This is a genomic window from Streptomyces sp. NPDC046712, from assembly GCF_040645695.1.
Lineage (GTDB): Bacteria > Actinomycetota > Actinomycetes > Streptomycetales > Streptomycetaceae > Streptomyces.
The window spans coordinates 1-56,123 of record NZ_JBEYYW010000018.1 but is presented as its reverse complement, the minus strand read 5'-3'; the positions used below and the strand labels follow the sequence as shown (position 1 = coordinate 56,123).

52 protein-coding genes (1 of these 52 running past the window's edge) are annotated in these 56,123 nt (G+C 71.2%); 27 read left to right on the top strand and 25 right to left on the bottom strand.

Going from position 1 to position 56,123, the window contains the following annotated elements; genetic code table 11:
• A protein-coding gene (locus tag ABZ939_RS23165; protein ID WP_361858261.1) for a histidine kinase crosses the window boundary here: on the bottom strand, window positions 1-819 show its 5' portion. It extends 237 nt beyond the left edge of the window; the window shows 819 of its 1,056 coding nt (coding positions 1-819); the start codon lies at window positions 817-819; its stop codon lies off the left edge, out of view.
• A 616-nt stretch (window positions 820-1,435) separates the two neighbouring features.
• Here ABZ939_RS23165 and ABZ939_RS23160 point away from each other — a divergent pair.
• Together ABZ939_RS23160 and ABZ939_RS23155 are read left to right on the top strand one after the other, a co-directional pair.
• Window positions 1,436-2,125, top strand: a complete 690-nt coding sequence (locus tag ABZ939_RS23160; protein WP_361858258.1) for an ABC transporter ATP-binding protein — start codon at window positions 1,436-1,438, stop codon at window positions 2,123-2,125.
• 80 nt (window positions 2,126-2,205) lie between these two features.
• Complete coding sequence (locus ABZ939_RS23155; RefSeq protein ID WP_361858255.1) at window positions 2,206-4,530, top strand: FtsX-like permease family protein; 2,325 nt, start codon at window positions 2,206-2,208, stop codon at window positions 4,528-4,530.
• 203 nt (window positions 4,531-4,733) lie between these two features.
• On the opposite strand, the gene ABZ939_RS23150 is transcribed toward ABZ939_RS23155, so the two are convergent.
• Together ABZ939_RS23150 and ABZ939_RS23145 are read right to left on the bottom strand one after the other, a co-directional pair.
• Complete coding sequence (locus tag ABZ939_RS23150; protein WP_361858253.1) at window positions 4,734-4,904, bottom strand: hypothetical protein; 171 nt, start codon at window positions 4,902-4,904, stop codon at window positions 4,734-4,736.
• A gap of 36 nt (window positions 4,905-4,940) precedes the next feature.
• On the bottom strand, window positions 4,941-5,537 hold the full coding sequence (locus tag ABZ939_RS23145) for a TetR/AcrR family transcriptional regulator (RefSeq protein WP_361858251.1): 597 nt from the start codon (window positions 5,535-5,537) through the stop codon (window positions 4,941-4,943).
• Between the two features lie 152 nt (window positions 5,538-5,689).
• On the opposite strand from ABZ939_RS23145, the gene ABZ939_RS23140 reads away from it, so the two are divergent.
• Window positions 5,690-8,848, top strand: coding sequence for a BTAD domain-containing putative transcriptional regulator (locus ABZ939_RS23140; RefSeq protein WP_361858249.1), 3,159 nt, complete (start codon window positions 5,690-5,692; stop codon window positions 8,846-8,848).
• Between the two features lie 11 nt (window positions 8,849-8,859).
• Here the strand turns inward: ABZ939_RS23140 and ABZ939_RS23135 are convergent, their stop codons facing one another.
• Both ABZ939_RS23135 and ABZ939_RS23130 read right to left on the bottom strand, forming a co-directional pair.
• Complete coding sequence (locus ABZ939_RS23135) at window positions 8,860-9,900, bottom strand: ATP-binding cassette domain-containing protein (RefSeq protein ID WP_361858247.1); 1,041 nt, start codon at window positions 9,898-9,900, stop codon at window positions 8,860-8,862.
• A gap of 142 nt (window positions 9,901-10,042) precedes the next feature.
• The gene (locus ABZ939_RS23130; protein WP_361858245.1) at window positions 10,043-11,995 is read right to left on the bottom strand and encodes an amino acid transporter; all 1,953 of its coding nucleotides are present in this window, start codon (window positions 11,993-11,995) and stop codon (window positions 10,043-10,045) included.
• 260 nt (window positions 11,996-12,255) lie between these two features.
• Between ABZ939_RS23130 and ABZ939_RS23125 the strand changes: the two genes are divergently transcribed.
• The 9 genes from ABZ939_RS23125 (at window position 12,256) to ABZ939_RS23085 (ending at window position 19,878) form a co-directional block, all read left to right on the top strand.
• Entirely contained in the window at window positions 12,256-12,378 is a 123-nt protein-coding gene (locus tag ABZ939_RS23125; protein ID WP_361858242.1) for a hypothetical protein, read from the top strand.
• Complete coding sequence (kdpF, locus tag ABZ939_RS23120; RefSeq protein WP_242330691.1) at window positions 12,375-12,464, top strand: K(+)-transporting ATPase subunit F; 90 nt, start codon at window positions 12,375-12,377, stop codon at window positions 12,462-12,464. The genes ABZ939_RS23125 and kdpF overlap by 4 nt, the downstream gene beginning before the upstream one ends.
• A gap of 8 nt (window positions 12,465-12,472) precedes the next feature.
• A complete protein-coding gene (gene kdpA, locus ABZ939_RS23115; protein WP_361858239.1) occupies window positions 12,473-14,137 on the top strand; it encodes a potassium-transporting ATPase subunit KdpA in 1,665 nt (554 codons plus the stop codon).
• Window positions 14,134-16,278 (top strand): potassium-transporting ATPase subunit KdpB, encoded by a 2,145-nt coding sequence (kdpB, locus tag ABZ939_RS23110; protein WP_361858236.1) that lies wholly within the window; start codon window positions 14,134-14,136, stop codon window positions 16,276-16,278. Before kdpA ends, kdpB begins: the two co-directional genes overlap by 4 nt.
• Window positions 16,279-16,280: 2 nt before the next feature.
• Window positions 16,281-16,949, top strand: a complete 669-nt coding sequence (locus tag ABZ939_RS23105; RefSeq protein WP_361858233.1) for a potassium-transporting ATPase subunit C — start codon at window positions 16,281-16,283, stop codon at window positions 16,947-16,949.
• 232 nt (window positions 16,950-17,181) lie between these two features.
• Window positions 17,182-17,355, top strand: coding sequence for a hypothetical protein (locus tag ABZ939_RS23100; protein WP_361858230.1), 174 nt, complete (start codon window positions 17,182-17,184; stop codon window positions 17,353-17,355).
• A 391-nt stretch (window positions 17,356-17,746) separates the two neighbouring features.
• Complete coding sequence (locus ABZ939_RS23095) at window positions 17,747-17,968, top strand: hypothetical protein (protein WP_329123581.1); 222 nt, start codon at window positions 17,747-17,749, stop codon at window positions 17,966-17,968.
• A gap of 75 nt (window positions 17,969-18,043) precedes the next feature.
• Entirely contained in the window at window positions 18,044-18,403 is a 360-nt protein-coding gene (locus ABZ939_RS23090; protein ID WP_361858227.1) for a metalloregulator ArsR/SmtB family transcription factor, read from the top strand.
• Window positions 18,404-18,510: 107 nt separating this feature from the next.
• Entirely contained in the window at window positions 18,511-19,878 is a 1,368-nt protein-coding gene (locus tag ABZ939_RS23085; RefSeq protein ID WP_361858224.1) for an MFS transporter, read from the top strand.
• Here the strand turns inward: ABZ939_RS23085 and ABZ939_RS23080 are convergent.
• Genes ABZ939_RS23080 through ABZ939_RS23060 form a run of 5 tightly spaced genes read right to left on the bottom strand, consistent with a single transcriptional unit; the run spans window position 19,841 to window position 27,288 of the window.
• On the bottom strand, window positions 19,841-22,894 hold the full coding sequence (locus ABZ939_RS23080; protein ID WP_361858221.1) for a glycoside hydrolase family 38 C-terminal domain-containing protein: 3,054 nt from the start codon (window positions 22,892-22,894) through the stop codon (window positions 19,841-19,843). The two genes, ABZ939_RS23085 and ABZ939_RS23080, sit on opposite strands and share 38 nt — an antisense overlap.
• 32 nt (window positions 22,895-22,926) lie before the next feature.
• Window positions 22,927-24,201, bottom strand: a complete 1,275-nt coding sequence (locus ABZ939_RS23075) for a glycosyl hydrolase (RefSeq protein ID WP_361858563.1) — start codon at window positions 24,199-24,201, stop codon at window positions 22,927-22,929.
• Window positions 24,202-24,227: 26 nt separating this feature from the next.
• Window positions 24,228-25,073, bottom strand: a complete 846-nt coding sequence (locus ABZ939_RS23070; protein WP_361858219.1) for a carbohydrate ABC transporter permease — start codon at window positions 25,071-25,073, stop codon at window positions 24,228-24,230.
• Window position 25,074: 1 nt separating this feature from the next.
• Complete coding sequence (locus tag ABZ939_RS23065) at window positions 25,075-25,947, bottom strand: sugar ABC transporter permease (RefSeq protein ID WP_361858216.1); 873 nt, start codon at window positions 25,945-25,947, stop codon at window positions 25,075-25,077.
• Between the two features lie 57 nt (window positions 25,948-26,004).
• Window positions 26,005-27,288 carry a sugar ABC transporter substrate-binding protein gene (locus tag ABZ939_RS23060; RefSeq protein ID WP_361858213.1) on the bottom strand — a complete coding sequence of 428 codons (1,284 nt, stop codon included), beginning with the start codon at window positions 27,286-27,288 and terminating at the stop codon, window positions 26,005-26,007.
• A 143-nt stretch (window positions 27,289-27,431) separates the two neighbouring features.
• Between ABZ939_RS23060 and ABZ939_RS23055 the strand changes: the two genes are divergently transcribed.
• Both ABZ939_RS23055 and ABZ939_RS23050 read left to right on the top strand, forming a co-directional pair.
• Window positions 27,432-28,463, top strand: a complete 1,032-nt coding sequence (locus ABZ939_RS23055; RefSeq protein ID WP_361858210.1) for a LacI family DNA-binding transcriptional regulator — start codon at window positions 27,432-27,434, stop codon at window positions 28,461-28,463.
• A 168-nt stretch (window positions 28,464-28,631) separates the two neighbouring features.
• Window positions 28,632-31,058: a discoidin domain-containing protein gene (locus tag ABZ939_RS23050; RefSeq protein ID WP_361858207.1), complete on the top strand. Its 2,427-nt coding sequence runs from the start codon at window positions 28,632-28,634 to the stop codon at window positions 31,056-31,058.
• 12 nt (window positions 31,059-31,070) lie between these two features.
• On the opposite strand, the gene ABZ939_RS23045 is transcribed toward ABZ939_RS23050, so the two are convergent.
• Window positions 31,071-31,988 carry an SMP-30/gluconolactonase/LRE family protein gene (locus tag ABZ939_RS23045; RefSeq protein WP_361858204.1) on the bottom strand — a complete coding sequence of 306 codons (918 nt, stop codon included), beginning with the start codon at window positions 31,986-31,988 and terminating at the stop codon, window positions 31,071-31,073.
• 97 nt (window positions 31,989-32,085) lie between these two features.
• Between ABZ939_RS23045 and ABZ939_RS23040 the strand changes: the two genes are divergently transcribed.
• Both ABZ939_RS23040 and ABZ939_RS23035 read left to right on the top strand, forming a co-directional pair.
• Window positions 32,086-32,523 carry an Lrp/AsnC family transcriptional regulator gene (locus ABZ939_RS23040; RefSeq protein ID WP_361858560.1) on the top strand — a complete coding sequence of 146 codons (438 nt, stop codon included), beginning with the start codon at window positions 32,086-32,088 and terminating at the stop codon, window positions 32,521-32,523.
• 215 nt (window positions 32,524-32,738) lie between these two features.
• Window positions 32,739-33,566 (top strand): HAD-IIA family hydrolase, encoded by an 828-nt coding sequence (locus ABZ939_RS23035; RefSeq protein WP_361858201.1) that lies wholly within the window; start codon window positions 32,739-32,741, stop codon window positions 33,564-33,566.
• A 33-nt stretch (window positions 33,567-33,599) separates the two neighbouring features.
• Here ABZ939_RS23035 and ABZ939_RS23030 read toward each other — a convergent pair whose 3' ends face one another.
• The gene (locus tag ABZ939_RS23030; protein WP_361858199.1) at window positions 33,600-34,052 is read right to left on the bottom strand and encodes an SRPBCC family protein; all 453 of its coding nucleotides are present in this window, start codon (window positions 34,050-34,052) and stop codon (window positions 33,600-33,602) included.
• A 213-nt stretch (window positions 34,053-34,265) separates the two neighbouring features.
• On the opposite strand from ABZ939_RS23030, the gene ABZ939_RS23025 reads away from it, so the two are divergent.
• Complete coding sequence (locus tag ABZ939_RS23025) at window positions 34,266-34,772, top strand: DinB family protein (protein ID WP_361858196.1); 507 nt, start codon at window positions 34,266-34,268, stop codon at window positions 34,770-34,772.
• 44 nt (window positions 34,773-34,816) lie between these two features.
• Here the strand turns inward: ABZ939_RS23025 and ABZ939_RS23020 are convergent, their stop codons facing one another.
• Window positions 34,817-34,948 carry a hypothetical protein gene (locus ABZ939_RS23020; protein ID WP_361858193.1) on the bottom strand — a complete coding sequence of 44 codons (132 nt, stop codon included), beginning with the start codon at window positions 34,946-34,948 and terminating at the stop codon, window positions 34,817-34,819.
• 31 nt (window positions 34,949-34,979) lie between these two features.
• On the opposite strand from ABZ939_RS23020, the gene ABZ939_RS23015 reads away from it, so the two are divergent.
• The gene (locus ABZ939_RS23015; protein WP_361858190.1) at window positions 34,980-36,602 is read left to right on the top strand and encodes an ISL3 family transposase; all 1,623 of its coding nucleotides are present in this window, start codon (window positions 34,980-34,982) and stop codon (window positions 36,600-36,602) included.
• Between the two features lie 332 nt (window positions 36,603-36,934).
• Here ABZ939_RS23015 and ABZ939_RS23010 read toward each other — a convergent pair whose 3' ends face one another.
• The 5 genes from ABZ939_RS23010 to ABZ939_RS22990 all read right to left on the bottom strand — a co-directional run bounded on the left by ABZ939_RS23010 (window position 36,935) and on the right by ABZ939_RS22990 (window position 41,974).
• Window positions 36,935-37,618: a DinB family protein gene (locus tag ABZ939_RS23010; RefSeq protein WP_361858188.1), complete on the bottom strand. Its 684-nt coding sequence runs from the start codon at window positions 37,616-37,618 to the stop codon at window positions 36,935-36,937.
• Window positions 37,619-37,705: 87 nt separating this feature from the next.
• Complete coding sequence (locus ABZ939_RS23005) at window positions 37,706-39,631, bottom strand: ABC transporter permease (RefSeq protein ID WP_361858185.1); 1,926 nt, start codon at window positions 39,629-39,631, stop codon at window positions 37,706-37,708.
• A gap of 359 nt (window positions 39,632-39,990) precedes the next feature.
• Entirely contained in the window at window positions 39,991-40,386 is a 396-nt protein-coding gene (locus tag ABZ939_RS23000; protein ID WP_361858182.1) for a helix-turn-helix transcriptional regulator, read from the bottom strand.
• 148 nt (window positions 40,387-40,534) lie between these two features.
• The gene (locus ABZ939_RS22995) at window positions 40,535-41,017 is read right to left on the bottom strand and encodes an Lrp/AsnC family transcriptional regulator (RefSeq protein WP_361858179.1); all 483 of its coding nucleotides are present in this window, start codon (window positions 41,015-41,017) and stop codon (window positions 40,535-40,537) included.
• A gap of 153 nt (window positions 41,018-41,170) precedes the next feature.
• Window positions 41,171-41,974, bottom strand: coding sequence for a ribonuclease BN (locus ABZ939_RS22990; protein ID WP_361858176.1), 804 nt, complete (start codon window positions 41,972-41,974; stop codon window positions 41,171-41,173).
• Window positions 41,975-42,153: 179 nt separating this feature from the next.
• On the opposite strand from ABZ939_RS22990, the gene ABZ939_RS22985 reads away from it, so the two are divergent.
• The gene (locus ABZ939_RS22985; RefSeq protein ID WP_361858173.1) at window positions 42,154-43,698 is read left to right on the top strand and encodes a phospholipase D family protein; all 1,545 of its coding nucleotides are present in this window, start codon (window positions 42,154-42,156) and stop codon (window positions 43,696-43,698) included.
• A gap of 6 nt (window positions 43,699-43,704) precedes the next feature.
• Here the strand turns inward: ABZ939_RS22985 and ABZ939_RS22980 are convergent, their stop codons facing one another.
• From ABZ939_RS22980 to ABZ939_RS22970, 3 genes are all read right to left on the bottom strand, one after another.
• Window positions 43,705-44,244 (bottom strand): hypothetical protein, encoded by a 540-nt coding sequence (locus tag ABZ939_RS22980; protein WP_361858170.1) that lies wholly within the window; start codon window positions 44,242-44,244, stop codon window positions 43,705-43,707.
• A 19-nt stretch (window positions 44,245-44,263) separates the two neighbouring features.
• Window positions 44,264-44,824 carry a hypothetical protein gene (locus ABZ939_RS22975; protein WP_361858167.1) on the bottom strand — a complete coding sequence of 187 codons (561 nt, stop codon included), beginning with the start codon at window positions 44,822-44,824 and terminating at the stop codon, window positions 44,264-44,266.
• Between the two features lie 99 nt (window positions 44,825-44,923).
• A complete protein-coding gene (locus ABZ939_RS22970; protein ID WP_361858164.1) occupies window positions 44,924-46,207 on the bottom strand; it encodes a peptide ligase PGM1-related protein in 1,284 nt (427 codons plus the stop codon).
• Between the two features lie 121 nt (window positions 46,208-46,328).
• On the opposite strand from ABZ939_RS22970, the gene ABZ939_RS22965 reads away from it, so the two are divergent.
• From ABZ939_RS22965 to ABZ939_RS22955, 3 genes are read left to right on the top strand one after another with little or no spacing between them, the layout of a single operon-like run.
• Window positions 46,329-47,327 (top strand): iron-containing redox enzyme family protein, encoded by a 999-nt coding sequence (locus tag ABZ939_RS22965; RefSeq protein ID WP_361858161.1) that lies wholly within the window; start codon window positions 46,329-46,331, stop codon window positions 47,325-47,327.
• A 40-nt stretch (window positions 47,328-47,367) separates the two neighbouring features.
• Window positions 47,368-48,021 carry a HemK2/MTQ2 family protein methyltransferase gene (locus tag ABZ939_RS22960; protein WP_361858557.1) on the top strand — a complete coding sequence of 218 codons (654 nt, stop codon included), beginning with the start codon at window positions 47,368-47,370 and terminating at the stop codon, window positions 48,019-48,021.
• Entirely contained in the window at window positions 48,002-48,247 is a 246-nt protein-coding gene (locus ABZ939_RS22955) for a CDGSH iron-sulfur domain-containing protein (protein WP_361858158.1), read from the top strand. Before ABZ939_RS22960 ends, ABZ939_RS22955 begins: the two co-directional genes overlap by 20 nt.
• A gap of 41 nt (window positions 48,248-48,288) precedes the next feature.
• Here the strand turns inward: ABZ939_RS22955 and ABZ939_RS22950 are convergent, their stop codons facing one another.
• Entirely contained in the window at window positions 48,289-49,179 is an 891-nt protein-coding gene (locus tag ABZ939_RS22950) for an SDR family oxidoreductase (protein WP_361858155.1), read from the bottom strand.
• 253 nt (window positions 49,180-49,432) lie between these two features.
• Here ABZ939_RS22950 and ABZ939_RS22945 point away from each other — a divergent pair, with 253 nt between their 5' ends.
• On the top strand, window positions 49,433-49,882 hold the full coding sequence (locus ABZ939_RS22945; protein ID WP_361858152.1) for a hypothetical protein: 450 nt from the start codon (window positions 49,433-49,435) through the stop codon (window positions 49,880-49,882).
• 82 nt (window positions 49,883-49,964) lie between these two features.
• A complete protein-coding gene (locus tag ABZ939_RS22940) occupies window positions 49,965-50,660 on the top strand; it encodes a DUF6766 family protein (protein ID WP_361858149.1) in 696 nt (231 codons plus the stop codon).
• Between the two features lie 59 nt (window positions 50,661-50,719).
• On the opposite strand, the gene ABZ939_RS22935 is transcribed toward ABZ939_RS22940, so the two are convergent.
• From ABZ939_RS22935 to ABZ939_RS22925, 3 genes are read right to left on the bottom strand one after another with little or no spacing between them, the layout of a single operon-like run.
• Window positions 50,720-51,502 (bottom strand): metallophosphoesterase, encoded by a 783-nt coding sequence (locus ABZ939_RS22935; RefSeq protein WP_361858146.1) that lies wholly within the window; start codon window positions 51,500-51,502, stop codon window positions 50,720-50,722.
• The gene (locus tag ABZ939_RS22930; protein ID WP_361858143.1) at window positions 51,499-51,753 is read right to left on the bottom strand and encodes a hypothetical protein; all 255 of its coding nucleotides are present in this window, start codon (window positions 51,751-51,753) and stop codon (window positions 51,499-51,501) included. Before ABZ939_RS22930 ends, ABZ939_RS22935 begins: the two co-directional genes overlap by 4 nt.
• A complete protein-coding gene (locus tag ABZ939_RS22925) occupies window positions 51,740-52,369 on the bottom strand; it encodes a nucleotidyltransferase family protein (protein WP_361858140.1) in 630 nt (209 codons plus the stop codon). The genes ABZ939_RS22930 and ABZ939_RS22925 overlap by 14 nt, the downstream gene beginning before the upstream one ends.
• 102 nt (window positions 52,370-52,471) lie before the next feature.
• On the opposite strand from ABZ939_RS22925, the gene ABZ939_RS22920 reads away from it, so the two are divergent.
• The 3 genes from ABZ939_RS22920 to ABZ939_RS22910 all read left to right on the top strand — a co-directional run bounded on the left by ABZ939_RS22920 (window position 52,472) and on the right by ABZ939_RS22910 (window position 55,963).
• Entirely contained in the window at window positions 52,472-52,975 is a 504-nt protein-coding gene (locus tag ABZ939_RS22920) for a pyridoxamine 5'-phosphate oxidase family protein (RefSeq protein ID WP_361858137.1), read from the top strand.
• Between the two features lie 270 nt (window positions 52,976-53,245).
• On the top strand, window positions 53,246-54,748 hold the full coding sequence (locus ABZ939_RS22915) for an FUSC family protein (RefSeq protein WP_361858134.1): 1,503 nt from the start codon (window positions 53,246-53,248) through the stop codon (window positions 54,746-54,748).
• 168 nt (window positions 54,749-54,916) lie between these two features.
• On the top strand, window positions 54,917-55,963 hold the full coding sequence (locus ABZ939_RS22910) for a lactonase family protein (RefSeq protein WP_361858131.1): 1,047 nt from the start codon (window positions 54,917-54,919) through the stop codon (window positions 55,961-55,963).
• Window positions 55,964-56,123 lie beyond the last annotated feature (160 nt).

The window sequence follows — 56,123 nt, the reverse complement described above, 5'->3', positions numbered from 1 at the left end:
CGCGTTCGTCAGCGCCTCCTGCACCACCCGGTACGCCGCCAGATCGACCCCGGCCGGCAACGCCGCCGGAGTGCCCCGCACCGTCAACTCCACCCGCACGCCCGTGTCCCGCACCCGCCCGGCCAGCTCCTCCAGCCGGTCGAGACCGGGCTGCGGGGCCAGATCCACGGTCGCGGCCGGATCGGGACCGTCGGCGGCCATGGTCAGCAGCCCCATCACATGGCGCAGCTCCGACATCGCCGTGCGGCCGGCCGCCTCCACCGCCAGCATCGCCTCCCGGGCCTGCTCGGGCGACGCGTCCAGCACCTTGCGCGCGGCGCCCGCCTGAATCGTCATCATGCTCACGTTGTGCGTGACCACGTCGTGCAACTCACGGGCGATCCGCGCACGCTCCTGCTCCACCGCCCGCCGCAGCGCTGCCTGTTGCTCCTCCCGCAGCGCCTGCGCCCGCTGCCGCCAGGTGTGGATGCCGTGCGCCGCCATGGCGACCGGGAGCAGGACGAGGACGGGGACCAGGCCCGCGTCCACCTCGGGGACCAGAGGCGTCGCCGCGTACAGCACCGCCCCGGCGACCAACGAGACCGCGGTTGCCTTGCGGTGGGGGCTGTACATCGCCGCGCTGTACGCCGCGATCAGACCGGAGGCGAAGGTGACCGTGGTGGCGTCCTTGGCGACGTCGCCAAGGTGCAGCAGCACCGTCGCCGCCACCACCGCCCAGTACGCGGCCAGCGGGAAGCGGCGACGCAGCACCAGCGGAAGGGCGGTCAGCACCGCCGCGAGAAGCTCCCAGAGTTCCACCGGCGGCAGCGTGTGCTCCACCGCGGGCAGGACCTGCTGGGATCCGGGCGGCGGGACCGGCGGGACCGGCGGGACCGGCGGGACCGGTGGAACTGGCGGGACCGGTGGAACTGGCGGGACTGGCGGAACTGGCGGGACTGGCGGAACCGGTGGAACAGGAGAGTTCGGAGAGACGGGCGGGACCGGAGAGACGGGCGGGACCGGTGAGACCGGCGGAACCGGCGGCGGCTCGACCGGGGTAGGGACGTCGGGCTGGTGGGGCTCCCCGCGCACCAACTCCACGTACGACCGGTCCAGATCACCCACCACGGTGCACACCGCCAGCGTCAGGGCGATCACCGCATCGGCGGCCCAGGACCGGGGCGACAACGCCGGCGGCGCGCCGACGGACCACCCCGCGCGGAGCCGACGGACGACTGACTCTGCTTCCCTGCTCACCGGCTCAGTGTGCCAAGCGGTCCACGGTGCCGAATCGGCCGTGGGACGCACGGCCGTACATCACACGCGTACATCGCAGGGATGACGCACCGCCCTTGTCAGCCGCACACGGTACGCGTCTTCCGCACCGCGGCCGACGTGCCCGCGACCCCCTCCCTCCTAGCGTCCTTCCGACCGATCCGAGCCGTGGAGGAGACCCATGACCGACCCCCTCATCGACGTACGCGAGGTGAGCAAGGCGTACGACGAGGGCCCACCCGCCCTGGACGGGCTGACGCTCCAGGTGCACCCCGGAGAGGCGCTTGCCGTGCTCGGCCCGTCCGGCAGCGGAAAGTCGACGCTGCTCAACATGATCGCCGGCCTCGACCGTCCCACCACGGGCAGCGTGAGCGTCGACGGGCTGCGCGTCGACCGACTGAACGAGACCGCCTCCGCGAAATACCGGCGCTCCCGCATCGGCATGGTCTTCCAGTTCTTCAATCTCCTCGACGACCTCACCGTCACCGACAACGTGCTGCTGCCCGCCCAGCTGTCCGGTATGGCGCCCGCGCGGGCGGCGGCCCGCGCCGCCGAACTCCTCGAACAGCTCGGCATCGACCGGCACGCCCGCGCCTATCCTGGCCGGCTGTCCGGCGGGGAGCGTCAACGCGTCGCGGTCGCCCGGGCCTTGATGAACCGCCCACCGCTGCTGCTCGCCGACGAGCCCACGGGCGCGCTGGACACCGCCTCCGGGGCGGACGTACGCGACCTGCTGCGCGAGCTCAACGCCGACGGGCAGAGCATCATCCTGGTGACCCACGACCTGGCGCTCGCCGAGTCCTGCGCGACGCGGACGATCGAGCTGGTCGACGGCCGGATCGCGCGCGACGTGCGGGCGGTGGCCCGGTGAGCCGCCCGGTGGTCCGGCGTGGCGCTCTGGGCAGGGTGGTCCGCGGCGGGGTCGGGCGACGCCGGGTGCAGACCGCGGTGATGATGCTGACGACCCTTCTCTCGGTGGCGGCCGCGGTCCTCGCGGTCGGGCTGCTCGTGGCCTCGCAGGGGCCGTTCGACCGGGCCTTCGCCCAGCAGCGAGGGGCGCATCTGACGGTGCAGTTCGACGGCTCGGCCGTCGCCTCCGGACGGCTCGGGGCGACCGCCGACGCCGCCGGAGTGGCTGCGGCCGCGGGCCCGTTCGCCGTGGCCTCCGTGCGGCTGTACGACACCGAGGGGGCCCCGCCGGGCTTCGAACCGCCGGCCATGACGGTGGTCGGGCGCGGCTCGGCCGAGACCGCTGTGGACCGGGTGGAGACGGTCGAGGGGCGCTGGGCCGAGGCCCCCGGGGAGATCGTGATGGAGCGGGGCGCGGTGCAGCGCGGCAACCCGCTCGCGAAGACATTCCGGGCCGGTGACACCGAGCTCACCGTGGTCGGGATCGCCGAGTCGGTGGGAGAGAGCGCCGACGCCTGGGTCGTGCCCGCGCAGCTGCCCGAGCTGGCCGGCACAAAGACCCGCACACCGCCCGGCTCACCGTCCGGAACATCCCCGGGGACACCGCTCGGGCAGCAGATGCTCTACCGGTTCACCGCCTCCGCGACCCGCGCCGACATCGAGGCCGGCCGCGCGGCGATCGCCGCCGCCGTGCCGCCGCGGGCGATCGCGGGCACACAGTCGTACCTCGACGTCAAGCAGACCGCCCAGGAGAACACCGCCGCCTACGTCCCCTTCATCACCGCTTTCGCCCTGCTCGGCCTCGCCATGTCCGTCCTGGTGATCGGCATCGTCGTCAGCGGCGCCGTAGGTGCCGCGACCCGGCGGATCGGGATCCTGAAGTCCCTCGGCTTCACGCCGCTCCAGGTGGGGCGGGCGTACGTCGGCCAGGCGCTGATCCCGGCATCGGTGGGCGCCGTCCTGGGCGCGGCCCTGGGCAACGTGACCGCCGTGCCGCTGATGGCGGAGATGGCGGAGGCGTACGGCACGGCGGCGGTGCTGATCCCCGTGTGGGTGGATCTGGCGGTGCCGGCCGGCGCCCTGCTGGTGGTCGCCGCCACCGCGTTCGTCCCTGCCCTGCGAGCCGCGCGGTTGCGCACCGTGCGGGTGCTCGGTGCCGACCGGACCGGAGGCGGCGGACAGGGGCGTCGAGTACGCCATCTGCTCGGCCGGCTGCCTCTGCCGCGGCCGGTCGGCCTGGGGCTCGCGAGTCCGTTCGCCCGGCCGGCACGCTCGGCGACGATGGCCGCGGCGGTCGCGTTCGGAGCCCTGGCGGTGACCTTCGCGGTCGGCTTGGGCAGCACGCTCGTGGCGGTCAAGACGGGCGGGGACCCGGACCGCGGCGGCACCGTCACGGTCCACACGGTGGCCCGGCCGCAGCCCGATGACGCGGGGCCCCCGACGCCGGCCGACCCGGCGAAGGTCGCGGCGGCGATCGGGGCCCGCCCGGAGACCGCGTCCTTCTACCGGACCGCCAAGTCGGAGGTCGGCGTCGCCGGTCTGAAGGGTGGCGCACCCCTCGTCGCGTACGACGGAGACTCCTCCGCCACCGGTGCCACGATGGTCTCCGGGCGGTGGTTCAGCGGCCCCGGCGAGGCGGTCGCGGCCTCGCGCTTCCTGCAGGTCGCGGGGGTGCGGGTGGGGGAGACGGTGGCCCTGACGGACCGGGGTCGCACCGTCCGGCTGCGGATCGTCGGCGAGGTCTTCGACCTGGGCGACAAGGGGATGGCGCTGCGCACCGACGCGTCGTCGGTCGCCGCGCTGCAGACCCGCTTCATGCCGGCCGGCTTCGCCGTCGAGCTCACGCCGGGTACGGACCCGGCCCGTTACGTCGAGGAACTGAACGCCGCCCTGACACCGCTCGGCGCGTACGCGGCCCCGACGGAGGCCGGCAGGTCGACCGTGATCCTGGCGATGCAGGCGCTGATCGCGATGCTGACGGCGATGCTGGTCGCGGTGGCCTGCCTGGGCGTCCTCAACACCGTGGTGCTCGACACCCGGGAACGGGTCCGGGACCTGGGGGTGCTCAAGGCCCTGGGCATGAGCCCCCGTCAGACGGTCGTCCAGGTCCTCACCTCGGTGGGCGCGATCGGCCTCGTCGCGGGGGTGATCGGGGTACCGCTCGGGGTGGCGCTGCACCGCACGGTGATGCCGGCGATGGGCCGCGCGGTCGGCACCACGATTCCGGGCGCCCATATCGACGTGTACGGCGCCCCGCTCCTGGCCACGCTCGCCCTGGCCGGCGTGGCGATCGCGCTCACGGGTGCGGTGGTCCCGGCGCTCTGGGCGGCCCGGACCCCGACGGCACGAGCGCTGCGGACGGAGTGACGGGGGCGCGGCTCAGGCGGCGCGCCGCCGTGGAGCCGTGGGTGACCGCGTGATGGACCATCACGCCGTGGAGGGGCCCGAGCTACGTACGGACGTGCCGAAGAACGGACGTGCCGAAGAACGGACGTGCCGAAGAGGGTCGGCCGCCAGCCGCTGGGAGGGCAGGCACTCGGGGCAGGTGCAGGGGAGCGGCCGCCCGGGGGTCAGCACCCAGGCGAGGACGACCAGGGCGGCGAGGAGCCACGTGCACGCCACCGGGGCGAGGACGGCGGGACCCGGGCCTTGAGCCACCGCTCGCCCTCGGCCACCGTCCAGGCCGTGACGCCACCCTCGGGTATCGCCGCGGCGGGCAGGTACTTGACGTGTTCCGTCACGGTGCCTCCTCGTAGGAAGAACGTCCGGACGTGCCGTCAGTCGGGCTGCAGGGACCGCCAGATCCGGTCGGGGAGAATCCTGGCGGCCTGGTTCAGGTCGATGTCGTACGTGCTCGACAACCAGCGGCGCGCCGTCTCCTCGATCGGCCCCATGACCAGCACCTCGATCACGGGCGTCGGGAGCGGCGCGATCACGCCGGCCTCGATGTGGGGCCGCAGCCAGTCGGCGATCGACGCGAACCTGGCCGTCTTGAACGCCCGGATCTCCTCGGCGTGCGACGCCAGATAGCCGGAGTAGGCGGAGGCATGCAGGAAGAGCGCGGCGTCGCGGTGCTCCACCGTGAACCGCAGATACGCCGTGACGAGCGCGCGGACGCCGGTGCGCGGGGTGCGGGTGCGGCCCAGCTGGTCGAAGACCTCGTCGCACAACTGCCCCATGCAGCGGATGTAGAGACCGGCGGCGAGGCCGTCGAAGCTGCCGAAGTGGTGGTAGAGGCTGCCCAGGCTGACCCCGCTGGCCGCGGTCACCGCGTTCACGGTGAACCCCTGCTGGCCGGATTTCGCGTACACCTGGAGCGCCGCGGTCAGGAGGCGGTCGACGGTGGCCTCCCCCCGCTGCTGCTTAGGAGCCATGGTGGGGTCCCGTCGACGTCATGGCAGTCAGACTAGCGCTCACGCCGGACGCGACGACGCGGGAGAACGCTTGATCGTTAGGATCCTCCCACGGTGCGGAACCGTGAAGCGGTCGTGGCCCGGGGGAGGCTGAAACTGTGAGGATTGTCCTGTTGGGACCGGTCGGAGCCGGTACGGACGACGCGACGCCGATCGACATCGGAGGGGTCCGGCTGCGGATGCTGCTGGCCCGGCTCGCACTCGAAGGAGGCCGGCCGGTGTCCGTAGACGCGCTCGTCGACGGACTGTGGGGTACGGAGCCCCCGGCCGAGGCGGGCAACGCCCTCCAGGCCCTGGTGTCCCGGCTGAGGAAGGCCCTTCGGGGCGCCGGCACACTCGAGTCCGTGGCCGGGGGTTACCGGCTGTCGGTGCGCGACGAGGACGTGGACGCGTACCGCTTCGAGGAGTTGGCGGCCCAAGGGCGGCGCGAGCTGGCGGCCGGCCGCCTCGACGAAGCGGCCTCGCTGCTCGGCACGGCCCTCGCGCTGTGGCGCGGCCCGGCCCTCGCGGACGTGCTGGACGCCCCGTTCGCCGGGCCCGTCGCCACGCGCCTCGACGACGTGCGGGCCGCAGCGGCCGAGGACCGCTTCGACGCCGAGCTGCGACTCGGGCGGTACGCCGAGGTCCTCGCCGACCTCGAAGCGGCCGGAACGGAACGCCCGTTGAGCGAGCGGATCGCCGGCCTGCGCATGCGGGCTCTCTCCGCGGCCGGTCGGCAGTCCGACGCGCTCGCCGTCTACGAGGAGATGCGCGGCAGGCTCGGCGACGAGCTCGGCGTCGACCCCTCGGCGGAACTCCAGGAGGTCCATCTGTCCCTGCTTAGGGGCGAGTTGACCGCGCCGCAGGCCCGGACCGAGAGCGCGCCCAGCCGCCTTCCTGCCCGGCTGACCAGCTTCGTCGGCCGCGATCGCGAACTCGACCGGATCGCTGATCTGATGGCCGCCTCCCGGCTCGTCACCATCGTCGGCTTCGGTGGTGCGGGCAAGACCAGGCTCTCCCTCGAAGCGGCGAGCCGGCACCGGGCGTACGGACGCGGTCGGGTCTGGTTCGTGCCGCTGGCCGGCGTGGGCCCCGGGGACCAGCTCGCCGACGCGGTCCTCGGCGCGCTGAGCTCCAAGGACGGCCGCCTGTACGACGGAGGTCAGGGCCGGCGCGTGACGCCCGTCGACCGGCTGGCCGAGCTCTTCGACGGCGGCGAGGCGGTCCTCGTCCTCGACAACTGCGAGCACCTGGTCGAGGCCGCGGCGGAACTCGCCGAGGAACTCCTCGACCGACTCCCTCAGTTGAGGATCCTCGCCACCAGCAGGGAAGCCCTCGCCATCACCGGTGAGGTGCTGTGCCCGCTCGGCCCACTGGAACTGCCCGCGCAGTCCCGTGAGTTCGCCGAGGCGGCCGACTCGGGCGCGGTGCGGCTGTTCGTCGACCGCGCCGTCGGCGTCAAGCCGGGTTTCACGCTCGACGACACCACGGTGGACGCCGTGGTGGAGATCTGCCGGCGCCTCGACGGCATGCCACTCGCGCTCGAACTGGCCGCGGCCAAACTGCGCTCGATGAGCGTCGACCAGATCGCGCGGCGCCTCGACGACCGTTTCCGCCTGCTGACCTCGGGGAGCAGGACCGCGCTGCCGCGCCAGCGCACGCTCCTCGCGCTCGTCGAATGGAGCTGGGACCTCCTCGACGAGCCGGAACGTATCCTGGCGCGCCGGCTGTCCGTGTTCCCCGGCGGAGCCACGCTCGCCGCCCTCGAGGGAGTCTGCTCGGACGACGAACTGCCCGCCGAGGACGTGGTGTACGTGCTCGGCACCCTCGTCGAGAAGTCCCTGGTGGACTCCTCCGGGGACGGCGAGCCCCGGTACCGGATGCTGGAGACGGTCCGCGCCTACGCGGCCGACCGTCTCGTACGGGCCGGGGACGACGTCGCCACGCGGTTCGCCGACCACTTCCTCGCCCTGGCCGAGGAGCTCGAACCCCTGCTCCGTACCGGTGAACAGCTGCGCGCGATCGCGGTCTTCGACGCCGAGCACGACAACATGGTCGCCGCGCTCCGCTCGGTGCTCGACGCGCGGGACGCGCCGCGGGCCTCCCGGTTCGTCCGGGCGATGTTCTGGTACTGGGGGATCAGGGGGATGACCACCCAGTTCGAGACGTTCCTGGCGGCGGTCCTCGACTTCGGGGACGAGCTGCCGGAGGAGACGCGCGTCGCCTTCGGTCTCGTACACAGCGCGGCGGGTGCCCCGGATTCCGCAGGCGCCGCCGCGCCTCCGGGGGAGGGTGACCTCGACGCGGCCGAGGTCCTCGGCTTCCATCCGGCGCTGCCGCTGCTGCGTATGTCGCAGCTGGCGGGCGAGGACGAACGGGAGCGCGGGCTCCAGCAGTCCCTGCGGTCCTCGGACCCCTGGGTGCGGGCGAGCGCGTACTGGGCGCACGACTTCGTCCTCACCGAACAGGGAGACCTGGAGAGCGGCGCCGAGGCTCGGCGCGAGGCGTTGCGCGGCTTCGAGGAGGTGGGCGACCGCTGGGGCCTGGTGATGTGCCTGCTCCCGCTCGGCCGGGACCATTCCCTGCGGGGCGAGTACGGTCCGGCCATCGCAGCCTTCGAACGAGCGGTCGCGATCAGCACCGAACTCGGTACGGAGGAACACCTCATGTGGACCAAGTTCCGGCTTTCGCAGGAGCGGGCGCGCTCCGGAGACCTCGACGGAGCCCTGCGGGACGCCCACGCTGCCCAGCGACAGGCCAGGGAGCGGGGCCATCGGCGAGTGGAGGTCGGCATGGAGACTCAACTTGCCTACACGCATCGCATTGCGGGTGACCTGGACCGGGCCGAGGAGGCCCTGGACCGGATGGAGGGACTCGTGCATCGCCTTCCGTACCCCGAGGAGACGAGCCGCGACATCATCGCCGGTGGGAGGATGGCGAACCGGATCACGCGAGGAGCGGCCGAAGAGGCCCGCTCCCTGCTGCCCAGGGCCGTGCGCGGCTATGTCTCCCGGGGCGACAACAACGGCCTGACCTGGGTCGCGGAGCAGCTCGCCCTGTTGCTCGCCCTGGAAGGTGATCCGATCGGTGCGGCGACCGCCCAGGGGATGACCCAGGCCGTCCGAGGCGCGTTCGACCACGGGGATCCGGAGATGCGTGCCCTGATCGCCGAACTCATCGAGAAGCTCGGCGAGGACGCCTACCGCGAGGCGTACCGTCAGGGCGCCGAGATGCCGAGACAAGAGGCGCTGAACCGGCTGACCGGGGAACCCGGCCCGCCGGCCGCGTCGTAGCCGGTAGGTGCTCAGGCGACTTTGCTCTCGGCGGTGACCGCCCGGTCCGCGTCCCCGGCGGGCCGGGCGGTCAGCGTCAGCAGGGCGTCGTCGAGGCCGGGCAGGCGCAGGGCCAGTTCGTCGGTGGCGATTCCGGCCCCGTCCAGGCGCCGTACGAGTGTCGAGATCAGCATCGGGTCGGCGATCGGGACGGTGAGCAGACCGGGCGACACGTCCCGCTCGGGGGTGGCGCCGGTCAGCTCCGTCAGGATGCGGTGCACGGTGTCCACGTCCCCGGTCAGCGTCGGCCGCACCTGCAGCGTCTGGCTGCCGGTCCGCCGCTTGAGCTCCTCCGGCGTGCCCTCCGTGACGACCCGGCCCCGGTCGAGCACGAGGATCCGGTCGGACAGTCGATCGGCCTCCTCCGCCGACTCCGTGGTGAACAGCACGGTCGTCCCGTCCGCCGCCAGCCGCCGGACCAGGTCGCCGATCTCCTGGCGGGCACGGGAGGCGAGCCCGGCGGTCGGCTCGTCCAGCAGCACCACCCGCGGTCGGCCGACCACGCTCGCCGCGAGGTCCAGCCTGCGGCGCAGCCCGCCGGAGAAGGCGTTGAGCGGCCGGGTGGCGGCGTCGGTGAGATCGAAGAACTCCAGGAGCTCGGCCGCCCGCGTCCGGGCATCCCGCTTCGACATGCCGAGCAGTCGGCCGCGGAGCACCAGGTGTTCGGTGCCGGACAGGTACGCCTCCGCCTCGGCGTACCGCTCCGGCAGCTCCGCCCGGCCCGCCTGCCCGGCCTGTGCGATCGGCCCCGTCGGTTCGCTCAGGCCGCCCACTCCGACCAGGGCGCGGACCCGCGCCTCGTCCTCCGCCACGTCGAACCCGTCGACCGTGGCGTGGCCCGCGTCGGGCCGGAGCAGCCCGGCCAGGATCCGGACGGTGGTGGTCTTGCCGGCCCCGTTCGGGCCGAGCACGGCGACCACCTCGCCGGCGGTCACCTCCAGGTCGACCCCGTCCAGGGCGACGGTGTCCTCGTACTTCTTGACCAGGGCCTCGGCCCGGATGGCGTACGACATGGCGCTCCTCGTTCTCGTCCGTCTCGTGTGACGTGTCGTCCTCGACGGAACCCGACAGTGCCCGGCGGCGCTGATACGGAGCTGACGGCGCTGTGACAGAGCCGGTCGGAGGGTGTCAGGCGGCGAGCCTGAAGGTCTTGCCTCAGCCGACGTGGACGCGGGGGCGGCGGTCCCGGTCGGGTTCCGCCTCCCGCAGCACCTCGCGGGTGACGGGGGCGACTTCGCCCTGGCCGAGGAGGAAGAAGCGGAGGAAGTTGGCGAAGGGGTTGCCCTCGGTCCATTCGAAGTAGACGTGGGGGCGCGTTCCGGTGAGGTCGCGGGCGTGCAGGAGGAGGGCGGCCAGCGCGTTGGGGACGGAGGACGACTCCACGGTCAGCACGCGGTAGCGGTCGTGCATGACCTCGCCGCGGGCGGTCAGACCGGCCTCGAACTCGGAGGGGTCGGTGACGGTGACCTCGATGAAGACGAAGTCCTCGGTGGTGGGGAGGTCGTTGTCGGTACGGATCTGCTCGATCTTGTCGCGGTACTCGGCGACGTCCCGGTTGTCGGGTTCGTTGGCGATGAAGCGGGCGGTGCGGTGGGAGATGTCGCGGATGAAACGTTCCGCCATGTCGTCGAGTTCGACGTGTGTGACGCGCAGTTCGAAGGCGCGGCCGAGCCGGGAGAGGAGCGAGATGAGGATGATGCCGGCGATGAAGCAGGCACCGATCTTGACGCCGTCGGGACGCTCGATCACGTTGACGACGGTGGTGTAGAGGAACACGGCAGAGATGACGCCGAAGCCGATGGTCCAGCCGCGCTGGCCGGCCTTGCGCGCCGCGATCGTCACGGCGATGGCGGCCGAGCAGATCAGGACCAGGACACCCGTGGCGTACGCGCCGCCCTGGGCGTCGACGTCGGCGTCGAAGATCCACGTGACCAGGAACGCGACGAGGGTGAAGACGATGACCATGGGCCGCACGGCGCGGGCCCAGTGCGGGGCCATGCCGTACTTGGGCAGGTAGCGGGGCATCAGATTGAGCAGACCCGCCATCGCGGAGGCGCCCGCGAACCACAGGATGAGGATGGTCGAGACGTCGTAGACCGTGCCGAAGGTGTTGCCGAGGTACTCGTGCGCGAGGTAGGCCAGGGCGCGGCCGTTGGCGTCACCGCCGGGCTCGAACTCCTCGTGGGGGATGAGGACGGTGGTGATGAAGCTGGTGGTGATGAGGAAGACGCTCATGATCAGCGCGGCCGTCGTCAGCAGCTTCTTCGTGCCCCGGATGCGTCCGGCGGGCTTCTCCTCCGTGTCGCTCGGCTCACCTTCGACGTGGGGCATGACCGCCACCCCGGTCTCGAAGCCGGAGAGGCCCAGCGCGAGCTTCGGGAAGACGAGCAGGGCGACGCCGATCATGGCGAAGACGTTGCCGTGCTCGGTGGTCAGTGCGGCGGTCCAGTCCGTGACCACGTGCCCCTCGGTCAGGACGTGCCACAGGCCGGTCACGACGACGACCGCGTTGAGCGCGAGGTAGACGCCGACGAGGGCGACGGCGACGCCGATCGCCTCCAGGAAGCCCTTGAGGAACACCGCGCCGAGCAGCGCGATCAGGACCATGGTGATCAGGACCTGCTTGTCGTGCAGGGCCGATTCCAGATGAGGGTTCTCCACCAGGTGGGTGGAGGCGTCGGCGGCCGACAGGGTGATGGTGATCAGGAAGTCGGTCGCCGCGAAGCCCAGCAGGGTCAGGACGAACAGCTTGCCCTTCCAGAAGGACAGCAGCCGAGACAGTATCGCGATCGAGCCCTCGCCGCGCGGGCTCTCCTCGGCCACCCGCCGGTACACCGGCAGTGCGCCGGCGAGGGTGACGATCACCAGCACGATGGTGGCGACGGGAGAGAGCAAGCCGGCGGCCAGGGCGGCGATGCCGGGCTGGTAGCCGAGCGTGGAGAAGTAGTCGACACCGGTCAGGCACATCACCCGCCACCACGGCTGCCCCTTGTGCACGGGCTCGGTCTCCGCCTTCGGGACGGACGGCCGGCCCTTGCCCATGTCGGAAAGACCCTCCAGCATCCACGCGCGCAATCGGCCGGTGCGCGTGTCGGTGGTGGTGGCCATGGGGGTGCTCCTGGGCTGCTGCTGGACGGGGGATTTCGGCCATCACACGGACGGCGGGGCCAGCGTAAGCAGCCCGACGGGTACGGATCCGGGCCGCGGCGTCAGGGAAGCGTCAAGATCCTCCTGGCAGGCGTCGCTCTCGTCACACCGACCGCGGCGAGTGCGGCACCGAGCCGCGTAGGCGTTGCGTCAAGAGGGGCGTCAAGGACGTCAGGGAGACGTCAACGGAGGCGGCGGGCTCCTGAAAAGGCGGTTCTCTCGTGCTGTCCGAGAATCCGTTCTTCACTCAGGAGCTCACGATGGCCGATCTGGCCTTCGTCGCCACCACGATCGCGATCTTCGCGCTGGTGGCCTTCATCGCCAAGGGGGTGGCCAAGCTGTGACTGCCGAAAACATCGTCGGTCTGATCGTGGCCGTCGCCCTGCTGGGCTATCTCGTTCTCGCCCTCGTCAAGCCCGAGAGGTTCTGAGCACGAACATGAGCCCCGTTCTTGCTGGTGTTCTCCAGCTCCTCGCGCTGATCGTCGCGCTCGGCCTGGCCTACCGGCCGCTGGGCGACCACATGGCCCGGGTCTACTCCTCGGACAAGCACCTGCGGGTCGAGAAGTGGATCTACAAGGGCATCGGCGCCGACCCGAACACGGAGATGCGTTGGCCCGCCTATCTCCGCGGCGTCCTCGCGTTCTCCGCGGTGAGCGTCCTCTTCCTCCACCTGCTCCAGCGGGTGCAGGGATCGCTGCCCGGATCGCTCGGCTTCGCCTCGATCGACCCGGACCAGGCGTTCAACACGGCCGCCTCCTTCGTGACCAACACCAACTGGCAGTCGTACTACGGCGAGCAGGCCATGGGCCACGTCGTCCAGACCGGCGGCCTGGCGGTGCAGAACTTCGTCTCGGCGGCGGTCGGTATCGCCGTCGCGGTCGCGCTCGTCCGCGGCTTCGCCCGGTCCCGCACCGGTGAGCTGGGCAACTTCTGGGCCGACCTGGTCCGCGGAGTCGTACGCATCCTGCTGCCGATCTCCGTGATCGGCGCCCTCGTCCTGGTCGCCTGCGGTGTCATCCAGAACTTCTCCGGCGTTCACGAGGTCGGTCAGTTCATGGGTGGCTCGCAGCAGTGGAACGGCGGCGCGGTCGCCTCGCAGGAGGTCATCAAGCAGCTGGGTACGAACGGCGGCGGCTACTTCAACGCCAACTCGGCCCACCCCTTCGAGAACCCCAACGGAATATCCAACCTCTTCGAGATCTTCCTGATCCTCGTCATCCCCTTCGCGCTGACCCGCACCTTCGGCCGCATGGTCGGCTCGCCCAAGCAGGGCTACGCGATCCTGGCGACGACGGCCACCATCTGGCTCGGCTTCACCGCGCTGATGATGTGGACCGAGTTCCACCACGGCGGACCGGCCTTCGACCTCGCCGGCGGCGCCATGGAGGGCAAGGAGACCCGGTTCGGTATTGGCGGCTCGTCGATCTTCGCCGTGGCCACCACGCTGACCTCCACGGGCGCGGTGAACTCCTTCCACTCCTCGTACACCGGCTTCGGCGGCGGCATCACCATGCTGGGCATGCAGCTCGGCGAGATCGCGCCCGGCGGTGTGGGCTCCGGCCTCTACGGCATGCTGATCATGGCGATCATCGCGGTGTTCATCGCCGGTCTGATGGTCGGCCGCACGCCCGAGTACCTGGGCAAGAAGATCGGCACCCGCGAGATCAAGTTCGCGGCATGCTACATCCTCGTCACCCCGGCGCTCGTGCTCTGCTTCACCGCCGCGGCCATGGCCCTGGACACCCCGGCCCACTCGATGACGAACAGCGGCGCGCACGGATTCTCCGAGATCCTCTACGCCTACACCTCCGGAGCCAACAACAACGGCTCCGCGTTCGCCGGCCTGAACGCCGACACCCAGTGGTTCAACTCGACGATCGGCATCGTGATGCTGCTCGGCCGGTTCCTGCCGATGGTGTTCGTCCTCGCGCTGGCCGGTTCGCTCGCCGAGCAGCATCCCGTTCCCGAGACCGCGGGCACGCTGCGGACGGAGAAGCCGCTGTTCACCGGCCTCCTCGTCGGCACGATCATGATCATCACCGGTCTGACCTACTTCCCGGCCCTGGCCCTTGGCCCGCTCGCCGAAGGGCTCGCGGCATGACCATCGACGTAAAGAAGCACGAGGACGCCGTGGACCGGACGTCTACCGCCACTCCGGCGAAGGCGCCGCACGGCGACCTGTCCCGGGGACATCAGCCGGCCGGACGTGTCGGCGGGGGTCTCTTCGACCCCAAGCAGCTGGTCACCTCCTTCCCGGACGCGATCAAGAAGCTCGACCCGCGCGTGATGGTCAAGTCGCCGGTCATGTTCGTGGTCCTGATCGGCTCGGTGGTCACCACCGTCCTGGCCGCCAAGAACCCGGGGGACTGGTTCGGTTGGGCCATCGCCGCGTGGCTGTGGCTGACCACGATCTTCGCCAACCTGGCGGAGGCGGTCGCCGAGGGGCGCGGCAAGGCGCAGGCCGACACGCTCCGCAAGGCAAAGACCGACACGGTCGCCCGCCGCCTCGCCAGGACGGGCGAGGAGCAGGTCCCGGGCAACGAACTGCGCATCGGCGACCTGGTGATCTGCGAAGCCGGCGACATCATCCCCGGCGACGGTGACGTCGTCGATGGCGTCGCGAGCGTCGACGAGTCCGCCATCACCGGCGAATCGGCCCCGGTCATCCGGGAGTCCGGCGGCGACCGGTCGGCCGTGACCGGCGGTACGAAGGTGCTGTCGGACCGTATCGTCGTCAAGATCACGACCAAGCCGGGCGAGACCTTCATCGACCGGATGATCAACCTGGTCGAGGGCGCCGCCCGGCAGAAGACCCCGAACGAGATCGCCCTCAACATCCTGCTGGCGTCCCTCACCATCGTGTTCCTGCTCGCCGTCGTCACGCTGAAGCCGTTCGCGGTCTACGCGGGCGCCGACCGGCAGACCTCGATGATCGTCCTGACCGCGCTCCTGGTCTGCCTCATCCCGACCACGATCGGCGCCCTGCTCTCCGCGATCGGCATCGCGGGCATGGACCGGCTCGTGCAGCGCAACGTGCTTGCGATGTCCGGCCGCGCCGTGGAGGCCGCCGGCGACGTCTCCACGCTGCTCCTCGACAAGACGGGCACCATCACGCTGGGCAACCGGCAGGCTTCCGAGTTCGTTCCGGTCAGGGGCACCACCGAGGCGGAGCTGGCGGACGCCGCCCAGCTCTCCTCGCTCGCGGACGAGACGCCCGAGGGCCGCTCGATCGTGGTCCTCGCCAAGGAGAAGTACGGCCTGCGCGAGCGCCACCAGGGCGAACTCGCACACGCCGAGTGGATCGCCTTCACCGCCCAGACCCGTATGTCGGGCGTGGACGTCGACGGCCGTAAGGTCCGCAAGGGCGCGACCGGTTCGGTCGTGGCCTGGGTGAAGGAGCGGGGTGGAAAGGTCTCCGAGGACGCCCAGGCGCTCACGGACCGGATCTCCGAGGACGGCGGTACGCCGCTGCTCGTGGCGGTGGAGGACGACAGGGGGGCGCGCGTCCTGGGCGTCATCCACCTGAAGGACGTGGTGAAGGAGGGCATGCGGGAGCGGTTCGACGAGCTGCGCCGCATGGGCATCAAGACGATCATGATCACGGGTGACAACCCGCTGACCGCGAAGGCCATCGCCGAGGAGGCGGGTGTCGACGACTTCCTCGCCGAGGCCACCCCCGAGGACAAGATGGCCCTCATCAAGCGCGAGCAGGCCGGCGGCAAGCTGGTCGCGATGACCGGCGACGGTACGAACGACGCGCCCGCGCTCGCACAGGCGGACGTGGGCGTCGCGATGAACACGGGCACGTCGGCCGCGAAGGAGGCCGGCAACATGGTCGACCTCGACTCCGACCCGACCAAGCTCATCGAGATCGTCGAGATCGGCAAGCAACTCCTCATCACCCGGGGCGCGCTCACCACCTTCTCGATCGCCAACGACGTGGCCAAGTACTTCGCGATCATCCCCGCGATGTTCGCGGTGGCCTACCCCTCGCTCGACAAGCTCAACATCATGCGCCTCGCCTCGCCCGAGTCCGCGATCCTGTCCGCCGTCGTCTTCAACGCGCTGATCATCATCGCGCTCGTCCCGCTCGCCCTGCAGGGTGTGCGCTACCGGCCGACGAGCGCGGACAGGATGCTCCGCCGGAACCTCGGGATCTACGGTCTCGGCGGCCTGGTCGCGCCGTTCATCGGCATCAAGGTCATCGACCTTCTTCTCTCCCTCATCCCCGGAATCGGCTGATCATGAACAACTCCGTAGGAAACGCAGGCCGCCTGCTCTGGGCGGGCCTGCGCGCCCTCCTCGTCCTGACCGTGGTGACGGGCGTGCTCTACCCGCTCGCCGTCACGGGCCTCGCGCAGGTCGCGTTCGACGACAAGGCCAACGGCTCCGAAATCAAGGCCGACGGCAGGGTCGTCGGCTCCGAACTCATCGGCCAGACCTACAGCCTGCCGCTCGAGGAAGGCCAGGAGACGGCCGCGCCGGATCTGAAGTGGTTCCAGCCGCGCCCCTCCAACGGCCTGGGCTCCAACAGCGTCAACACCCAGTACAAGCTGATCCTATCCGGCGCCACGAACCGATCGGGCGACAACGAGGACCTGATCCGGTGGGTCACGGACGCCAAGGCCGCCGTCGTCAAGGACAACTCGACCGCCGACCACAAGGTCAGGCCCGAGGACGTGCCGGCCGAGGCCGTCACCTCCTCCGGCTCCGGCCTGGACCCGCACATCTCCCCGGAGTACGCCGAGCTCCAGGTACCCCGTGTCGCCGAGCAGAACAACCTCGACGCCAAGCGGGTCGAGAAGCTCGTCGCCGACCACACCGACGGCCGGATCCTCGGCTTCATCGGTGAGCCCCGCGTCAACGTCCTCCAGCTCAACATCGCGCTCAAGGCCCTGGTGACCAAGGGCTGATGGCGGCGACGGCCACCGGGACAGCGCGTTCTGGTTCGCCTGCGCGTGCTGCCCCGGCGGCGCGCTGGAACGGCTGGCCCCCGGCACGGCGGCAGAGTGCCCGTGCCCGAGGCGCTGTCCGTCGTACGGGAGGTGTTCGCGGGCCTGGACCACGCGCACCGGGTCGAGCTGCCGGCCGCACGACTGGCGGACGGTGCCGAGGCCACGGCCCGGGGGCAGGGTGCACCGCGACGTGAAGCCCGCCGACATCCTCGCGCTGCGCGAGCCGGTCGTACGGATCGCGGACCGAGACCCCACGATCCCGCCCCGGCTCGCCGCCGTCATCGACGCGGCCCTGGTCGACACCCCGCGCGTCGGGATCAGGACGGCGGAGGAGCCGGCTCGGGCCCTGGAGGAGATCACGTAGGCCCCGCTCACCCGCCGGGAGTCCTGCACACGCGCCCCGCCGACTCGCGTCGTGAACCCCGTGCGGCCCAGCGGCTCCACCGCCTGTTCGGTGTACGCCACCGCGCGCAGGGCCGTGTCGTGCGCGGCCCGCGCGCGCTTGCGCGCCCAGGAGGCGTCGATCTGCGAGAGCAGCATGTCGATCTTGGCGCCACCGATGTACAGGTAGTAGCGGACCGACACATCGGTTCCCCCTCGCGGGGGAGCGGATGCCACCCGTCGAACCTGCCCCGAAATCGGGGTACTTGAAGTCGGAGGCGGCCGGTGGCGCGCCGGCCGGACCCGTGGGCCGGACACCGGGCGGGCGCTCGAGTCTGTCCTGAGGCCATCGCGCGGGGCATACTGGCTTCACGATGACGAACCGATCCGCGCCCCGGCGCCACCTGTCCACCAGCCCCTTCGCGGCTCCCGTCGATCCCGTGATCAAGGAGTTCGCCGTCGGTGACCGCGTCTCCCACGATCGTCACGGCCTCGGGAAGATCATTGGCCAGGAGCCGACGGGTGCGCTCCTCGTCGACTTCGGAGCCACCCAGGTCCGCGTCCTCAGCCCGTACAAGGGGATGCACAAGCTCTGACCGCCCGCTCCCTCGGATCCGCCCCCGGTGCCACGCGCCAGGGGCGGTCGTCTTTTCCGTGCCTACGATGGCCCCATGTCAGAACGCGAGGGACCCTCAACAGCGAGTGTTGTGCATCAGCGCACACCCGGCGCTCCCGAGCTCGCCGCCGCGGCCGGCGTGTTCGCGCTGCTCGCGGACCCGACCCGACTGCACCTGGTGTGGCTCCTGACGCGCGGGGAGTCGGACGTGAGCGCCCTCGCCGAGGCGTGCGGCGCGGCCCGGCCCGCGGTGAGCCAGCACCTGGCCAAGCTCCGTCTCGGCGGACTCGTCCAGCACCGCAAGGACGGCCGGCGGGTGGTGTACACGCTGCCCGACGGACATATGAGGCGTCTCGTCGTCGAAGCGATCAGTCACGCCGATCACCAGGTGACCGGGGAGCCCTGGCACGACTGACGGGCCGCCCGCCCCCGCTTCGCCCGGTCGTGGATTCAACATGTGCGCAAGCATGCACGCGTCAGTTACGGTGGTGTCCACCCCGTAGCCGAACGAGGGCGTGTTTCATGCTGTCCGTGCTGCGCAACCGCACCTACCGCCGTCTGTTCACCGCCCAGGTCGTCGCCCTGGCCGGCACGGGACTCGCGACGGTCGCCCTGAGCCTGCTCGCGTACGACCTCGCGGGGGCCGACGCCTCCGCCGTCCTGGGGACCGCCCTTGCGATCAAGATGGTCGCGTACGTCGGCATCGCCCCGCTGATCAGCGCCTTCGCCGACCGAATACCCCGGCGCGCGCTCCTGGTCACCATGGATCTCACGCGCGCCGCGGCCGCCCTGGCGCTGCCCTTCGTCACCGAGGTCTGGCAGGTCTACGTCCTGATCCTGCTGCTCCAAGCGGCCTCCGCCGCCTTCACCCCGACCTTCCAGGCCACGATCCCCGACGTCCTGCCCGACGAGCGCGAGTACACCCGGGCCCTTTCCCTGTCCCGGCTCGCCTACGACCTGGAGAACCTCTTCAGCCCGGCGCTCGCCGCCGCCCTGCTGACCCTCGTCTCCTCCGGCCTGCTCTTCACCGGCACCGCCGTGGGCTTCCTCGCCTCCGCCGCCCTGGTCGCCTCGGTCCTGCTCCCCAAGCCGGAACCCGTCGAGCGGACCGGCGGCCCGTACGCCAGGGCCGCCTTCGGCATCCGGCTCTTCCTGGCCACCCCGCGCCTCCGGGCCCTCCTCGCCCTCGATCTGGTCGTCGCCGCGGGCGGAGCGATGGTCCTCGTCAACACCGTCGTCCTGGTCCGCGAGGTCCTCGGCCGCCCGGTCGGCGACGTCACCCTCGCCCTCGGCGCGTACGGAGCAGGCTCCATGGCCGTGGCGCTGCTGCTGCCACCGCTCCTGGACCGGGTCGGCGACCGCGCGGTGCTGCTCCCCGCCTCCTTCGTGACGGCCGGGACCCTGGCCCTCCTCCCGGCCGGTCTCGCGGCGGGCCCGGACTCCTGGTCCTGGCCCGCCCTGCTCACCGCCTGGCTGCTCCTCGGAGCCGCGGGATCCGCGGTCCTGACCCCCGGCGGACGGCTGCTGCGCCGCTCGGCGGGCGGCGGAGACCTGCCCGCCGTCTTCGCGGCCCGGTTCTCCCTCGCCCACGGCTGCTGGCTGCTCACCTACCCGCTCGCCGGGTGGACCGCCGCGCGCGTCGGGCTCGCGGCCGCCGCCGGCGCGCTGAGCGCCCTCGCCCTCCTCGCGGCCGTCGCCGCCGTACGCCTCTGGCCGCGTACCGACCCCGACGAGCTGGAACACGTCCACGCGGAGCTGGCGCCGGACCATCCGCACCTTGCCGGTGCGGGCCGGCGCCACGCCCACGACTACCGCATCGACGCCCTCCACCCCAGGTGGCCCGCCCCGGTGCTCACCGCGCGGTCCCGGGGGCGGGGAAACGCAGCGTGAGCAGCTGGAAGGGCCGCAGCGCGAGCCGGAGCGCGCCGTCCGCCACGGTGACGGTCCCGGTCGGGGCGTCGTCGAGCGGACGCTCCAGCAGGTCGCACACCGTGACCCCGCCGAGGTCGAGGTCGGTGGTGAGCCGGGCGCGGACCCGGCCGCCCCGCGACTCGTAGAGCCGCACGACCACGTCGCCGCTGCGGTCGTCGGCGAGCTTCACGGCGCTGACCACGACGGCGTCGTCGTCCAGGGCGACCAGCGGGACGACGTCCGCGTCCCCGGGCACCCGGCGCTCCGGCAGGTTGACGCGGTAGCCCTCGCGGACGGCGTCCCCGACGGAGGCGCCGGGCACCAGGGCGTGGTGGAAGCGGTGCACGCCCTGGTCGGTGTGCGGGTCCGGGAAGCGCGGGGCCCGAAGCAGCGACACCCGTACCGTCGTCGTGGTGCCGCCGTCCTCGGCCCGTACGGAACGGGTCACGTCGTGCCCGTACGTGGACGCCGTCACCAGGGCGACACCCCAGCCGGGTTCCTCGAAGTGGACGAAGCGGTGGTTGCACGCCTCGAACTTGGCCGCCTCCCAGCTCGTGTTGGTGTGCGTCGGGCGGTGCAGATGGCCGAACTGGGTCTCGGCGGCATAGCGGTCGGCGTGGAGGTCCAGCGGGAACGCCGCCTTGAGGAACTTCTCCGTCTCGTGCCAGTCGACCTCGGTCTCCAGATCGAGCCGCTTCGCTCCCGCCGCCAGCGTCAGGGTCTGCACCGCCCTGGACGCCCCGAACGTACGCGTCACGCGCACGGACACGGCCTGCGGCGTCTCGGTGGCCACCGTCACCTCGTCGGCGCCCGTCAGATCCGTCACCGTGTTCCGGTAGAACTGGTCGACGTCCCAGGCGTCCCACATGTTCGGGAAGTCGGGATGGATCTGCAGAAGGTTGGCGGCCGCGCCCGGCGCGATCGTCTCCCGTCCCTCGGCGAGATCGACCACCGACACCACCAGTCCGCGCTCGTCCACCACCACCCGCAGCAGCCCGTTGCCGAGGACGAACCCGCCGCCCGGCCGCCCCTCCACCGTGCAGCCGCCGCCGGGCGCGACGACCCTGCGGCCCCCGCCCGCCGGAACGCCTGCCCGCTCGTGCGGAGCCGCGTTGAAGACCACCTCGCCACCGGCCACCGAGTCGCCGGCGAGCACCCCCTGCGCCCGGCCGATGATGCCGTGCAGCTCCTCCGCCACCGCCGCGTACGTCCGCTCCGCCTCACGGTGCACCCAGGCGATCGAGGAACCCGGCAGGATGTCGTGGAACTGGTGCAGCAGCACCGTCTTCCAGATCCGGTCCAACTCCTCGTACGGATACGGCACTCCGGACCGCACGGTGGCCGTGGCGGCCCACAGCTCCGCCTCGCGCAACAGGTTCTCGCTCGCCCGGTTGCCCTGCTTGGTCCGCGCCTGGCTCGTCAGCGTCGCCCGGTGCAGCTCCAGATACAACTCGCCCACCCAGACCGGCGGATGCGGGTACTCGGCCTCGGCCTTCGCGAAGAACTCCGCCGGCCGCTCCCAGCGCACCCGCGCCGAACCCTCCAGGTTCCGCAGCCGGGCCGCCTTCGCGATCATCTCGCGCGTCGTGCCGCCACCGCCGTCGCCCCAGCCGGTCGGCGCGATCGAATGCCGCGCCCGCCCCTTGTCCTTGAAGTTGCGGACGGCATGGGCGATCTCCTTGCCCTTCATCGAGCAGTTGTAGGTGTCGATCGGCGGGAAATGCGTGAAGATCCGTGTCCCGTCGATGCCCTCCCAGAGGAAGGTGTGATGCGGGAACGTGTTGACCTGGCTCCACGAGATCTTCTGCGTCAGCAGCCACTTGGACCCGGCCGCCTTGATGATCTGCGGCAGTCCGCCCGCGAATCCGAAGGTGTCCGGCAGCCACGCCTCCTCGTTCTCGACGCCGAACTCGTCCAGGAAGAACCGCTTGCCGTGCACGAACTGACGGGCCATCGCCTCCGAGCCCGGCATGTTCGTGTCCGACTCCACCCACATGCCCCCGGCCGGCACGAACCGGCCCTCCGCGACCGCCTTCTTGACCCGCGCGTACACCTCCGGCCGGTGCTCCTTGATCCACGCGTACTGCTGCGCCTGCGACATCGTGTAGACGAAGTCCGGCTCGTCCTCCAGAAGCGCGGTCATGTTGGCGGTGGTCCGCGCCACCTTGCGTACCGTCTCGCGCAGCGGCCACAGCCAGGCCGAGTCGATATGGGCATGGCCGACCGCGCTGATCCGGTGCGCCGACGGCTCGGCCGGCGACGCGAGCACCCCGGCCAGCTCCTCGCGCGCAGCGGCCGCCGTCGCGTTCACGTCCTGGAGGTCGATCGCGTCCAGGGCCCGCTCGATCGCCCGCAGGATGTCCCAGCGACGGGCGCCCTCCACGGGGAGCTCCGCCATCAGCTCGCCGAGCACCTCCAGATCGATCACCAGCTGCCACACCGTCTCGTCGAAGACGGCCAGATCCATCCGTTCCAGCTTGTACTGCGGCCGGTCGCCCGCCGTCTCCTTGTCCCCGAGCTCGGTCGGCAGGAAGGGGTGGTAGTCGAGAATCACGGGGTTTGACGCCGCCTCGACATGCAGCAGCACCTCTTCGCCGCCGGCCGCCGGGGCGGCGATCCGCACCCACTGGTTGCGGGGGTTGAGCCCCTTCACCGGCGAACCGTCGGGTCGGTAGACCAGGCCCTCGCACTGGAACCCCGGCATGTTCGCGTCGAAGCCGAGGTCGATCAGCGCCTCGACCGTCCGTCCCGCCCAGGCCGCCGGCACCGTGCCGGAGACGGTGAGCCAGCTCGTACCCCAGGGCGCTCCCCAGGCGTCGCCGACGGCGATCGGGGTCCGTGGCGCGGCGATCCCCTCGGCCACCGGCACCGGTTCGTCGGGAGCGGTCCAGATCCCCACCTCCAGGGGCACCGACTCCGGGTGGATCGCCGGCCGGATGCGCTCGTCGAGGACGCGCCGGAGACGGGACTCGATCAGGGTGCGGTCGTCATGCATGGCAGTCGCTCCATCACGTAAGAGTTAGGCGTTCAGGCCCGGCCGACGTCGTCGACGGTGACCGTCTCGGTGATCCCGCGTGCGGTGAGATGATCGCGGTCGGAGGCCCGCGACGCCAGTACGGCGGTGGGTCGCGCGCCGTCCGCCGCCAGCCGCATGAACGCCTCGAAGAACGCCCCGCCGGGGCCGCACGTCGACCGTTTCGGCGCGTCGTCGGGCAGATCGAGGACCAGGGCCGTCGTCCGCGTGCGGGGACGGTGAGCCCGCGTACGGAGCTCCGCCACGGTCTCGGCGAGCGCCCGCCCGGCCGGCTTCACCTCCCGGTCGGTGGTCAACAGGCCCAGGCTGTACTCCAGTTCGGGGAAGTCGGCGAGCGAGCGGTCGACGTCGTGCGAGCACCACCAGGTGATGCCCCAGAGGTCCGGGCAGTCGAGCGCGGCGTTCACCGTCGTACGGGTGAAGGCGGCGGCCCGGTCGGCGGTGATGTGCGGGGCGGGCGCCCCGACCTCCTGCAGCCACACCGGCCGCTCCGGGTCGTCGGCCCATGCCTTCGACAGCTCGATCAGGTATGCGGCGTGCTGTCCCGTCGCCACGGAGTCGGCGCCGTAGCGCTGCGCTGTGCCGTTGAAGACCCAGGAGTGCACGGCCGTCACCGCGCCGATCCGGGCCGCGTGGGCGGGCGTGAACGGATGGTCGTCGAGGTACCAGGCGGCGTCGTACTCCGCGTGCAGATGCAGCCGGCCCGGGGCGCCCCGCTCGCACGCCGCCAGCATGCGGCGCAGCCAGCTCTCCGCCTGAGCCGGTGAGATCCGGTCCGGATCGGGGTGCGGATCACCCGAGAACTGGTTGATCTCGTTGCCGAGCGTCATGCCGAGGAAGGCGGGGCGGTCGGCCAGGGCAGCGGCGAGGGTGCGCAGATAGGCGGCCTGGCCGTCGAGCACCTCGGGGTCGGTGAACATGTTGCGCCGGTGCCAGGTCAGTGTCCACGAGGGCCGGAAGTCGAAGCTGGACAGATGGCCCTGCAGTCCGTCGACGGCCACGTCGAGTCCGCGCTCCGCCGCCGCGTCGACGAGCCCCACCAGCTGCTCGACCGCGCGCGGGCGGATCAGGGTGCGGTTCGGCTGGAAGACGGGCCACAGCGGGAAGACCCGGACGTGGTCCAGGCCGAGGGCGGCGATCGAGTCCAGATCGGCGCGGACGGCGTCGAGGTCGAAGTCGAGCCAGTGGTGGAACCAGCCCCTGCTCGGGGTGTAGTTGACGCCGAAGCGCGGGGTGCGGACGTGCGGGGCGTCGAGCGGCGGAGGCATGCTCGGCATGGGATCCTTTCCGGAGGTCATCCCTTGATGGCGCCTTCCTCGACGCCCTTGAAGAAGAACCGCTGGAGCGCGGCGAACACCGCGACGATCGGCAGAAAGGCGATCATGGTGCCGGCCGCGATCAGCCGGGGGTTGGCGGTGAACGTTCCATCGAGGTACTGCAGCCCGACGGTCAGGGTGTAGTGCTCGGGGTCGTTGAGGACGATCAGCGGCCACAGGAAGTCGTCCCAGGCGCCGATGAAAGTGAAGATCACGACGACGCTCAGCATGCCCCGCACGTTCGGCAGGCCCACGTGCAGCAGGCGTTGCCATACGGAGGCGCCGTCGACGAGCGCCGCCGCGTCGAGTTCGGGCGGCACGGCCTGGAAGGCGGTGTACATCAGCAGCACGTTCAGCATGGCGATCGCCCCGGGCAGCGCCACCCCGAGGAGGGTGTCGGTCAGGCCCATGCTCCGCACGGTCACGTACTGGGAGACGATCGTGACCTCGCCGGGCAGCACCAGGGTGGCGAGGAACAGACCGAGAACCAGCCGTACGCCGCGGAACCGCAGCCGGGACAGTGCGAACCCGGCGAGGGTGGCGCCCACGACGTTGCCGGCCACGGAGATCGCCGCCACGATCAGCGAGTTCAGGGCGTACGTCCACACCGGGATGGTGTCGGCGACCTGGGCGTAGTTGGACAACGTCCAGTCCCGCGGCAGGAAGTCCGGCGTACGGGAGTACACGTCCTCGCCGGGCCCCTTGAGCGATGTGGACAGCTGCCACAGGAACGGGCCGATCGTGAGCAGCAGGACGACGGTCAGGAGCAGATAGCGTGCCGCCTTCGCGGCCGGGGCGGGCGTACCGAATCCCCGTGCGGGCATGTCAGGCCGCCTTCCGGTTGAGCCGTGCCAGGAGCAGCATCGGGCCGACGGTGATGACGAAGAGCAGCAGGCTGAGGGCGGAGGCGTAGCCGATGTGCCCGGTGAAGCCGCGGCTGTACATCTGGATGAGCATCACCACCGACATGTCCCGGCCGCCGGGGCCGCCCGTGCCGTGGGACAGGACGTACAGCTCCGAGAAGACCCGGAGGGCGGAGACGGATATCAGGACGGAGACCAGCATCATCGTGGTCCGTACGCCGGGCAGGGTGACGTGCCAGAACCGGCGTACGGCGGAGGCCCCGTCGACGGCGGCGGCCTCGTGCAGCTCGCGGCCGACGTTCCCGAGCGCGGACAGGTAGATGACCATGTAGTAGCCGAGGCCCTTCCAGACCGTGAGGCCGATGGCGCTGAAGAGCAGCAGCCAGCGGTCGGTGAGGAAGTCGACCGGTCGATCGGCCAGGCCGAGCTGTCCGAGCAGGCCGTTGAGCAGTCCCCGGTCGTCCAGGACCCATCCCCAGATCAGCGCGACCACGACGGCGGAGGCGACGACCGGGGTGTAGAACGCGGTACGGAAGAAGGTGATGCCCGGGAGCTTCTTCTCCACCAGGAGGGCGAGGAGCAGCGGCAGCAGGGTCAGCAGCGGCAGACAGATGAGCAGATAGACGATGCTGTTGATCAGCGCGTCGGTCAGCTGCTCGTCGTTCAAAGCGCGTTCGTAGTTGGCGAGACCGGTGAAACGGCCGCCGCCCAGCGGCTTGGCGTTGGTGAACGACAGGATCACCGTGTTCACGGCGGGCCACAGGTTGAAGACGGCGAGCCAGACCACGGCCGGTCCGGCGAGCAGCCACGGGGTGAACCAGCGCCGGTGTGTCATCGGGTGCCTTCCGGGAAGGGGGAGCGGCGCCGGGGGAAGGCGGCGCCGCTCCTCGGATCAGTCCTTCAGCATCTGGTCGGCGCGGGCGACCGCCGTGTCCAGCGCTTCCTTGGAGCCGGCCTGGCCGCTCAGGGCGAGGGCGATCTGCTGGTTGATCACCGTCTTGATCGCGTCGTTGGCCTGGACGGGCTCGAGCATCGTGGCCTGGGCGAGCGAGGTGAACGCCGTGACCTTGGCGTCCCCGGCGTTGGTGCCGTCGCTCTTGCTGAAGAAGGGGTCCGCGGCCGACGCCTTCGTCGACGGGAAGATGCTGGTGAGCCGGGCGAAGGCGGCCTGGTTCTCGGCGTTGGTCACCCAGCGGGCGAGCGCCAGCGCGGTGGCACGGTTCTTGGTGCCCTTCGAGACCGAGAGGCCCTGGACGTACAGCGGCGGGGTGCCGATGGCGGGGGAGGAGACCACCTTGGGGGCGAGGCTCGGATTGTCGGTGGCCAGCGAGGTGATGTAGTTGCCGCCGGCGGTCGTCCAGGCGGCCGTCCCGGAGCTGAACAGCTTGGTGTTGCCCGCGTACGTCTCGGTCAGGACGTCCCTGGGCAGCAGCCCCTCCTTGAAGGCGCCGCGGTAGGTGTCGAGGACCGCGGCGGCCTCGGGGGTGTTGAAGGTGAAGCGCGTGCCGTCGTCGGACATGAGCTTCACCCCGGCGTTGGCGAAGTCCATGAGGCCGGGCTTGCGGCTCATCAGGTAGACCGAGCCGTTGGACTTCTGCTTGACGGACCTCGCCGCCGTGATCAGCTCGTCCAGGGTGGCCGGGGGCTTCTTCGGATCCAGGCCGTACTGGCTGAGCAGCGCCGAGTTCCAGTAGTTGACGTCGGTGTTGAGGTACCAGGGGTAGCCGTACGTACCGTCCTGCCCGGCGAAGCGGTAGGCGGCCGTGCCGCCGGCGACGTAGTCCGTGTCGAGCTTGGGGTCGGCCTTCGCCACGTCGAGCAGCATGTTCCGCTTCACCAGCGGCAGCGCGAAGTCCGGGGGCAGGTTGACCACGTCGGGCAGCGTGCCGCCGGCCGCCTGGCTGAGCACCTTCTCGGAGTAGCCGTCACCGGGCTGGTCGAGCCACTCGACCTCGACACCCGGGTGCTCCTTCTCGAAGGCGCCGATGACGCCCTCCATGTACGCGGTGAACTTCGGCTTCAGGGCCCAGGTCTGGAGCGAGACCTTGCCCTTCACCTCGCCGCCTGCCGCCGTGCCCGTGTCGTCGGAGCCGTTCGGGTCGCCGAGGCCGCAGCCGGCGAGCGTGGCCGCGGCGACCGCGGCAACGGCCGCCCGCATCCATTGGCTTGTTCGCATGTGAGAGGTCTCCCGGTCTGTTCTGGCGGAGGAGGCAGAGCTACTAAACCGGTCTAGCGATGGGGGACTATGCTCCCGCTACACTCCGCTGTCAAGACAGTGCGCGAGGGCGGAACCTGCGCGAGGACGGAGAGGGGCGCTGCGTGGCCAGACCGACGATCGCCGACATCGCCCGCCGGGCCGGGGTGTCCAAGGGCGCGGTGTCCTTCGCGCTCAACGGCCGTCCGGGAGTGAGCGAGGCGACCCGGGAGCGCATCCTGCAGGTGGCCGAGGAGATGAACTGGCGGCCGCACAGCGCCGCGCGGGCCCTGGGCGGGGCACGGGCGGGCGCGGTCGGCCTCGTCCTCGCCCGCCCGGCGCGGACCATCGGCCTGGAGCCGTTCTTCGGCCATCTGCTGAGCGGACTGCAGGCCGGCCTCTCGGTGCGCGGCACGGCCCTGAACCTGCTGGTCGTCGAGGACACCGCGGCAGAGATCGAGGTCTACCGGCGCTGGACCTCGGAGCACCGGGTGGACGGCTTCGTCCTGGTCGACCTCCAGGTCCGCGACCCGCGGATCCCCGTCCTGGAGGAGCTCGGCGTCCCCACGACGGTCATCGGCGGGCCCGGCCGGCACGGCAGTCTGCCCAGCGTCTGGGCGGACGACCGCGAGGCGATGGTGTCGATCGTCGACTACCTCGCGGCCCTCGGGCACCGCCGGATCGCGCACCTGGCCGGCCTGCCGGCCTTCCAGCACACCCAGCGCCGCATCCGGGCCGTGCGGGACAGCGCCCGGCGGCTCGGCCTGACCGAGGCCGTCTCGCTGCCCACCGACTTCAGCGACGCGGAGGGCGCCGCCGCCACCCGGGCGCTGCTCGCCCGGCCCCAGCGGCCGACGGCGATCATCTACGACAGCGACGTGATGGCGGTCGCCGGGCTCGGCGTGGCCTCCGAGATGGGCGTGGCCGTGCCCGGCGAGCTGTCGATCGTCTCCTTCGACGACTCCGCGCTCGCCCGCATCGTCCACCCCGCGCTCACCGCCCTCTCCCGCGACACCTTCGCCCTCGGCGAGCAGGTCGCGCGGGAACTGCTCGCGCTCGTCGACGACCCGGCGTCGGCGCGCGACGTCAAGAACCCGACGCCGCGCCTGACGGTCCGTGAGAGCACGGCGCCACCGGCTCTTGACCCCGCCAACTAAAGCCGTTTAGCCTCCCGGGGCGAGACGGCACCGACCGCTGTCCCGGCCCGTCGCCCGTGCCACGGGCCCGGCCGGGCCGCCGCCCCGCCCGCGCCGCAGCCCTCCCGTACCGCCGCACCTCCCGTACGCCCAGCACCCCCACCCTCCCGCTGGACCCCGGAGCAACGGATGAGACGACACCTTCCCCTTCTGCCGATCGCGGCCCTGATCGCCGCCGTGCTCGGCCTCGCCCCCTCGGCCCCCGCCCAGGCATCGCCCCGCCCCGCACCCCTCGCCGCGGGCGACCAGCCCTACGCCTCGTACTGGCACCCGAACACCCTCCTGAACTGGGATCCGGCCACCGACCCCGACGCGCGGTTCAACCGCTCCCGGGTCCCCCTGCGGCCGCGCGTCTCCGACCCCGCGCTCAAGGCCAACGCCAACGCCCGCACCGGCGAGGGAAAGATCGCGTCCCTGGTCTCCTTCGGCCACACCTCGAACAACCCCTCGCAGGGCTCCACCAACCCGCACTACTACGCCTTCGGTCACTGGCAGTACATCGACAAGCTGGTCTTCTGGGGCGGCTCCGCGAGCGAGGGCCTGATCCTCGCCCCCAACGCGACCGTCATCGACGCCGCCCACCGCAACGGTGTGAAGGTCTACGGCACCGTCTTCTTCCCGCCCACCGCCTACGGCGGTCAGATCCAGTGGGTGCGCGACTTCGCGAAGAAGACCGGCTCCACCTACCCCGTCGCCGACAAGCTGGCCCAGGTCGCGCAGTACTACGGCTTCGACGGCTGGTTCATCAACCAGGAGACGGCCGGCGGGGACGCGGCCCTCGCCACCGAACTGCGCAACGAGATGCGCTACGCCCGCTCCCTCGGCCCGGTCGAGTTCATGTGGTACGACGCGATGACCGAGTCCGGCGCGGTCAGCTGGCAGGACGCCCTCACCTCCGCCAACGACTCCTTCCTGCAGGAGGGTTCGCTGCGGACGTCCGACTCGATGTTCCTGGACTTCGGCTGGAGCGCCTCCGGGCTCGGCTCCTCCCGTACCCTCGCCCGGAACCTCGGCCGCAGCGAGTACGAGCTGTACTCCGGCATCGACACCGAGGCCAACGGATACAACACGTCCGTCCCCTGGGCCTCGGTCTTCCCCGCCGGGCAGCCGCACGTCACCTCGCTCGGCATCTACCGGCCCGAGTGGACCTTCACCTCGTCGGCGAACCGCGCCGACTCCCATGCCCGCGAGGCGCGCTACTGGGACGGCGCCAACGGCGACCCGTCCGACACCACGACCACCTCGGCCTGGAAGGGCCTCGCACACTACGTCCCCGAGTCCTCGCCGGTCACCGCCAAGCCCTTCGTCACCTCGTTCGGCGCGGGCCAGGGAGACTTCTTCCACTCGGGCGGCGTACGGGTCGCGTCGACCGGCTGGAACAACCTCTCGCTCCAGGACGTGCCGCCGACCTACCGCTGGCTGGTCAGCTCCACCGGCTCCCGGCTCACCCCGTCGATCGACTTCACCGACGCCTACGAGGGCGGCTCCGCGCTGCGACTGAGCGGCACCCTCGACGCCGTCAACACCGTCCGGCTGTACCAGACGAAGCTGCCGGTCGCCGCCGACACCAAGCTGTCCGTCGTCGTGAAGACCCCGGCCGCCGGACCCACCCGCCTCAAGGCAGCGGTCTCCTTCACCGACGCGCCGACCACCTTCACCACCCTCGACCTCGGCTCCACCGGCACGACCGGCTGGGAGCGCAAGACCCTCGACCTGTCCGCCTTCGCCGGCCGGACCATCGCCCAGATCGGACTGCAGGCCGCGGGCTCCGTCGCCTCGTACGACGTGAAGGTCGGCCAGCTCGCCGTCTACGACGGGGCCGTGGACACGGCGGCCGCGCCGACCGCGGTCACCGTGCTCGGCACCACCGAAGTGAGCCCCACGCGCAAGTCGCTGCGCCTGTCCTGGACGGCCTCGGCCGCCGGCTCCGTCCACCACTACGAGGTGTACCGGCGCAACACCGACGGCACCCGCACCTTCCTCGGCGCCACCCCCAACGACGCCCTGTTCGTGCCGCAGCTCGACCGGATCGGCTCGGAGACCGCGACGACACTCGACGTCGAGGCGGTCTCCACGGAGTACGGCCGTTCGCCGGCCGCCACCACCACCGTCGGCTGGTCCGCCTCGACCGGGTCCAACCTGGCGCTCAACCGCCCCGCGACCGCCTCCGGCCAGTGCAACGCGACCGAGACCCCGGCCAAGGCCGTCAACGGGACCGTCTCCGGCGGCAACGGCGACAAGTGGTGCACCACCACCGCCGCCAAGTGGCTGGAGGTCGACCTCGGTTCGGTCCGTACGCTGGACCGCCTCGTCGTGAAGCACGCGGCCGCGGGTGGCGAGAGCGCCTCCTGGAACACCCGGGACTTCACCCTGAAGGTCCGCGGCTCGACCGCCGACCCGTGGACCACCGCCGCCACCGTCACCGGCAACACGGCGGCCACCACCACCCACCCGGTCGCCACCACGGCGCGCTACGTCCGCCTGGAGATCACCCGGCCGACGCAGACGACCGATCCCGCCGCCCGCGTCTACGAGCTGGAGGCCTGGGGGACCTGACCGGGCGGCGCCTCAGCGCACCCGGGGGAGACCCGTCACGCTCATCACGAGCGAGTAGAGCGAGGTCGTGGCCGTGATGAACAGACGGTTGTTCTTCGGCCCGCCGAAGGCGATGTTGGAGACGGGTTCGGGCACGCGCAGTCGCCCGATGAGGGTGCCGTCCGGGTCGTAGCAGTGCACGCCGTCGTGCAGCGCGGCCGCCCACAGCCGCCCTTGGTCGTCGAAGCGGATGTTGTCGAAGCCGCCGTCTGCGCGCTCCGCGAAGACCTTGCCGTCGGAGAGCGTGCCGTCCTCGTGGACGTCGAAGACGCGGATGTGGCGGGCGCGGGTGTCGGCGACGTACATCTGCCGCTCGTCGGGGGAGAAGACGATTCCGTTCGGGCCGCCGAAGCCGTCGGCGACCCGGCGGACCCCGCCCGTCACCGGGTCGATCCGGTACGCGTCGCAGCTGCCGATCTCGCTCTCGGCGCGGTGACCCTCGTAGTCGCTCGTGATGCCGAAGTCGGGATCGGTGAACCAGACCGAGCCGTCGGAGCGCACGACGGCGTCGTTCGGACTGTTGAACCGGCTGCCCTCGAAGCGGTCTGCCAGGACGGTGACCCGGCCGTCGTGCCCGGTCCTGGTGACCCGGCGGTTGCCCTGCTCGCAGCTGATCAGCCGGCCCTCGCGGTCGAGGGTGTTGCCGTTGACGTGTCCCGCGGGGGAGCGGAAGACGCCGATCGCGCCCGTCGTCTCGTCCCAGCGGAGCAGCCGGTCGTTGGGGATGTCGCTCCAGATCAGCTGCCGCCAGGCGGGCAGATAGAGCGGGCCCTCGGCCCAGCGGCAGTCGGAGTGAAGCCGTTCGAGGCGGATGTCGCCGTTCGCGCACCGTCCGGTGCGGAAGCGCTCGTCCAGAACCTCGTACAGACCGTCGACCAGCTCGCCGGACATGACCCACCCCTGTTCCCTGTTGTCTGAATGATATTCGGATCGATGTGAGTATGACAGGACGAGGTATGGTTCCGGCATGGACATGGTGGAGGGAATCCTGGACGGCGTCGACCGGATGCTGATCGCGGAGCTGCAGAGGGACGCGACGCAGGCCTACGCGGCGCTGGGCAAGGCGGTCGGTCTGTCGGCCGGGGCCGCGCACGAGCGTGTGCGCAAACTGCGCGAGCGCGGCGTGATCCGCCGTACGACGGTGGACGTCGATCCGGCCGCGCTCGGCCAGGGCGTGCTCGCCTTCGTCATGGTGGACTCCTCGGCCTGGATGGGGGATTCGGCCGAGGCCTTCGCCGCCATCCCGGAGATCCAGGAGGCGCACGTCATCGCGGGCAGCGCCTCCGTCCTCGTCAAGGTGCGCACCGCCACCACGGCCCGGCTCCAGGACGTGCTGCGGCGGCTGTACGCGATCGAGGGCGTGAGTGGCACCCAGGCGACGGTGTCGCTGGAAACCTTCTTCGAAAGACCCGTCTCGCCCTCTTGACGGAGGCGAAATAAGGAGGAAAATCCCTAATACACCAGAAAACCAGAGCGAGCCGCACCCGTCGGTGAAGACGTTCGCCGACTCGCGTGACCCACTCGCTGGCTCTGGCCAGGCCCCCGGCAGCTCCTCCCGGATCTCAGGGCTTTCAGCGACGGCTGAGAAGTCCGAGTGCGGAGATGGACTACCGGGGACTGCATGTGTGGAGGCTTCTCCCCATGTCACGTATCCGAGCGGCCCTGATCGACATCGACGGCGTGCTCACGGTCTCCTGGAAGGCACTGCCCGGTGCCGTGGCCGCCATGGAGCGGCTGCGCGCCCAGGACGTCCCCTTCGCGCTCGTCACCAACACCACCTCGCGCACCCGCGCCTCCGTCGCCGAGCGACTGGCCGGGGAGGGCTTTCCCGTCGGGGTGGACGACATCCTCACCGCGCCCGCCGCCACCGCGGCCCACCTGAGGGAGCACTACCCGGGTGCGCGCTGCCTGCTGATCAACACCGGGGACGTCCGCGACGACTTCAGCGGTCTGACACTCCTCGAGGAGGGCGGCGACGACGGCGAGGGCGCCGAGGCCGGTGCGGCGCCCGACGTGGTCGTCCTCGGAGGGGCGGGAGACGCGTTCGACTACGCCTCTCTCAACCGCGCCTTCCGTCATGTCCTCGACGGTGCGCGGCTCGTCGCCATGCACCGCAATCTGTACTGGCGCACCGCCGACGGGCTGGACCTCGACACCGGGGCCTACCTCCTGGGTCTGGAACAGGCGGCTCGCGTCGAGGCGGAGATCACCGGCAAACCCTCCGCCGGCTTCTTCGCCACCGCCCTCGCGCACCTCGGCGTCCCCGCAGGAGAGACGCTCATGGTAGGTGACGACATCGAGTCCGACGTCCTCGCGGCCCAGCGCTGCGGCATCACCGGCGTGCTGGTGCGGACCGGCAAGTACCTGCCCGAGACCCATGCGGCCGCCGACGGCGAACCGGACCACGTGCTGGACTCCTTCGCCGACCTCCCGGATCTGCCCGATCTCGTCCGGACGGGCGACGGCTGATCGTCTCCGCGGGTCGGTGTGCCCGACCCTCCCTCACCGGGCGGCGCCGGCCTCCAGGATGCCCTTGAGGGTCTGCTCGCTCTCGGGCATCTCCTTGCGCACGAACGGACGGACGACGAGGGGGACGAGCACCTTGCCGATGCCGTGGCTCTCGAAGTCGACCGAGAGCGTGAGCCGTGAGTGCTCGCCGTTGTCGATCGGCTCGATCCTGCCCTGGACGTCGCCGCGCACCGGGCCGTCGATGCCGTGGATGTGCCAACTCCTCGGCGGATCAAGGTCGATGACCTGCATCGTCGTGGTCATCTCCCGGCGCCCCATCCGCCGCGTCACGGCGACCTTCGAGCCGACGCGGATGGGGGCGTCGCTCAGGAGGCGGACCGAGACGGCGCTCTCCTGCCAGTCGGGCAGATGGGTCGGGTCCGTCACGTAGGAGAAGACCTCCGCGGGGCTGCGGGAAATGTCGATGGATTCCTTGATGGCAGACATTTCGCCCTCTTTGAATTGCTTCGATTGGCTGCGATTGGCTTCGAATTGCTTCGATTCGCTTCGTCGGGCCTGTTGTCGCTTCATACAAATGATCCCATGACTGGGGGATCGTCGCCATCGAGCCGAAGCGAGGAGCGGCACGCCCGTCCAGCGCCGAGGGCGCGTCGATAAATGCCTCGACATCGGTCGCGGTGATCGGGGAGGCTTCGCGCGATGACCAGAATCGACGACACGCCGCCCGCATGGGACGAGCGCACTCAGCTCACCACGTTTCTCGACTACACGCGTGACACCGCCCGCGCCAAGTGCGAGGGCGTCTCCGCAGAGAACGCTCGCAAGGCGCTCCTGCCGGGCTCACCGCTCATGACCATGAGCGGAGTGATCAACCACCTCCGCTGGGTCGAGTACTACTGGTTCCAGGTGGTCTTCCTCGGCGAGGAAGACCAGGGCCCCTGGACCGAGGACGACCCCGACCGCGAGATGCGTATCGCCGTCGACTTCCCACTCGCGCAGTTGCTCGACGAATACGCCGAACAGAGCGCCCGCTACCGCGAACTGGTTGCCGGGAGCGGCCTGGACGACCAGGCCAAGCGGGCCGTCCGCAACGGACTCCACGTCGACCTGCGCTGGATCCTCCTTCACCTCACCGAGGAGACGGCCCGCCACAACGGCCACCTGGACATCCTGCGCGAGATGCTCGACGGCACGACCGGCGACTAGGACGTGCCCGGACGGTCGGTTTCGTGGCGAGGACCGGACAAGTCCTAGGCGGTGCGGGCCCGGTGGAGGTCCCGTAGCAGCGCGATCTCGGCGCCGTGGTGCAGCAGTTCCTGGTGGTTCAGGCACGGATTCCGTGAAGTGGATCGTGCTGCCGTGCGCCGGTGACGCTCCGTCATCCTGGGCATCATCCTTCGGTCGTGTGAGACCTTGCCGGAGTTGGTGTTCCCGCACCTGGTAACGGTGCTGGTGGAACGTGTGGTGGTGGAGAGCGGCGTGCTGCGGGTCGCGGCGAGCACAAAGGGCGGGACGGCGGCCGCGTGTCCGGGGTGCGGGGCATCGTCGATGCGGGTACACAGCCGCTACGGACGCAGGATCGCCGATGCGCCGGTCGGCACTCGGCCGGTACTCATAGAGTTGTCGGTGCGCCGCCTGTTCTGCGACAACAGCGGCTGCGCGAGAGTGACCTTCGCCGAACAGGTCGAGGGACTGACCAGCCGCTACGGCCGGCGAACGCCCTTTCTGCAGCGCATAGTCGGTGCTCTTGGTGTCGTCCTGGCCGCTCGTGCCGTGGTCCGGCTGGGGCTGGTGCTGGGCATCGCGGTCAGCCGGATGACCGTACTTCGAGTGGTGATGGCGCTGCCGGAGCCGAACTGGGCGGTGCCGCGGGTGCTCGGAGTGGACGAGTTCGCGACCAGGAAGGGCCGCCGGTACGGCACGATCCTGATCGACTGCGAGACCCACCAGCCCCTGGACCTGCTGCCCGACCGGGAGGCCGAGACCCTGGCCGCATGGCTGCGCGAGCACCCTGGCGTCGAGATCGTCTGCCGCGACCGCGCGGCGTTCTTCGCCGAAGGCGCCCGTACCGGCGCCCCGCAGGCCCAGCACTGTGCAGACAAGTGGCATGTCTGGCACAACCTCGGCAAAGCCGTCGAACGCCTGGTCTCCCACCACCGCGTTCTCCTCCGCGACCTCGTCGAGCCGGAGCCTTCGCCCGAACCCGAACCCGAACCTGTGCCGACCTCCATCGGCCAGGAGCCATCCGAGCCCTACCCCGCGGGGAAGTTCCTCGACCGGCTCCGCGACACCCACGCCGCGGTCCACGCCCAGGTCGAGCAAGGCCTGAGCCTGCGCGAAGTCGCCCGCCGGCTCGGACTGGGCCGCAACACGGTGCGCAAGTACGCCCGCGCGGCCAGCCCGGAGGCGATGCTGCACGGCCAGTGGCAAGACCGGACCAGCAAACTCGACCGCTACCGGCCCTACCTGGAGCAACGCATCGCCGAGGGCTGCACGAACCTGGCGAGCCTCCACCGCGAGCTGCAAGAACGCGGGGCCTGCTGCGCATACAGCACCCTGCGCGACTACGTCCACCCACTGCGTCCCGGACGCCGACCCGCAGCCAACCGTCCGCCGATGGCCCGGCCTCCCTCGCCCCGCGAAGCCACCCGCTGGATCATGAGCCACCCCGACCACCTGCGCGACGACGACCAGCTGCGGCTCAAGACGCTGCTGGCCCGTTCGCCCGAGCTCACGGCCGCCATCACCCACGTCCGGACGTTCGCGAGCATCATGACCAACCGTGAAGGAGAACGGCTGCGCGGATGGATCGCCGATGTCTGTGCCGATCAGCAGTGCGGGCTGGCCTCCTTCGCCGCCGGGCTGATCACCGACCTCGACGCCGTCGTCTTCGGTATGAGCACCGAATGGTCCTCCGGACCCGTCGAGGGCCGCGTCAACGATCTCAAAGCCCTCAAGCGCAGCATGTTCGGCAGAGCGAAACTTCCACTGCTGCGCAAGCGGCTCCTCCTGGTCGCGGCCAGCCGCCGACCCTAACTTCTGGCTCCTCGGGCCTGGCGGTCCAGGTACGCGATGAGTCGTGTCTCCGAACGTAGAAGCCGTTCTCGCTGCTCAGGAGGAAGAGATGCGAGGAGGTCGACCAGGACTCGCTTCTGCGGGACCTCCACCATGTTGCCGGAGTAGATCCGGCAAGTGGAACACCAGGCGAGCCCGATACACCGCTCGAACATCGAGGACTCGGGTGGATGGAAACGGTACTGGTAGGAACTGACGGGCGTTCCGCAGTCGGCGCAGACGCGTCGATCACCGTCGGGAATCGTGTCCCAGCTCCCGACCTTTCGCCAATGCTGTCGCCCGGCCGGTGCTCTTCAAGTCGTCATGTCGAACATTCTCGCGCACAGAGCTCTGCCCAGCGCAGCGACCCGAGTAAATCTCCGACCAACCACAGAACGTAACCGACTCTTGGTCACCTTCACGGAATCCGTGCCTGAACCTTCCTGGTTGACCCACCAGACGATGTCCAGAAAGGGATCCTCCGGGTCGCTGCCGTGCGGGTACGTGCTGTGCCCCACCGTGTCGAGCGCCTTGTCGTCGGCCGCGAGCAGGGCCTCCCGCCAGGCGGCCGCCCCGGCGTCGAAGGCCTCGATCGCCGAGGCCGCGTCACCACTGCTCCGATAGTCGTCACGGGTCAGGCTGTGGCTGCCGTTGGTGTGGTCCGCACGGAGCGTCATGAGCTCGCTCAGGTGACTCAGCCGCCAGGCGATGGTGGTGAACGGCGGCGGAGCGGGGTGCGGAGGCGGGGTGGCGTCGCGGCCCCAATCGCCCACGCCCGTCAGGACGGTCGCCTGCGGGCCCGGACCGTCGACGCGGCGGCGGACCGACCAGCAGCCCGGCACCGGCTCCCAGAGGTACTCCTCGTCGGTGAGCGCCTCGACCCCGACGTCCGTACCGTTGCCGCTGTCCACGAACGGCCCCGCCATGCGCTGCCGTAGCCGGAGCCGCGCGAAGTCGAACTGGTCGAGCAGCGGGATCAGTCGGGGCGGCAAGGACATCGCAGGCTCCAGGGTGCGGGGGCAGGGCATGCGTACGCTGCCACACGGCCCCGCCGCACGGCGCCCGGATTTCCTCGCCGTCCGGCGTCAGCGGGGAACGACGGTCACCTCGGTCGCCTTGACGCCGGACCAGACGGACACGCCGTCCGCCAGGCCGAGTTCGGCCGCCGCCTGCGGGGTGATCTCGGCGACGAGGGGCGGCACCTGCTCCGAGGTGATCAGCACGCGCAGCCGGCTGCCGCTCGTCGTGATCTCCCGCACCGTGCCGGGCCAGACGTTACGGGGGCTGCCACCCGGCTTCTCGCGGTGGACGGAGACGGCCTCCGGCGCGATGATCGCGAGCGCGTCCGTGCCGGGCGACAGCGGGTCGGCGGCCACCAGGGTGCCGCCGTCGGTGAGTGCGAGACCGTCGGCGGTGGCCGTGCCGGGCCAGGCGTTGCGCCCGAGCATCCGGGCCACCCACGGGGAGCGGGGGTGCCGCGCGACCTCGGCCGGGGCGTCGTCCTGGAGTGTGCGCCCGTCCTCGAGGACGAGGACCCGGTCGGCGAGCGAGACGGCCTCGACCGGGTCGTGGGTGACGATCAGGCAGACACCGCCGAAGCCGGCGAGGTGGGACCGCAGGGTGTGGCGCACATGGGCGCGGGTGGTCTGGTCGAGAGCGGCGAGCGGCTCGTCGAGGAGCAGCAGCCGGGGGCGGGCGGCGAGCGCCCGGGCCAGGGCCACCCGCTGGGCCTGACCACCGGAGAGCTGGGTGGGCCGGCGGTGGGCGAGCGGGCCGACGCCGAGACGGTCCAGCCAGAGCCGCGCGGTGCGCCGGGCCTCGGCACGCGGGACGCCGCGGGCCGTCAGCCCGTACGCCGTATTGGCCAGCGCGGACATGTGCGGGAAGAGGGCCCCGTCCTGGGGGACCCAGGCGACGTGGCGCCGGTGCGGGGGAAGCGAGGTGACGTCGGTCTCGCCGAGCCGGAGCTCCGCGTGGGCCCGGGGGGTCAGACCGAGCAGGGCGCGCAACAGGGTGGTCTTGCCCGCTCCGTTGGGCCCGACGACGGCGATCGTGGTGCCGGGCTCCGCGTCCAGGGTGAGCCGGTCGAAGCCGGTCACCTCGGCATGCAGCGCCCACCGCTCCTCGGTCCGTACGGCGGGGGCGGCCTCCACCGGCGGTGCGGGCTCCTCGACGTCGGGCGCCGCGACGGCCCGCCGGGGCGCCGGCACGCCACCCGTCCACCGGCCGCGCAGCGCGATCAGCACCGCCATCGCGATGGCGAGCAGCAACAGCGAGACCGAGGTCGCCGCCTCCGGCTCCTCCTGCAGCAGCAGATACACCTGGAGCGGCAGCGTCTGGGTGGTGCCGGGCAGGTTCCCGGCGAAGGTGATGGTGGCGCCGAACTCCCCGAGCGCCCGCGCCCAGGTGAGGGCGGCCCCGGCGATCAGCCCGGGCGCGACCATCGGCAGGGTGACGGTGAAGAAGACCCGTACCGGCGAGGCACCGAGCGAGGCCGCCGTCTCCTCGTACCGCGGCCGCAGCCCGCCCAGCGCGCCTTCCAGGCTGATCACCAGGAACGGCATCGCGACGAAGGTCGCGGCGAGCACCGCGCCCGAGGTGTGGAAGGGCAACGTGATGCCGAACGTGGACTCCAGCCAGGGCCCGAGCAGCCCGCGGCGCCCGAACGCGAGGAGCAGCGCCACGCCGCCCACGGTGGGCGGGAGCACCATCGGCAGCAGCACGAGGGAGCGTACGAGTGCCTTGCCCCGGAACGGCACACGGGCCAGCAGCCAGGCCAGCGGCACCCCGAGCAGCAGCGAGAGGCCCAGCGCCCAGAACGACACGATCAGCGACAGCTCGAGCGCCTGGACGGTGCCCGGGCGCGTCAGATGGCTGCCGAGCTCGCCCCACTCGGTCCGGACGAGGATGCCGGCCAGCGGCAGCAGCAGGAACGCGATGGCGAGCAGGGCCGGGATCGCGAGGGCGATCGGCGTGCGCGGGCCGGTCGCGCGACCGGGAGGACGTGTCATCGCTGTTCCTGGGGTCGGGAGGTGGGTGGGGTGTGGGTGCTGCCCGTCCCCCCGGATCGGACAGCCCCCACACCCCGCGTTCCGGGGCCACGGCTGTCGGCAGCCGGCGTCCCGGTGGATCTTCCGCGCCTCTGGCGTGGACAGCCGGGCCATGAACGCGGCTGCCGCCTCGGCGTTCTCCGAGCTCTTCGGCGTGGTGGCCGCGTACGCGGCGATCGCGTCCTGGGGCGTCCAGGATCCCGACTCCCCGTCCGCGTGGTCGGCGGGTGCCGTACGGGCGGACGGCCGGGCACCGCGTCCATGGCGGACGACGCCGGTGAGCCGTGCGCCGGGTCGGCCGGTGCGATGCGGGTCGCGCCTCAGACGCGGTCGATGTGCACGCTGGTCGACTTCACACGGGCGGTGGCCTGCATGCCGACTTCCAGGCCCAGCTCTTCCACGGCCTCGCGGGTGAGCAGCGACACGAGCCGGTGCGGGCCCGCCTGGATCTCGACCTGGGCCGCGATGTCGCCGAGCTTGATCGCGGTGACGATGCCGGGGAAGGCGTTGCGGGCCGAGGTGTACGAGACCTCCTCGTCGCCCTGACCCGCCTGGGCGATCTCGGCGGAGAACGCCGCCAGATCGCGGCCGTCGATCAGACGGCGGCCGCCTTCGTCGCGATGGGTCGCGACCCGGCCGGCGTCCGCCCAGCGGCGCGCGGTGTCGGGGCTGACGCCCAGCAGACGCGCCGCCTGCCCGATGGTGTAGGACTGCATGTGCGTCACATTAGGTCGTGCAACCTCTTATCTGCAATCGAGGACCGCGATTCTCGTAGCATCTGCTGCCCTCGTTGGAGGAAGTTCCAAGGCGAAGCCGTCCGCCGCCTCCAGGAGGGCACCCGGCCGGCCCCGGCGAACGCCGGGATCAACCGGTACGGACCGAGGCCCGCCCCACCGACTCGACCAGAGGCAGCAGCCGGTGCGGAACCCGCTCGCGCAGCGCCATCTCCGTACGGGTGCGGACCACGCCCGGCAGCTGGATCAGCCGCTGGATCACATCCTCCAGATGACCGTTGTCCCGGGCCACCACCCGGGTCAGCAGATCCCCGCCGCCCGTGATCGAGAACGCCTCGACGATCTCCGGCACGGCGGCGAGCGCGTCGCCGACCTCGTCCAGATGCCCCTGAGTGACCTCGATGTGCACGAACGCGAGCACCGGATGACCGAGTGCCGCGGGGGAGAGGACCGGACCGGTGGCCGTGATGACCCCGTCCCGCTCCAGCCGGTCGATACGGGCCTGCACCGTGCCTCGGGCCACGCCGAGAATCCGCGCGTACTCGCGCACGCTGGTGCGTGGCTGCTCGATGAGCAGCCGCAGGATGCGCGTGTCGAGCTCGTCCACCGCCATGGCCTGTCGTCCTCCTTCCGGCCCGCGACCGTGCAGCAGGGCACCGCGAAACCAGCACCGTGACCACCCACTACCGGCCGTGATTCAGGGTACGCGCGAGAACGATCGGGTCCCATCTCGCCCGTCCACGACGACGCCCCCGGTGACGCGGCCTCACTTTCGCCTTTTCAGCGCACTCGCCGTGCGGGGCAGCGCATCGTCGATCAGCCGGCCTGTCAGCGCGCCGCCGAACACGACCACGCCCACGGCGACGAGCCACGTCTGGATGACGAGGAACGCTCCGAACGGGCCGTAGGTGACGGCGCTGGAGGCGATCAAGGGGGAGAAGACGAGGCGGGAGAAGATCCTCAGTCCGAGCAGTCCGACGATCGTGGCCACCGCCCCGGGAAGCAGGGCCAGCCATGTGACCCGACCGCCGAGCAGCAGCCGCTGCGACCACCAGAAGAACAGCGTGCCGCCGAGTACGGTGACGAACCCACGCCCCGGGTTCTGGTGCCACAGGGAGGTGATCGCGAACAGATAGAGCACCCCGATGAGAACGGCGAGCCACAGCACGTGCCGCCATCGGGCCCACCAGCGGGCCGGCGGCAGATTCCAGACCTTCTCGTAGCCGCTCTGTACCACCGTCGCGAACGAGAGACCGAACACGGCGAGCAGCGCGAGGCCGAATGCCGTGGTGGTTCGCCACACCTGGCCCGGCAGAGCGAACAACTGCTCGATCTCCTGCCTGGCGCCCGCCGATACGCCCAGCCCGTCCCCCAGCCACTCCGCGAATCCCCGCCCGCCCGCGGTGTCCGCCGCCGACACCACGATCAGCAGCGGTACCAGCGTGAGGAACCCGAGGGCTCCGAACCCCAGCGAACGCTGCCACAGCTCGAGATCGCTGACCCATCCCCACCGGTGTCCGGCCCGCAGGCGGCGGATCACGCTGCCTGTCCGCCCGAACGGAGACCACATGACGCGCTCCAGGGATCTACTGGTGTTTCCACGGTAGGACCGCCCCCGGCTCGGTGCCGGATGAGAGGGCGCCCGACGGGTAGGAGTACACGTGGAGGGCTGAATTCGTGGACCACGCAGACTGGCTTCTGGCAAGCGGCGAACGTGGCAATCCCGCGACGCGGCTGGACAAGCGCCGCGTGGACGGTGCGGCTTGGTCGGCGGGGAACCACGCACAGCCCCTGGTGCACGGCACCACGTACTTCACTGAGCTGTTGGCCTCCATCTCCGCGATGCGCGCCGGCGACCTGCTCCTCTTCACCGACTGGCGCGGTGATCCCGACGAACGGCTGGACGGACACGGCACGGAGATCGGTACGGTCCTGTGCCGCGCGGCCCGCCGCGGCGTCATCGTCAAGGGGCTGCTCTGGCGCTCCCACCTGGACAGCCTCCACTTCAGCGAGGAGGAGAACCGCCACCTCGGCGAGGAGATCGAGGAGGCGGGCGGCGAGTGCCTGCTCGACATGCGGGTGCGGCCCGGCGGGTCGCACCACCAGAAGATGGTGGTGCTGCGTCACCCCGGCCGACCGGAACTGGATGTGGCGTACGTCGGAGGAATCGACCTCTGCCACAACCGCAACGACGACGCCACCCACGGGGGCGACCGCCAGTCGCTGCCCATGGCCTCCGCCTACGGGCCGCACCCCCCGTGGCACGACGTCCAGCTCGCCCTTCGCGGGCCGGTCGTGGGCGACGTGGAGGCCGTCTTCCGTGAACGGTGGGACGACCCCTCTCCGCTCAGCCGCAGCCCGCTCACCCGCCTGCGTGAGCTGATGCACCGGGAGGACACCGACGCGGGCGGCCTGCCGTCGCAGGCCGCCGATCCCGCTTCATGCGGTACACACACGGTGCAGTTGCTGCGCACCTATCCGAACCGGCTGCTGCGCGGCTACCCGTTCGCGCCCGACGGAGAGCGCAGCATCGCCCGGGGATACCTCAAGGCGCTGCGCCGGGCCCGGGCGCTGATCTACATCGAGGACCAGTACCTGTGGTCGCCGCGCGTGGTGGCCTGCTTCGCCCAGGCGTTGACCCGACACCCCGGACTGATGCTGGTCGGCGTCATCCCTTCCGTCCCGGAGCAGGACGGCCGGCTCACGCTTCCCATGAACCTGATCGGGCGGATCACCGCCCTGGAAGCGCTGCGCCGCGCCGGCGGGGACCGGGTCGCGGTGTACGGAGTGGAGAATCACGCCGGAACCCCGGTGTACGTGCACGCCAAGGTGTGCGTGATCGACGACGTGTGGGCCTCCGTCGGCTCCGACAACATCAACCTCCGCTCGTGGACCCACGATTCCGAACTCAGCTGCGCCGTGCTCGACGAGAGCCGGGACCCGCGGCAGCCGCACGACCCCGGAGGACTCGGCGACGGCGCGCGTACGTTCGCCCGAGAGCTACGTCTGAAGCTCATGGGCGAACACCTGGACGCCCCACACGCAGCGGCTCGATGGACGCCGGACGCGCTGTGCGACCCGGCGGTCGCCTTCGGCGCCTTCGAGGAGGCGGCCGCCGCGCTGGACGCATGGCACGCGGGCGGCCGCCGTGGTCCCCGTCCGGCAGGCCGGCTGCGCCGGTACGTTCCCCCGGAGCTGCCCCGGACGCAGCGGGTCCTCGCGACCCCTCTCCACCACGTTCTGGTCGACCCGGACGGCCGCCCGCTGAGACTGCGGCGCCGCCATGCCTTCTGACGAACGTCACTTCGTCAAGAGCCGGTTGAAGAACGACCGGTACTGCCGCAGGGCCATGCGCAGGCTCTCGGTGTCGACTCCCTCGCCCTGGTTCCACTGGCCTTCCAACGCCTTCTTGTGGTCGGCGAAGTTCTCGGCAAGGGTCCGCATGACGTCCGCGACCAGGCCGTCGGCCGCCTGGACGGCCTGTTCCGGGTCGTCCACGAAATCGTTCTGGATCTGGTGCCAGCGGGATCGGTAGGCGTCCACGTCCCGCACGGACAGCAATTCCTGCTCGTCGCCGTCGATTTCGCCACCGGTCCCGCTGCCGGTCGCGCGTTCGTCCCGGGTGCCACGATCCCTTTCCGTGGTGACCTGGTCCGCCGGGGTGTCGGTTCCCTCCTCCGTCCGGAGCGGCCTCTCGTCGGAGGTGCGCGTCGCTTCACCCGGGTAGACGGGTGGCCCCGCGTCGCGCCCGCCCTCGGGCTCCAGGTCGCGTGAGCGGGCTATGTCCTCGGTCGTCAGATCGCTGCCGGTGGCCCGATCCGGTATGTCGTTGTGAGGCATGACGCTCCCTGTGCTCCACTCATGTCCGAGCCGGTCCGGACTGGTGTCCGTCGGCGAGCAGCTCGTCGAACAGGGCCCGGTAGTGCACCATGGCCCCTCGCAACTGCTCGGTGGTCGCCTGGCGACGGGTGCTCAGCGAGTTGACCTCGTGAGCGGCCCGGTAGTGCTCCAGGGTGCGGCCGTGCTCGACGGAGAGGTCCCGTACCTGCTGGTCGAAGTCCTCGGTGGGGTAGCCGCGGGCCCGCATGAGGGACGTCACGAGTCGGTCGGCGTCGTGCACGGCTTCCGCCGGGTGATCGACGAACTCCTCCTGAACGCCGGTCCACTCGTGCGCGTACCTGTCTCGTTCGCTGCTCGTCAGAGGCTGCAGATCGAGCGAGTCATGGCGCCTCTCGCGCTCGGTGAGGTCCTGCTCGGCCGCCCTGCGGCTGCCGGCGTCCTCGACGGTCCGCTCGTACTCGGGGCCGAAACGTTCGCGCAGACGGCCTCGCCGCCGCATCGCCACAATCGTGGCCACCGCGATCAGAGCGATCACCACCACGGCGGGGATGATGATGGCCAATAGCGTCCCAGTTGACATCGGGGCGGCCCCCTCGGTCGGTTTCGGATACGCCTTCAGCCGCGCTGCTGCCCCCACGACCCCATCCGAAACGACCCGCCCAGGGACGGCGACCGGGCGTCACTCGCTCTCGAACCGCATCACGCCCGCGAGGGCCGCCTGCATCTTCGCCGTGCTGCCTGCGTCGGCGCCGATGACGGCGTACTGCCAGGAGCGTTCGTCGTCGGGGGAGTCCGCGAAGAGCACCACCCCTTCCCCGCGGTCCGGTGTCCACGCCAGGCCCTCCGCCTGCACCAGATGCAGCGCGTCCGCGAAGGTGAGGGGCAGGCGTGATCTGCGCCTGCCCAGGAGCCACGCGGAGGGGGTGACGCCTGCGCGGGCGCAGAGGCGGTCCACCATCGCGTGGGGTGTCGTGGTGGCGGTGCGGCGCACATTGCTCTCCGTGGCGTACAGGGTGCCGTCCGAGGCCAACAGCGCGTCGATCCCGTACGGTCCCGCGTACCCGTGCGCCGACAAGTACCGACCGAGCGCCGCCCCCCAGTGGTGCAGCTCCTGGGCGGCGATGTCGGTGGCTCGGTCCAGGGGTGACACGTAACCGGCGTACGAGCCTGCCACCGTGTGCATTTCCCCGGTGAACAGGGCGCGGGGGCCGCTGGGGAGGGCCTCCATCTGGACACTGACCGAGCGGGCGTCCGGGAGCCGTTGCTCGACCACCCAGTCGCCCTTCGGGTGGGCCCCGGGCGACGCGAGGGATGCCGCCCAGTCGGAGTGCGCGCCGGAGACGAACCTCAGACCGTGTCCGCCTGCGGAACGATCCGGTTTCACCACCACCTCTCCGTACCGGTGCAGCATCGTGGAGACGGTCCTGACGAGCTCCTGTGCGTCGCAGACGCACCCGGGCGCCGTCCGGATCCCCAGCTCGGCGGCAGCGGCGCGGAACCCCTTCTTCGTGTTGAGCCGGTAGACCGCTTCCACGGCCCACGGCGGCACGCCCTCCGGCCCGTAGGGAGCCACCGGCAGGCCCAGGCGGGCGGCGAGCTCGACGGTGGAGCTGTCCAGGGCGAGGGGGAGGAGCCGGGCGCCGGGGCGCTCGGCGCCCAGCGCGCGGACCGTGTCCGTGAGGCCCGCCCGGTCGAGGGACTCCGCCATGGGCACACCGGCTGTGACGGGGACGGTGATCACGGTGAGGGTGGGGGCCGGGACACCGAGGAGGTCGCAGGCGTAGCGCGTGAACTCCGGGCTGAGCGGCACAGGCGTCAGCAGTACGTCGCCCGGCCGCATCAGCCAGATCTTGCGGCGGGCCTGCCGAGCCCAGGCGAGCAGCACCTGGTGCGCCGAGAGGTCCACCGCGACGTCGGAGAAGAAGTTCGCGTAGACGATCAGCGGTCCCCGGGGCTGTTCCATGCCCCCATGCTTGGGCCCTGCGAGCGGGACCGCACGTCCGGGACGCCATCCGTCCGGGTCGCCATCCGTTCCGGACACGATCCACTCCGGTACGCGTGGGGCGACGGGGTACACGTAGGACATGCGTGACACAGTGCTCGACCGCCAGGGACCCCCGCTGCCGCGTGAGCGGGGGCCCATCTCGGCGGCCGTCATCGACCGCCTCGCCACCCGATCACCCGTTCCCGCGCTGCCGACGGTGGACGCGGATCCCTACGGAGACGATCTTCACCTTGCCCTGTACGTCTGCTACGAGCTGCACTACCGGGGTTTCGCGGGAGTCGATCCCCGTTCCGAATGGGATCCGGAGCTGCTCGGACTGCGACGGGAGCTGGAGGACCGCTTCCTCGGCGCCCTCCGTGCCGACGCCTTCCGCCACACGACGGTGGCCGACGCCCTCGGAGACCTGTTGGTGGAGCCGCTGAACGGAAGCGGCGTTTCGCACTTCCTGAGGGACCAGGGCGAGCTGTGGCAGCTGCGGGAGTACGCGACCCTGCGCTCGCTCTACCACCTGAAGGAGGCGGATCCGCACGCCTGGGTGCTACCCAGGCTCTGGGGCCGTGCCAAGGCAGGGATGGCGGCGGTGGAGTTCGACGAATACGGCGGGGGCCGGGCCGAACGCGTCCACGCGAGGCTGTTCGCCGCACTCATGACGGATCTGGGCCTGGACACGGCCTACGGCCGGCATGTCGACGCGGCACCGGCGCCGATGCTGGCCGTCGTCAACCTCATGTCGCTGTTCGGGCTGCACCGTGCCCTGCGCGGCTGCCTCGTGGGCCACTTCGCCACGGTGGAGATCACCTCGTCGCCCGGGTCCGCGCGGCTCGCCGCGGCCATGCGGCGCACGGGAGCCGGCCGTGCGGCGGAGTTCTTCTACACCGAGCACGTCGAGGCCGACGCCGTACACGAGCAGGTCGTCCGGCGCGAGGTCGTCGGGGGGCTGCTCGAGGAGGAGCCGCACCTGGAGGCCGACATCGCGTTCGGCGTCGACGCCACGGTTCACCTGGAGGACCGCCTCGCCGCGCACCTCCTGGGCGCGTGGCAGGACGAGCGGTCGTCACTCAACGTGGTCGGTCGGTGAGAAGAGTGATGCGCCGCCGCATACGATCGTCGGGATGCCCATGAAACTCATCGCGCTGCCGGGTGTCTACTCCCCGCAAGACGACACGGCCCTGTTGGCGGGGGCACTGCATCGCGAGGTGCTGCCACCGGGGGCACGGGTCCTCGACGTCGGTACGGGATCCGGAGCTCTCGCCGTGGCCGCGGCCCTGCGCGGCGCCGAGGTCACGGCCGTGGACATCTCTCGTACGGCCGTCTGGACCGCCCGGCTCAACGCACGGCTCGCACGAAGGCGGATCCGGGTTCTGCGCGGGGACCTGACGGCGCCGGTCAGCGGAGGGACGTTCGACCTCGTCGTGAGCAACCCTCCCTATGTCCCCGGCCCGTTCGACGCTCCGCCTCGCCGGGGGCCCGCGCGGTCCTGGGAGGCCGGGCGTGACGGTCGGCTGATCCTCGACCGCATCTGCCGGGAGGTTCCTCGACTTCTCCGGCCCGGTGGCGTGTTCCTCCTCGTGCACTCCGCGCTGAGCGGCGAGACCCCCACGCTCGCGGGCCTGCGGGCGGCCGGCCTGAGGGCCGAGACCCTCGAGCGGGCGGCGGTGCGATTCGGTCCCGTACTCAGGTCCAGGCAATCGTGGTTGTGCCGCGAAGGATTTGTACACCCGCGCGACGAGTCGGAGGAGCTGGTGGTCATCCGTGCCGAACGAACCCGCTGACGCCGTGCGTCGCATCACCGTCCAGGCCGACGGGCCGATGCTCGTCGAAGGTCCCGTGGAAGTCGCCCTGGAGGACGGCACCGTCGTGACCTCGGACCGGTTCTGCGTCGCGCTCTGCACCTGCCGCCGCAGCCGGCGCTACCCCTGGTGCGACACCAGCCACCGGCGAAGAACACGGCCGGGCACTCGGGGAACCGAGGAGGGGGCCTCGGACCCCGACTCCTGAACTCGGGCGTCCGGGCGTCACACCGGTCCGGCGAGACGCCCCTACGGCAGCGGTGTGCCGCCGGTGGCGTTGACGATCTCGCCCGTGATGTAACTGGCCTGGTCGGTCGCGAGGAAGACGTAGGCCGGGGCCATCTCCGCGGGCTGGGCCGGCCGGCCGAGCGGTGACTGCTTCCCGAATTCGACGGTGTCCGGCATGGTCGCCGGGATCAGCGGCGTCCAGACCGGGCCCGGTGCCACCGCGTTGACGCGTACGCCGTCCATGGCGACCATCTGGGCCAGCCCCTGGGTGAAGTTCACGATCGCGGCCTTCGTCATGGCGTAGTCGAGAAGATGAGGGCTCGGCTTGTAGGCCTGAACAGAAGCGCTGTTGATGATGCTGCCGCCCTTCGGAATGTGCGGCAGCGCCAACTTCGACAACCAGAACATGCCGTACAGATTCGTCTTCATGACCCGGTCGAACTGTTCCGTGTCGATGGCGGCGATGCCGTCCGGCTGCGACATCTGATAGGCGGCGTTGTTGACCAGAATGTCGATGCGCCCGAATTCGCTCACGGCGCGCTCGATCAGAGCGCCGCACTGCTGTTCCTCGCGAATGTCACACGCGATCGCCACGGCCCTGCGGCCGGCATCCGTCACGAGCCGGGACGTCTCCCGGGCCTCGTCGGCTTCCTCCGGAAGATGGGTGAACACCACGTCCGCGCCTTCGCGCGCGTACGCGAGAACGACCGCTCGGCCGATGCCGGAGTCGCCGCCCGTGACCACGGCGATCCGCCCCGCCAGAAGCTCATGCCCCGTGTAGGACGTTTCACCGTGATCCGGGGGCGGGTCCATCGGTCCCGTCCACCCCGGATGCTCCTGGTGCTGATCGGGGAAGTCCGGTCGCGGGTGAGCCGTGACCGGGTCGCGCCCTTCGTGTTCCTGTCCTGCCATGGTGGCTTCCCGACCTCTCCGGGGTTCTGAGTCAGTGGCCGAGCGGCGTCTTCACCTTGCGACGACCGGGGGAACCCGGCAAAACGTGCGCCGCCGAACGGGGCCACGGTGAGTGGCCGCGGAACGCGTCCGAAGGGACGAAGTGTGCGGCCATTCGGCCTTGCGGCCGCGACTCGGAATCGCACACGGGCATAAGAGGGTGGTGTCCCTTGATCCGGGCACCATCACGTACACGCGAGACTGAGGAACCCCGTTGGATCGGAAGACGGTCGGCAAGCTCTTCAGGCGGTTCGGGAAGACCGTGGGGCCGCAGCTGCTCGGGGGCGCGACGGCGATGGTGGTGCTGTCCGGGTGCGGTGCGCCGGCGGCACGTCAGGACGGGGCTTCCCGGGCGGGCCGGGAATTCGAGGAGGCGCTTGCCACCGGCGACTACGCCACCGCCTGCGGACTTCTGGCCGTGGAGAGCCGTGAGCAGCTCGAGGAGAGCGAGAAGAAGCCCTGCGGGGAGGCGCTGGGGTCCCAGGACCTGCCGCGGGGCGGACGCGTTCACGGCGTCGACGTCTACGGCCGGCAGGCACTGCTCCACATGGGCGAGGACATCCTGTTCCTCTCCCAGTTCGACGGCGGTTGGAAGGTCACCGCCGCCGGATGCGTGCCGGAGCCCGGTGACGAGCCGTACCGCTGCGCACTGAAGGGAGCCTGAGCATCAGAACCATGTTCTCGGCCTTTGTGCTGCTCATGCTGGGGAGCCTCGCCTACTTCACCGCGATCGGACTGATGCACCGGTGAACACCGAGCCCGTCCGAAGGGCCAACTTCTGGCGAGACAACAGCCTCACCCTCGGATTCGGCATCGCCTTCGTCGTCGTCCTCGCCGCCCAGGCGGTCGCCGGCCGGGCCGAGTACAACGAACAGCTCGCCGTCGAGGGGCTGCAGCAGATCGGGCTCGGCGACTACCTGATGTCCTCGGATTTCGCCGTCGACGTCACCGAGAACTGGCAGTCGGAGTTCCTGCAGTTCTTCCTCTACGTCTTCGGCACCGTCTACCTCCTCCAACGCGGCTCACCGGAGTCCAAGCCGATGCACAAGTCCGGGCCGGAAAGCGACCGCGAGCAGCGCGTGGGTGACCACGCACGACCGGAATCGCCCCGCTGGGCCGGTACCAAGGACTGGCGGCAGGCCGTCTATTCGCGGTCCCTCGGTCTGGCCATGGCCTGTCTGTTCCTGCTCTCCTGGCTGGCGCAATCCATCACGGGCGTGGCCGCATTCAACGAACTGCGGCTGCGTCAGCTGCAGGCTCCGATCAGCTGGACGTCGTATCTGGCCTCGGCCGATTTCTGGAACAGGTCTCTGCAGAACTGGCAGTCGGAACTCCTGGCGGTGGCCGCCATGGCCATTCGCTCCGTCTACCTCCGCCAGCGAGGCTCGCCGGAATCCAAGCCTGTCGGAGCCAGCCACACCGCCACCGGCGTCGAAGGCTGACGTCGGAGGGCGCCGGGCCGACGGGTGTCCGGGCCGCCGGGCGTTCGGCAGCTCGGGCGTCACGACGCTGTGTGACGCCCGCCGTCGCTCGGCAGATGGTAGAGGGCGAAGGCCTTCCCGATCACCGGCTGGGCCACGTTGCGTACGCGTATCCCTCCGGCCGTCATGCCGTGCTCCGTCCCCGCGTGGGCGTGGCCGTGCACGGCCAGGTCCGCTCCCACCTCGTCCATGGCCTCCGCGAGGAGGTAGCTGCCCAGGAAGGGGAAGATCTCCGGCGGCTCACCCGCGAGGGTGTCCGGCACGGGGGAGAAGTGGGTGAGGGCGATTCTGATGCCGCAGCCGTCGGCAGTGAGATCCGTCAGCGCGCGGCGCAGACCGGCGGCGCTGCGCCGGGTCGTGCGGACGAAGTCCTTCATCTCCTTCTCGCCGAACTCACCGGCGCTGCGTCCGGCGAAACCGCCGCAGAAGCCCTTGGTGCCGGCGATCCCCACGCGAGTCCCCGCCACGCTCAGCACGGTGGCGGCACCTTCGAGGACGGTCACGCCCCCGTCCGTGAGCGTCCTGGTGACCGCGTCCTGCTGATCGGAGTGGTAGTCGTGATTGCCGAGTACGGCGATCACCGGTACGCCGAGGTCGCGGACCTCGTCCGCGACCACCTCCGCCTCCTCCACCGTCCCGTGACGGGTCAGATCGCCGGCGAGCAGGAGCAGGTCGGCGCAGTGCGGAAGGGTCGCGAACGAGGGCCGCAGGAGACCATGACAGTCCGGCCCCAGGTGGATGTCGCCGACCGCCGCCACCCTGACGACCCCGGCGGTCCCGGTTGTCTCGGCAGGGGACGTCACGGCAGCTCCTCGGAACGATCGGCGGGATCGGTGCTCGCGACGGCGAGGTCCGCGAGCACCGGCAGTCCTCGCAGCTCCGCTTCCGCGAGCCGGAGGATCTCCTCCCGACGGGTCGCCGTCGCCACGGTGCCGGCCAGCAGCACCGCGCCGCCCCGCATCTCGATGCGTACGCCCAGCTCCGCCATCTCCTCGCGCGCGAGAACGTCACGGAGATGGGCGATCCGGTATTCGCTGTCGTCACGGCTTGTCATGGGTTCCGTCCCTCCGAGGGATGACCTCGAGCCGCTCCAACAGGAACAGGAAGGCGTCCGGCATGGGCTCGCTCCCGTGCTGCTCGCGCAGCAGATCCCAGTCGACCCGTTCCCGTAGCCCGCGGGCGACCGGGAGGAGGGGGCTGAAGTCGCAATGGTGCTCCGAGAGCGCCGCCAGCAGGCTGGCGAGCAGGTCCGTGGGGGCGAGTACGGGCATGTGGACGGAGTCCACCGGAAGGGCCCAGGCACGGTCGAGCAGCTCGGAGGTGACCGGTCGGTTCGCCAGGTCGAAGATGAAGTCGATCTGCTCGCCCTGCGAACGGGCCTTGACGAGCCAGTCCTCTGGCGGCTCGAGGACCTCGATCCCCTGCTCGCCCAGCTGCTGCACGACTGCTTCCGCGTCCTCCCGGCGGACGGCGAAGTCCGTGTCGTGCTGGAGCGCGATCGGGATCCCGTGCGCGTAGACCGCGACGCTGCCGACGAGCGCGAAGGGAAGACCGGAAGCCTTGAGGAGCGAACCGACCTCCTTCGTCACCTCCAGGATCGCCTGTGTGTGATCCGGCGGGAGGTCGTCGACCATCCGTGGCTCGGCCTGTGCGCCCCGGAATGTTTTCATCGCGGTTTCTCCGTCCAGCCGTCGTCAGTGGCGGAAAGGGCGTGTACCCAGTCACCGGCCGGGGACACGGGCCTCGGCGAAGCTCAGTCGTACGGTGGGTTCATGGAGGCCCTGCCCGCTCCCGTGCCCGAGGCGCCGATCATGTTCGGCGCGCAGATGCCCCCGGGGGAGCTGCTGCCGTGGACGTGGGCGGTCGAGCGGCTGACCGCGGCCCGGACCTACTGGATCGCCACCACCCGCGCCGACGGCCGACCGCATACGCGTCCCGTCTGGGGCGTCTGGCTGGAGGACGGCCTCTGGTTCAGCACCGGGTCCGTCGCCCGCCTCAATCTGCCCCGCAATCCGGAGATCACGGTGCATCTGGACGACGGGGACCGGCCGGTGATCGTCGAGGGCAGAGCGACGGCGTTCGCGGGAGCGGCCGCTCTGGCCCGGTTCGTGGCCGCGTACAACCCGAAGTACGACTGGGACATCGCCGCGACCGACGAAGGGATGACCGACGGCTCCGGGGCTGCCGGGCCCGTCTTCAGGGTCCGGCCGCGGCTGGTCTTCGGCTGGGAGTCGGACATGCGGGCACCGACGCGGTGGCGATTTCCCGACAGGTAGCCAGGATGGTCCGTTGGCCCCGTCCTGGTCCATTCGCGGGCAATCGGTTGGGCCAATGGCCCAGTCACGCGGGGTTCTGTTGAGCCACAGCGTCCCTTGATGGTTCTCTTGCTGTATCCACGTACAAGCGGCGCCGCGCAGCGCCGGACGGCAACGAGGCCGGATCCGGACCGCGGCGCCTTCGCCGTGCCCGCGAGATCCCGCCCCCACCCCGGCGGTGAGCGGCCGGCGCGCACCACGTAAGGGGGGCGGCACACCGCCGTGAAGAGGATGTTCGTTGCTCCGGATCCGGGGCGCCTGAGGCTCAGGAACTCGCTGCGCGCCGTTGTCGGCGTCGGGCTCGCCGTCGCCGTGGCCGAGCTCTGCGGGCTCTCGCTCACCGCCTCGATCACCGGCGGCCTCGCGGCCCTGCTGGCCCTCTTCACGGTCACGGACGCGAGCGTGCGCGCCCAGCGCGTGACCACGGCTCTGCTGCCGGTGGCCGGATTCCCGGTCCTCGCCCTCGCGACCACCCTCCATGGCCTCAACCTCGCCCGAGACGCGGCTTTCATCGCTGTCGTCTTCTGCGGGGTCTACGCACGCCGCTGGGGCCCGCGCGGACACGCGCTCGGGATCTTCGCGTTCATGAACTTCTTCATCACGCAGTTCCTGCACGCCGTCCCGGAGCAGCTGCCGGAGCTGTACGCCGCCGTCGGCCTCGCTCTGGGCGCCGCCGGCCTGGTGCGCTTCGTCCTGTGGCCCATCGAGCGCTACTCGCCCCCTCCCGCCGCGCCGGCCGGGCTGCCCGGCACGGGATGGGCCCGGCCCACCACCCGGCAGGCGTTCCAGGCGGCTGCCGCGTGCGCGGTCGCGCTCGCCGTCGGGCAGTTCATCTCGGACGACCGCTGGTACTGGGCGGTCGGCACCGCCTGGTGGATCTTCGTCAACACGACGTCCCGCGGCGAGACCCTGGTCCGGGGCTTCCGTCGAGTGCTCGGGACGGTCATCGGGATCGTCGTTGGCCTGCTGGTCGCCGTCCCCCTGCATGGGGCGCCGGCGCCGACAGCCGTGCTGGTCGCCCTGTGCGTCTTCGGGATCTTCTACACCGCCCCCGTCTCGTACAGCTGGATGATGCTGGCGGTGACCGTGATGGCCGGCCTGCTCTACGGCCTGCTGGGCGTCCTGGACGCGCAGCTGCTGGTACTCCGTCTGGCCGAGACGGCCGTGGGTGCGGTGTGTGCCGCGCTCGCCGTCGTCGTCGTCCTGCCCGTGACCACCCACGCGACGAACCACGCGTGGATCGAGCGGGTACTGCGCTGCGTCCACGCGTGCACGTCCGCGGCCGCCGCGCGTCTGGCCGGCGCCGCGGACGCGGACCCCACGCCGCACGCCCAAGAGCTGGAGGTGCTGCTCGGGCGGGTGCGGCTGTCCCTGGCGCCTCTGGTCCACCCGCTGAGCCCGTACCGCGCACGCAAGGCGCGTGCCCGCCGGGTGCTCGCCCTGCTCGACGAGTGCGCCCACGAGGTGCGCGGGCTCGTCTCCGTGGCCTCGGACCCGGACGCCGGCCACGACGCCCGGCTCGCCGCCGCCTGCTGGCGCGTCGAGGCCGCGGTCGAAGCCCTGACCGCCCCCACCAGTGACTGGATGAAAACACGCGAGGGGGCTGCCGCGGCGAGTACGGCCCCGCCCACCGGCGCGCCCGCGCTGGTCCACGTTCAGGGGCTGGAGAGGGCGCTCGCCGAACTGGGCGAGCCCCTGAGGACGTCCCCGCGCTCGCCGCTCGTCAACTCCTGATCCGGCGGCGCCTCCGGCCGCCGGGGCCTCTCGCCCCGCACGTCCCCGCGGCCGCCAGGAACGGATCCCGTCCGCCGCTTGATCCAAGTTGGTCTAGACCGCCTGCTAACGTCGGCTCCGACGACGCGGGCGGTCGGTCGTGACCGTCCGGCGGAGAGGGGAGACGGCATGGACGGCACAGCAGCGCGGGGACCCGTACGGGCCTTCATCGGATCGTTCACCTCGGCAGGCGGGCGCGGCGTCCTCGCCGCCGACGTGGACGCGTCCAGCGGCGCGCTGACCGTCACCGGCGCGACCGCCGCGCTCGCGGAACCCTCGTTCCTCGCCCTCGCGGGCACGGTGCTGTACGCCGTCTCCGAGGTCGAGGAGGGCGCCGTGGCCGCCTTCGACGTGAGCGGAGCCGTGCCCCGGCCGATCGCCGCTCCCGTGGCCGTACACGGCGCCGGACCCACCCACCTCGCCTTGGCCCAGGGTCACGTCCTTACGGCCAACTACGGCTCCGGCAGTGTCACCGTCCTGCCCGTCGGCCCGGACGGCGCGCCCGGCCCGGCCACCGGCGGCGCTCGGCACGAAGGCTCCGGACCGGTCGCCGACCGCCAGAGCGACCCGCGCGCCCACCAGGTCCTGCCCGCGCCCGGCGGGCCCTGGGTGACCGCGGTGGACCTCGGCACCGACTCCGTACGGATCTACGCCCTCGACCCCGGCTCCGGGACGCTGCGCCCGCACGGGGAGACCGCCCTGCGCCCCGGTACGGGACCGCGCCACCTCGCCTTTCACCCGGCCGGGACCCACGCCTACGTCCTGAACGAGCTGGAGCCCACCCTCACCGTCTGCCGCTGGGACGCGACGGCCGGCGTCCTCGAACCCCTCGCGGAGACGTCCGTGCGCCCCGAGGGCGCCTCGGGACCGAGCTACCCCTCCGAGGTGGTCGTCGCCCCCGACGGCCGCTTCCTGTGGGCCGCCGTACGCGGCGACGACAGCATCGCCGTCCTCGCCCTCGACCCGGACGGCGAGAAGGCCGCCCTCGTCGCCACCGTGCCCTGCGGCGGGCACTGGCCGCGCGACCTGGCCCTCGACCCCTCGGGGCGGCGGCTGTACGTGGCCAACGAACGCTCCGGCGACGTGACCTGGTTCGACATCGACGCGGAGAGCGGCATCCCGCGTCCCGCGGGCGCGATCGACGCCCCGGCCGCCTCCTGCGTGGTCTTCGGCTGAGTCCGCGGGAGGCGGTCCACAGGAGTCGGTCCGAAGGAGTCGGACACGGGGGTCCACACGGGTACGACGCATACGGGAGGGCCCGCACCGGACATACACAATTGACGATTAATCGGACATAACTGGCGATTTTCAAGGGAGTTACCGGGGAAACGGAAGC

Excerpts from the sequence above, each read along its gene's own strand:
- ABZ939_RS23160 (WP_361858258.1), top strand. The coding sequence starts at position 1,436 with ATGACCGACCCCCTCATCGACGTACGCGAGGTGAGCAAGGCGTACGAC.
- ABZ939_RS23155 (WP_361858255.1), top strand. The coding sequence starts at position 2,206 with ATGATGCTGACGACCCTTCTCTCGGTGGCGGCCGCGGTCCTCGCGGTC.
- ABZ939_RS23145 (WP_361858251.1), bottom strand. The coding sequence starts at position 5,537 with ATGGCTCCTAAGCAGCAGCGGGGGGAGGCCACCGTCGACCGCCTCCTG.
- ABZ939_RS23135 (WP_361858247.1), bottom strand. The coding sequence starts at position 9,900 with ATGTCGTACGCCATCCGGGCCGAGGCCCTGGTCAAGAAGTACGAGGAC.
- ABZ939_RS23130 (WP_361858245.1), bottom strand. The coding sequence starts at position 11,995 with ATGGCCACCACCACCGACACGCGCACCGGCCGATTGCGCGCGTGGATG.
- kdpA (WP_361858239.1), top strand. The coding sequence starts at position 12,473 with ATGAGCCCCGTTCTTGCTGGTGTTCTCCAGCTCCTCGCGCTGATCGTC.
- kdpB (WP_361858236.1), top strand. The coding sequence starts at position 14,134 with ATGACCATCGACGTAAAGAAGCACGAGGACGCCGTGGACCGGACGTCT.
- ABZ939_RS23105 (WP_361858233.1), top strand. The coding sequence starts at position 16,281 with ATGAACAACTCCGTAGGAAACGCAGGCCGCCTGCTCTGGGCGGGCCTG.
- ABZ939_RS23095 (WP_329123581.1), top strand. The coding sequence starts at position 17,747 with ATGACGAACCGATCCGCGCCCCGGCGCCACCTGTCCACCAGCCCCTTC.
- ABZ939_RS23090 (WP_361858227.1), top strand. The coding sequence starts at position 18,044 with ATGTCAGAACGCGAGGGACCCTCAACAGCGAGTGTTGTGCATCAGCGC.
- ABZ939_RS23085 (WP_361858224.1), top strand. The coding sequence starts at position 18,511 with ATGCTGTCCGTGCTGCGCAACCGCACCTACCGCCGTCTGTTCACCGCC.
- ABZ939_RS23080 (WP_361858221.1), bottom strand. The coding sequence starts at position 22,894 with ATGCATGACGACCGCACCCTGATCGAGTCCCGTCTCCGGCGCGTCCTC.
- ABZ939_RS23075 (WP_361858563.1), bottom strand. The coding sequence starts at position 24,201 with ATGCCTCCGCCGCTCGACGCCCCGCACGTCCGCACCCCGCGCTTCGGC.
- ABZ939_RS23070 (WP_361858219.1), bottom strand. The coding sequence starts at position 25,073 with ATGCCCGCACGGGGATTCGGTACGCCCGCCCCGGCCGCGAAGGCGGCA.
- ABZ939_RS23065 (WP_361858216.1), bottom strand. The coding sequence starts at position 25,947 with ATGACACACCGGCGCTGGTTCACCCCGTGGCTGCTCGCCGGACCGGCC.
- ABZ939_RS23060 (WP_361858213.1), bottom strand. The coding sequence starts at position 27,288 with ATGCGAACAAGCCAATGGATGCGGGCGGCCGTTGCCGCGGTCGCCGCG.
- ABZ939_RS23050 (WP_361858207.1), top strand. The coding sequence starts at position 28,632 with ATGAGACGACACCTTCCCCTTCTGCCGATCGCGGCCCTGATCGCCGCC.
- ABZ939_RS23045 (WP_361858204.1), bottom strand. The coding sequence starts at position 31,988 with ATGTCCGGCGAGCTGGTCGACGGTCTGTACGAGGTTCTGGACGAGCGC.
- ABZ939_RS23035 (WP_361858201.1), top strand. The coding sequence starts at position 32,739 with ATGTCACGTATCCGAGCGGCCCTGATCGACATCGACGGCGTGCTCACG.
- ABZ939_RS23030 (WP_361858199.1), bottom strand. The coding sequence starts at position 34,052 with ATGTCTGCCATCAAGGAATCCATCGACATTTCCCGCAGCCCCGCGGAG.
- ABZ939_RS23025 (WP_361858196.1), top strand. The coding sequence starts at position 34,266 with ATGACCAGAATCGACGACACGCCGCCCGCATGGGACGAGCGCACTCAG.
- ABZ939_RS23020 (WP_361858193.1), bottom strand. The coding sequence starts at position 34,948 with ATGACGGAGCGTCACCGGCGCACGGCAGCACGATCCACTTCACGGAAT.
- ABZ939_RS23010 (WP_361858188.1), bottom strand. The coding sequence starts at position 37,618 with ATGTCCTTGCCGCCCCGACTGATCCCGCTGCTCGACCAGTTCGACTTC.
- ABZ939_RS23005 (WP_361858185.1), bottom strand. The coding sequence starts at position 39,631 with ATGACACGTCCTCCCGGTCGCGCGACCGGCCCGCGCACGCCGATCGCC.
- ABZ939_RS23000 (WP_361858182.1), bottom strand. The coding sequence starts at position 40,386 with ATGCAGTCCTACACCATCGGGCAGGCGGCGCGTCTGCTGGGCGTCAGC.
- ABZ939_RS22995 (WP_361858179.1), bottom strand. The coding sequence starts at position 41,017 with ATGGCGGTGGACGAGCTCGACACGCGCATCCTGCGGCTGCTCATCGAG.
- ABZ939_RS22990 (WP_361858176.1), bottom strand. The coding sequence starts at position 41,974 with ATGTGGTCTCCGTTCGGGCGGACAGGCAGCGTGATCCGCCGCCTGCGG.
- ABZ939_RS22980 (WP_361858170.1), bottom strand. The coding sequence starts at position 44,244 with ATGCCTCACAACGACATACCGGATCGGGCCACCGGCAGCGATCTGACG.
- ABZ939_RS22975 (WP_361858167.1), bottom strand. The coding sequence starts at position 44,824 with ATGTCAACTGGGACGCTATTGGCCATCATCATCCCCGCCGTGGTGGTG.
- ABZ939_RS22970 (WP_361858164.1), bottom strand. The coding sequence starts at position 46,207 with ATGGAACAGCCCCGGGGACCGCTGATCGTCTACGCGAACTTCTTCTCC.
- ABZ939_RS22965 (WP_361858161.1), top strand. The coding sequence starts at position 46,329 with ATGCGTGACACAGTGCTCGACCGCCAGGGACCCCCGCTGCCGCGTGAG.
- ABZ939_RS22960 (WP_361858557.1), top strand. The coding sequence starts at position 47,368 with ATGAAACTCATCGCGCTGCCGGGTGTCTACTCCCCGCAAGACGACACG.
- ABZ939_RS22950 (WP_361858155.1), bottom strand. The coding sequence starts at position 49,179 with ATGGCAGGACAGGAACACGAAGGGCGCGACCCGGTCACGGCTCACCCG.
- ABZ939_RS22930 (WP_361858143.1), bottom strand. The coding sequence starts at position 51,753 with ATGACAAGCCGTGACGACAGCGAATACCGGATCGCCCATCTCCGTGAC.
- ABZ939_RS22925 (WP_361858140.1), bottom strand. The coding sequence starts at position 52,369 with ATGAAAACATTCCGGGGCGCACAGGCCGAGCCACGGATGGTCGACGAC.
- ABZ939_RS22920 (WP_361858137.1), top strand. The coding sequence starts at position 52,472 with ATGGAGGCCCTGCCCGCTCCCGTGCCCGAGGCGCCGATCATGTTCGGC.
- ABZ939_RS22915 (WP_361858134.1), top strand. The coding sequence starts at position 53,246 with ATGTTCGTTGCTCCGGATCCGGGGCGCCTGAGGCTCAGGAACTCGCTG.
- ABZ939_RS22910 (WP_361858131.1), top strand. The coding sequence starts at position 54,917 with ATGGACGGCACAGCAGCGCGGGGACCCGTACGGGCCTTCATCGGATCG.